Source organism: Rhodococcus sp. 05-2255-3B1 (genome assembly GCF_002258545.1).
Lineage (GTDB): Bacteria > Actinomycetota > Actinomycetes > Mycobacteriales > Mycobacteriaceae > Rhodococcoides.
Genome location: NZ_NOZC01000014.1, coordinates 55462 through 104004, shown reverse-complemented (window position 1 = coordinate 104004; position 48543 = coordinate 55462). Strand labels below are relative to the sequence as shown.

46 protein-coding genes, 1 tRNA gene and 1 pseudogene are annotated in these 48543 nt (G+C 65.3%); 29 read left to right on the top strand and 19 right to left on the bottom strand.

All coding sequences use genetic code 11. The features are described 5' to 3' along the window. Window positions 1–56 precede the first annotated feature (56 nt). On the top strand, window positions 57–299 hold the full coding sequence (locus tag CH249_RS08995) for an HNH endonuclease (RefSeq protein ID WP_256988227.1): 243 nt from the start codon (window positions 57–59) through the stop codon (window positions 297–299). 30 nt (window positions 300–329) lie between these two features. Here the strand turns inward: CH249_RS08995 and CH249_RS08990 are convergent, their stop codons facing one another. Both CH249_RS08990 and CH249_RS08985 read right to left on the bottom strand, forming a co-directional pair. After that, entirely contained in the window at window positions 330–1250 is a 921-nt protein-coding gene (locus CH249_RS08990) for a polysaccharide deacetylase family protein (RefSeq protein ID WP_256988225.1), read from the bottom strand. A gap of 211 nt (window positions 1251–1461) precedes the next feature. After that, a complete protein-coding gene (locus CH249_RS08985; RefSeq protein ID WP_094683030.1) occupies window positions 1462–2028 on the bottom strand; it encodes an ABATE domain-containing protein in 567 nt (188 codons plus the stop codon). Between the two features lie 79 nt (window positions 2029–2107). On the opposite strand from CH249_RS08985, the pseudogene CH249_RS08980 reads away from it, so the two are divergent. From CH249_RS08980 to CH249_RS08925, 12 genes and pseudogenes are all read left to right on the top strand, one after another. Then, window positions 2108–3294: pseudogene (locus CH249_RS08980) on the top strand (epoxide hydrolase family protein). A gap of 114 nt (window positions 3295–3408) precedes the next feature. Beyond that, window positions 3409–4014, top strand: coding sequence for a TetR/AcrR family transcriptional regulator (locus CH249_RS08975; RefSeq protein WP_373453545.1), 606 nt, complete (start codon window positions 3409–3411; stop codon window positions 4012–4014). Next, window positions 4011–5519: an NAD(P)/FAD-dependent oxidoreductase gene (locus CH249_RS08970; RefSeq protein WP_094646650.1), complete on the top strand. Its 1509-nt coding sequence runs from the start codon at window positions 4011–4013 to the stop codon at window positions 5517–5519. The genes CH249_RS08975 and CH249_RS08970 overlap by 4 nt, the downstream gene beginning before the upstream one ends. After that, window positions 5516–7207 (top strand): GMC oxidoreductase, encoded by a 1692-nt coding sequence (locus CH249_RS08965; protein WP_032395280.1) that lies wholly within the window; start codon window positions 5516–5518, stop codon window positions 7205–7207. Before CH249_RS08970 ends, CH249_RS08965 begins: the two co-directional genes overlap by 4 nt. Continuing rightward, complete coding sequence (locus CH249_RS08960) at window positions 7207–7842, top strand: acetoacetate decarboxylase family protein (protein ID WP_094646652.1); 636 nt, start codon at window positions 7207–7209, stop codon at window positions 7840–7842. The genes CH249_RS08965 and CH249_RS08960 overlap by 1 nt, the downstream gene beginning before the upstream one ends. Before the next feature lie 52 nt (window positions 7843–7894). Continuing rightward, the gene (locus tag CH249_RS08955; protein WP_094628492.1) at window positions 7895–8329 is read left to right on the top strand and encodes a Fur family transcriptional regulator; all 435 of its coding nucleotides are present in this window, start codon (window positions 7895–7897) and stop codon (window positions 8327–8329) included. A 91-nt stretch (window positions 8330–8420) separates the two neighbouring features. Further along, on the top strand, window positions 8421–9953 hold the full coding sequence (locus tag CH249_RS08950; RefSeq protein ID WP_176459424.1) for a catalase: 1533 nt from the start codon (window positions 8421–8423) through the stop codon (window positions 9951–9953). Window positions 9954–10097: 144 nt separating this feature from the next. Then, on the top strand, window positions 10098–10571 hold the full coding sequence (locus tag CH249_RS08945) for a Dps family protein (protein ID WP_032380678.1): 474 nt from the start codon (window positions 10098–10100) through the stop codon (window positions 10569–10571). Window positions 10572–10666: 95 nt separating this feature from the next. Further along, complete coding sequence (locus CH249_RS08940) at window positions 10667–11356, top strand: HAD family hydrolase (protein WP_032395277.1); 690 nt, start codon at window positions 10667–10669, stop codon at window positions 11354–11356. Beyond that, entirely contained in the window at window positions 11353–13152 is a 1800-nt protein-coding gene (locus CH249_RS08935) for a glycoside hydrolase family 15 protein (RefSeq protein WP_179272855.1), read from the top strand. The genes CH249_RS08940 and CH249_RS08935 overlap by 4 nt, the downstream gene beginning before the upstream one ends. Before the next feature lie 29 nt (window positions 13153–13181). Then, on the top strand, window positions 13182–13982 hold the full coding sequence (locus CH249_RS08930; RefSeq protein ID WP_032395275.1) for an SDR family NAD(P)-dependent oxidoreductase: 801 nt from the start codon (window positions 13182–13184) through the stop codon (window positions 13980–13982). A 9-nt stretch (window positions 13983–13991) separates the two neighbouring features. Beyond that, entirely contained in the window at window positions 13992–14963 is a 972-nt protein-coding gene (locus CH249_RS08925) for an LLM class F420-dependent oxidoreductase (protein WP_032395274.1), read from the top strand. A gap of 50 nt (window positions 14964–15013) precedes the next feature. Here the strand turns inward: CH249_RS08925 and CH249_RS08920 are convergent, their stop codons facing one another. The 6 genes from CH249_RS08920 to CH249_RS08895 form a co-directional block, all read right to left on the bottom strand. Further along, complete coding sequence (locus tag CH249_RS08920; RefSeq protein WP_094683023.1) at window positions 15014–15769, bottom strand: ABC transporter permease; 756 nt, start codon at window positions 15767–15769, stop codon at window positions 15014–15016. Beyond that, entirely contained in the window at window positions 15766–16512 is a 747-nt protein-coding gene (locus CH249_RS08915) for an ABC transporter permease (RefSeq protein ID WP_094683022.1), read from the bottom strand. The genes CH249_RS08920 and CH249_RS08915 overlap by 4 nt, the downstream gene beginning before the upstream one ends. Further along, complete coding sequence (locus tag CH249_RS08910; RefSeq protein ID WP_094683021.1) at window positions 16509–17411, bottom strand: ABC transporter ATP-binding protein; 903 nt, start codon at window positions 17409–17411, stop codon at window positions 16509–16511. Before CH249_RS08910 ends, CH249_RS08915 begins: the two co-directional genes overlap by 4 nt. Before the next feature lie 86 nt (window positions 17412–17497). After that, window positions 17498–17923 carry an SRPBCC family protein gene (locus CH249_RS08905; RefSeq protein ID WP_045200851.1) on the bottom strand — a complete coding sequence of 142 codons (426 nt, stop codon included), beginning with the start codon at window positions 17921–17923 and terminating at the stop codon, window positions 17498–17500. Between the two features lie 105 nt (window positions 17924–18028). Beyond that, a tRNA-Pro gene (locus CH249_RS08900) sits at window positions 18029–18102 on the bottom strand. Between the two features lie 17 nt (window positions 18103–18119). Next, window positions 18120–19088, bottom strand: a complete 969-nt coding sequence (locus CH249_RS08895; protein WP_032395561.1) for a metallophosphoesterase — start codon at window positions 19086–19088, stop codon at window positions 18120–18122. A 176-nt stretch (window positions 19089–19264) separates the two neighbouring features. Here CH249_RS08895 and CH249_RS08890 point away from each other — a divergent pair, with 176 nt between their 5' ends. After that, complete coding sequence (locus tag CH249_RS08890; RefSeq protein ID WP_032395267.1) at window positions 19265–19729, top strand: GatB/YqeY domain-containing protein; 465 nt, start codon at window positions 19265–19267, stop codon at window positions 19727–19729. Window positions 19730–19795: 66 nt separating this feature from the next. Here CH249_RS08890 and CH249_RS08885 read toward each other — a convergent pair whose 3' ends face one another. Further along, on the bottom strand, window positions 19796–22144 hold the full coding sequence (locus tag CH249_RS08885; RefSeq protein WP_094683020.1) for a penicillin-binding protein: 2349 nt from the start codon (window positions 22142–22144) through the stop codon (window positions 19796–19798). A gap of 294 nt (window positions 22145–22438) precedes the next feature. Here CH249_RS08885 and CH249_RS08880 point away from each other — a divergent pair, with 294 nt between their 5' ends. After that, window positions 22439–22762, top strand: a complete 324-nt coding sequence (locus CH249_RS08880; protein ID WP_008712729.1) for a WhiB family transcriptional regulator — start codon at window positions 22439–22441, stop codon at window positions 22760–22762. A gap of 44 nt (window positions 22763–22806) precedes the next feature. On the opposite strand, the gene CH249_RS08875 is transcribed toward CH249_RS08880, so the two are convergent. From CH249_RS08875 to CH249_RS08865, 3 genes are read right to left on the bottom strand one after another with little or no spacing between them, the layout of a single operon-like run. Further along, complete coding sequence (locus CH249_RS08875) at window positions 22807–23937, bottom strand: ArsA family ATPase (protein WP_032395265.1); 1131 nt, start codon at window positions 23935–23937, stop codon at window positions 22807–22809. Then, window positions 23934–24941, bottom strand: coding sequence for an ArsA-related P-loop ATPase (locus tag CH249_RS08870; protein WP_094628506.1), 1008 nt, complete (start codon window positions 24939–24941; stop codon window positions 23934–23936). The genes CH249_RS08875 and CH249_RS08870 overlap by 4 nt, the downstream gene beginning before the upstream one ends. 45 nt (window positions 24942–24986) lie before the next feature. After that, the gene (locus tag CH249_RS08865) at window positions 24987–26342 is read right to left on the bottom strand and encodes a wax ester/triacylglycerol synthase domain-containing protein (protein ID WP_094683019.1); all 1356 of its coding nucleotides are present in this window, start codon (window positions 26340–26342) and stop codon (window positions 24987–24989) included. A 47-nt stretch (window positions 26343–26389) separates the two neighbouring features. Between CH249_RS08865 and CH249_RS08860 the strand changes: the two genes are divergently transcribed. Together CH249_RS08860 and CH249_RS08855 are read left to right on the top strand one after the other, a co-directional pair. Beyond that, window positions 26390–26557 carry a DUF4177 domain-containing protein gene (locus tag CH249_RS08860; RefSeq protein WP_094609297.1) on the top strand — a complete coding sequence of 56 codons (168 nt, stop codon included), beginning with the start codon at window positions 26390–26392 and terminating at the stop codon, window positions 26555–26557. A 4-nt stretch (window positions 26558–26561) separates the two neighbouring features. Then, window positions 26562–27020, top strand: coding sequence for a RidA family protein (locus CH249_RS08855; RefSeq protein WP_032395261.1), 459 nt, complete (start codon window positions 26562–26564; stop codon window positions 27018–27020). A 136-nt stretch (window positions 27021–27156) separates the two neighbouring features. Here CH249_RS08855 and CH249_RS08850 read toward each other — a convergent pair whose 3' ends face one another. Beyond that, on the bottom strand, window positions 27157–28011 hold the full coding sequence (locus tag CH249_RS08850) for a Gfo/Idh/MocA family protein (protein ID WP_094683018.1): 855 nt from the start codon (window positions 28009–28011) through the stop codon (window positions 27157–27159). Window positions 28012–28069: 58 nt separating this feature from the next. On the opposite strand from CH249_RS08850, the gene CH249_RS08845 reads away from it, so the two are divergent. Beyond that, window positions 28070–28861 carry an MBL fold metallo-hydrolase gene (locus CH249_RS08845; protein ID WP_032395259.1) on the top strand — a complete coding sequence of 264 codons (792 nt, stop codon included), beginning with the start codon at window positions 28070–28072 and terminating at the stop codon, window positions 28859–28861. On the opposite strand, the gene CH249_RS08840 is transcribed toward CH249_RS08845, so the two are convergent. Together CH249_RS08840 and CH249_RS08835 are read right to left on the bottom strand one after the other, a co-directional pair. Next, window positions 28858–29532, bottom strand: a complete 675-nt coding sequence (locus CH249_RS08840) for a Crp/Fnr family transcriptional regulator (RefSeq protein WP_027494494.1) — start codon at window positions 29530–29532, stop codon at window positions 28858–28860. The genes CH249_RS08845 and CH249_RS08840 overlap by 4 nt on opposite strands. A 267-nt stretch (window positions 29533–29799) precedes the next feature. Continuing rightward, a complete protein-coding gene (locus CH249_RS08835; protein ID WP_032395258.1) occupies window positions 29800–30069 on the bottom strand; it encodes a hypothetical protein in 270 nt (89 codons plus the stop codon). Between the two features lie 173 nt (window positions 30070–30242). Between CH249_RS08835 and nth the strand changes: the two genes are divergently transcribed. Genes nth through marP form a run of 4 tightly spaced genes read left to right on the top strand, consistent with a single transcriptional unit; the run spans window position 30243 to window position 33485 of the window. Next, window positions 30243–30929 carry an endonuclease III gene (nth, locus tag CH249_RS08830; protein ID WP_256980443.1) on the top strand — a complete coding sequence of 229 codons (687 nt, stop codon included), beginning with the start codon at window positions 30243–30245 and terminating at the stop codon, window positions 30927–30929. Window positions 30930–30979: 50 nt separating this feature from the next. Continuing rightward, entirely contained in the window at window positions 30980–31588 is a 609-nt protein-coding gene (locus tag CH249_RS08825; protein WP_179273252.1) for a TlpA disulfide reductase family protein, read from the top strand. Window positions 31589–31611: 23 nt separating this feature from the next. Then, window positions 31612–32298 carry a CoA pyrophosphatase gene (locus CH249_RS08820; RefSeq protein ID WP_094683029.1) on the top strand — a complete coding sequence of 229 codons (687 nt, stop codon included), beginning with the start codon at window positions 31612–31614 and terminating at the stop codon, window positions 32296–32298. Further along, window positions 32295–33485: an acid resistance serine protease MarP gene (marP, locus tag CH249_RS08815; protein ID WP_094628516.1), complete on the top strand. Its 1191-nt coding sequence runs from the start codon at window positions 32295–32297 to the stop codon at window positions 33483–33485. Before CH249_RS08820 ends, marP begins: the two co-directional genes overlap by 4 nt. On the opposite strand, the gene CH249_RS08810 is transcribed toward marP, so the two are convergent. After that, on the bottom strand, window positions 33482–34414 hold the full coding sequence (locus CH249_RS08810) for an alpha/beta fold hydrolase (RefSeq protein WP_094646660.1): 933 nt from the start codon (window positions 34412–34414) through the stop codon (window positions 33482–33484). The genes marP and CH249_RS08810 overlap by 4 nt on opposite strands. A gap of 21 nt (window positions 34415–34435) precedes the next feature. After that, window positions 34436–34930 (bottom strand): phage holin family protein, encoded by a 495-nt coding sequence (locus tag CH249_RS08805; RefSeq protein ID WP_032395253.1) that lies wholly within the window; start codon window positions 34928–34930, stop codon window positions 34436–34438. A gap of 247 nt (window positions 34931–35177) precedes the next feature. Between CH249_RS08805 and CH249_RS08800 the strand changes: the two genes are divergently transcribed. Together CH249_RS08800 and CH249_RS08795 are read left to right on the top strand one after the other, a co-directional pair. Then, window positions 35178–36548 (top strand): MFS transporter, encoded by a 1371-nt coding sequence (locus CH249_RS08800; protein ID WP_045200857.1) that lies wholly within the window; start codon window positions 35178–35180, stop codon window positions 36546–36548. 152 nt (window positions 36549–36700) lie between these two features. Further along, on the top strand, window positions 36701–38545 hold the full coding sequence (locus CH249_RS08795; protein WP_256988219.1) for a glycosyltransferase family 39 protein: 1845 nt from the start codon (window positions 36701–36703) through the stop codon (window positions 38543–38545). 41 nt (window positions 38546–38586) lie between these two features. On the opposite strand, the gene acs is transcribed toward CH249_RS08795, so the two are convergent. Further along, window positions 38587–40530 (bottom strand): acetate--CoA ligase, encoded by a 1944-nt coding sequence (gene acs, locus CH249_RS08790; protein ID WP_045198427.1) that lies wholly within the window; start codon window positions 40528–40530, stop codon window positions 38587–38589. A gap of 444 nt (window positions 40531–40974) precedes the next feature. Here acs and CH249_RS08785 point away from each other — a divergent pair, with 444 nt between their 5' ends. The 5 genes from CH249_RS08785 to CH249_RS08765 all read left to right on the top strand — a co-directional run bounded on the left by CH249_RS08785 (window position 40975) and on the right by CH249_RS08765 (window position 47061). Beyond that, complete coding sequence (locus tag CH249_RS08785) at window positions 40975–42597, top strand: ABC transporter substrate-binding protein (protein ID WP_045198429.1); 1623 nt, start codon at window positions 40975–40977, stop codon at window positions 42595–42597. Between the two features lie 147 nt (window positions 42598–42744). Further along, the gene (locus CH249_RS08780; protein ID WP_032395250.1) at window positions 42745–43668 is read left to right on the top strand and encodes an ABC transporter permease; all 924 of its coding nucleotides are present in this window, start codon (window positions 42745–42747) and stop codon (window positions 43666–43668) included. Further along, entirely contained in the window at window positions 43661–44599 is a 939-nt protein-coding gene (locus tag CH249_RS08775) for an ABC transporter permease (RefSeq protein ID WP_094683015.1), read from the top strand. The genes CH249_RS08780 and CH249_RS08775 overlap by 8 nt, the downstream gene beginning before the upstream one ends. A 1-nt stretch (window position 44600) precedes the next feature. After that, window positions 44601–46274 (top strand): ABC transporter ATP-binding protein, encoded by a 1674-nt coding sequence (locus tag CH249_RS08770; protein WP_094683014.1) that lies wholly within the window; start codon window positions 44601–44603, stop codon window positions 46272–46274. Window positions 46275–46314: 40 nt separating this feature from the next. Further along, window positions 46315–47061, top strand: a complete 747-nt coding sequence (locus CH249_RS08765) for a hypothetical protein (protein ID WP_032395248.1) — start codon at window positions 46315–46317, stop codon at window positions 47059–47061. A gap of 441 nt (window positions 47062–47502) precedes the next feature. Here the strand turns inward: CH249_RS08765 and CH249_RS08760 are convergent, their stop codons facing one another. Beyond that, window positions 47503–48348 (bottom strand): HAD family phosphatase, encoded by an 846-nt coding sequence (locus tag CH249_RS08760; RefSeq protein WP_230596757.1) that lies wholly within the window; start codon window positions 48346–48348, stop codon window positions 47503–47505. Window positions 48349–48543 lie beyond the last annotated feature (195 nt).

Here is a 48543-nt window from a genome sequence, read left to right as displayed (position 1 = left end):
GACTCGCCACCGACGACCAACGCATCGCCCTGACCATCCGCGACCGATGCTGCGTCATGTGCGGCCGCCCCGCACAGTGGTGCCACGCCCACCACGTGAAGTTCTGGGAACACGGCGGCAGAACCGACCTGAACAACCTCGCGCTGGTCTGCGGCGAATGCCACCGCCTCGTCCACCACGGCCACTGGCAACTGCTCATGGGCGACGACGGACACCCCTACGCCATCCCCCCCGAATCAATCGACCCCACACGACAACCCATCCCCAGCTACCACCGACGACAACGCCGCGCAGCCTGACCACGCGTCAGCTGCGACCCTTCGATTCGACTATTCGTCCCCGGCCGTCCTCGGCGGGGGTACGAGGCTGCGGTAGTGCGCTGCGATCTCGCCCGGTGTTGTGAACCAGACGCCGTCGCCGTTGTCGGTCATGTGCTGCAGCGCCGCGCGGAACCGTCGAAGTCGATAGGGCTGGCCGGTGAGGAAGGTGTGCAGCGAGATCGCGAGCACCAATGGTTGGCGCTCCGCGTTCTCCTTCGATTCGTCGAAACTGTCGATGATGTTGCGCTCGAACGTCGTTGCGGTCTGGTGATGGTGGACGAACACCGGTAGGTCGTTCACCTCGTGCGGGTACGGGACACTGAGCAACGGCCCGCCGCGGGTCTTCAGCCACACCGGCTGATCGTCGATGGGCCAGTCCAACGTGTACTCGTAGCCGCGTTCGGCGAGAAGGTCCTCGGTCACGCGGCTGGGGTTGGCACCGGGGCTCATCCAACCCCGAGGCGGGGCACCCTCGTGACGCTCGATCACTGAGGTGACCTCGTCTATCGAGCGGCGTTCGTCGTCCTCGTTCTGATCGTTGGGCTGTACGGCGTTGGTTCGGCCGTGCGCGACGACCTCGGCATCGAGGGCGCGGAAGGCCTCGATCAGTTGCGCGGCATGCTCGTACACCTCGGTGTTGACGAGCACGGTCGGGCGAATGCCACTCTGCTGCACCGTCTCTGCGATTCGAAACCCACCGACTCGGTTGCCGTACTCACGCCACCCCCAGTTGTAGGTGTTGGGCTGGTCCATCGCGGGCGTGTATCCGAGGCCGGGTTCGCCGTCGTCGTACGGAAAGTGCTCGCAATTGACGGCCACGTACACCGCGAGGCGCGCACCGCCCGGCCAGTCGAACTGTGGTCGATCGCCGATGGGGGAGTAGTCGAAGCGTCCGTGAGAGGCGAGGGGCATGGCCGCAGAATTGCCCACGGTCGTTTCCTGCAAACCAACTGCGTCGATTGCGAATTCGGTGGATGGACAGCCCCAGCAGTCCGGTCACCGCCCGTAGTGGTGCACGTGATTCCAGCGCATCGATCGAACAGCGACGGAGTTCGTTGCCCCGGTTCGGCGTCGTCGAGTGATCGTGCGGTGGCCACCGATGCTGCTCGGGTTGCCTCGAGAAGGGCGACTCCGTCGGCGGTCAGTGGGAATGCTTTTGTCGGTTGGCGGCAAATCGGGCTTTCTTCTGACGGTTTCCGCAGGTGTTCATGTCGCACCATTTCCGGCTGCGGCTTTGGCTGGTGTCGAAGAACGCCGCTCGGCAAGTCGGCGATGCGCACAGTGCCAGCTTTCCGTCCCGCTCGCCGGAGATGATGTCGATGGCGTCGTCGGCGATGACGCCCAGGGCGTCTTCGACGGCTGACTCCGAGTTCAACGTCCATCGTCGTGTGCCCTCGGGTGTCAGGACCGCCGACGCATTGCCCCGAACGCTGTGGTCGTTGACGACCTGGACGGCCGACGCGGGCAGAGCCTCGTGGACTGCCGCCGCTGTCGCGGCGAGGTGTATCGCTTCGCGCAGTTCCACGGCCAGGTCCAGTTGTGCCGAGGTGCAGGAATCGACGGAGAGTCCGTTCGATGCCAACCAATCGACGAAACGATGAGGAACCGGAATTCGTTCCACGGGGTCGCCGCGTCGCTCGGTCAACGTCCCGGTGAACGCGGTGCTCAGCACGCTTCCGGGTCGGAACTCGGGGAACTCTGCAGCCATGCGAACCAGCTTAGCCGGTTGCGCATTGATCACCGCGAAAGGTAGAACTGGCTAAGCCGGTTCCATCGAAGGAGATTTCATGACGACACCGAGCTCGACGGATGTGCACGCATTCGAGTTCCGCGCATCGGACGCGGACCTGGACGATCTCCACTCACGGCTGAGGGCCGCACGGCTACCGGAATCGGAGAGGTGTCCCCGAGTGAATCCGGCCGGCGACGATGGAGCCAGGGCGTTCCGCTGGCGGACCTCCAGGAGGTCGTCGGCTATTGGCGTACCGGATACGACTGGCACAAGTTCGAGGACCGTCTCGACGCCGTCGGTCAGTTCCGCACGATCATCGACGGCCTGGGAATTCACTTCATGCACTGTCGATCCGCGCGTGTGGACGCCGTTCCGCTGATCATGACGCACGGCTGGCCGGGCAGTATTGCCGAGTTCGTCGATGTAGTGGACGCTCTGGCGAATCCCGATGACCCCGGCGCGCCTGCGTTCCACGTCGTCGTCCCATCGCTGCCCGGGTTCGGTTTTAGTGGCAGACCGAGCGCCACCGGTTGGGGAACCGAAAAGATCGCGGCCGCGTGGGTCGAGCTGATGCAACGGCTCGGGTACCGAAAGTTCCTGGCCCATGGCGGCGACTGGGGAGGCGTGGTCACCACCATCCTCGGCGGCCGCTTCCCGGAGCATGTCCTCGGGATTCACACCACGCTCGCGCAGGCAACGCCGGGGATGACGACAGAAGGCCTGACCGCTGACGAACGCCGGTGGGCCGAGGACACGAGAGATTTCCGGCTGCATCGCTCGGCATACGCGAAGCAGCAGGCCACCGGTCCGCAGACCGTCGGGTATTCGCTGGTCGACTCCCCGGTCGGTCTGCTTGCCTGGATTCTCGACAAATTCGCGGAGTGGACGGACACCGAGGACAGTCCGTTCGAGACGATCTCGAGGGACCGGCTTCTGGACAATGTCACCCTGTACTGGCTGACCCGCACCGGCGCATCGTCGGCTCGGATCTACTACGAGAGTCACGACTCGCTGGATCCGAATCTGCGGGTCGACGTTCCGGCGGCGATCACGACCTACCCCCACGACATCGAGAAAACTCCTCGCGCGTGGGCTCGGCACCGCTTCCGGCGTATCGCGAGATGGCACGCACCCGAGTCCGGGGGACATTTTCCGTCGCTCGAGAATCCCCAGGGCTTCGTCGGAGATCTGCGGGACGGGTTCGCTGCTGTGATGGCGGAGATCGCAACGCGCGGTATCTGAAAACACGGCTCAGTAGCGCCAGGACCGGCGGGTGGATGCGTTCAGGCACGGCTGCGCCCGCCGATCTCGACCAACTTAAAGTCAGGCTGGACTGTTTGTTGATTTAGCGCTACTGTGCAAAGTGTGACTACCGACACAGGGCTCGACGGCGCGGCGCCCACCGAGCGCCGGACCCAGGCCGAACGCACCGCGGGCACTCGGGCGAAGCTGCTCGACGCCGCGATCGACTGCCTGGTCGAGCTGGGCTTCGCCAAGACCAGCACCCAGGAGATCGCCCGGCGTGCCGGTGTCTCCCGCGGTGCGCAGCTGCATCACTTCCCGACCAAGGAATCCCTGCTGATCGCGGCCGTCGAGCGCCTCGTCGATCGTCGTCTCTCGGAGATCCTCGAAGCCGAACCGGACCCCGAGCGAGGGCCCGAGATCCTCGCCGACGCATTCTCCGGTCCCCTCTTCCACGCCGCGCTCGAGCTGTGGGTTGCGGCCCGTACCGATCCGGCCCTCCACGAGGCGATGATTCCGCTGGAGCGGCGCGTCGCCGAGGCCATTCAGGGCGGTGCCCAGATCGTCATGGGTAGTCGGATGTCTCCCGAATCCATAGAGCTCAGTGTCGAACTCGCCCGCGGACTGGCCGTCTCTGCTCTGTTCCGTACTCCCGAAGCCGACGCGCAACTGCGCGGGCGGCTCCTTCCGATCTGGTCCGAAAAGGTGATGGACGCGTGAACGCAACACTTCCCGAACAACTCGACGTGTTGGTGGTCGGAGCCGGTTTCGCGGGCTTGGCCGCGGTGGCCAAGATCCTCGCCGCCGACCCGAGCGCCGACGTGACCGTCATCGAACGCGCGTCCGACGTGGGTGGGACGTGGCGCGACAACACCTACCCCGGGTGTGCGTGCGACGTGCCGACCTCGCTGTACTCGTTCTCGTTCGCTCCCAGTCCCAAGTGGAGTCACACCTTCGCGCGGCAACCGGAGTTGTTCGACTACCTGCGTTCGGTGGTGGATCGTCTGGACCTCAACGATCGCATCGTCACGAACTGCGAACTTCGGTCCGCGACCTGGGACGAGGCGACCAAGCGATGGTCGGTGCAGACGTCTCGCGGGTCGGCGAGCGCCAGGGTGTTGGTCGCTGCCACCGGGGCACTGTCCACTCCGAAGATCCCGGACGTCCCGGGCATCGACACGTTCGCCGGCACCGTGTTCCACTCCGCCACCTGGAATCACGAGCACGACCTCACCGGTGAGCGGGTCGCCGTGATCGGCACCGGGGCCTCGGCCGTGCAGTTCGTCCCCGAGATCGTCGACCGCGCCGAACGGCTCACCGTCTTCCAGCGCACTCCCGCATGGGTGATTCCGCGCCTGGACCGCACCATCGGCCGGCTCGAAAGAACAGTGTACGAAAAGATTCCCGCGGCCCATCGCGCGGTGCGCGGTGTCATCTACGGCTACCGCGAGGCCTACGTCACGGTGCTGGCGGACAATCCGTGGATGCTGCCCGCGGTGAAGGTGTTCGCCAAGGCCAACTTGAAGCGGCAGGTCAAGGATCCCGCGACGCGGGCCGCTCTCACCCCCGATTACGCACCCGGGTGCAAAAGGCTTCTGCTGTCCAATGATTGGCTGCGGACGTTGGATCGTCCCGATGTCGATCTCGTGACGTCGGGCCTGGCGTCGGTGACCGAGAACGGCGTCGTCGACGCCTCGGGCCGCAACCACGAGGTGGACACGATCATCTTCGCGACCGGGTTCACCCCCACCGAGCCGCCGGTGTCTCATCTGTTGCGCGGCAACGACGGTCGGACGCTGGCGGAGCACTGGGGCGGTAGTCCGCAGGCGCATCTGGGGACCACCGTCGCAGGCTTTCCGAACCTGTTCCTGATGTACGGCCCCAACACCAACCTCGGGCACAGTTCCATCGTCTACATGCTCGAGTCGCAGGCCAATTACGTGGTGTCCGCGCTGAACGAGATGAAGCATCGGAGGGTCGCGGCCGTCGAGGTGAACGAAGCCGCTCAGCGCCAACACAATTCGTGGGTCGACTCCGCGCTCGACGGCACCGTCTGGAATGCCGGTGGCTGCTCGAGCTGGTACCTCGACGCCAACGGCCGCAACTCGACGATGTGGCCCACCTACACGTTCAAGTTCCGCAACAAGACGCGCGAGTTCGACGTCGCGAACTATCGGCTCGCGTCCGACACTCTCGAATCCGACCACGAGGTGGTAACAGCATGAGTGACTACGACGTATTGATCATCGGCTCCGGTTTCGGCGGTAGTGTCGCCGCATTGCGCGCAGTCGAGAAGGGCTACCGGGTGGCGGTTCTCGAGTCCGGTCGCCGATTCGAGGACGACGAACTGCCGAAGACCAGCTGGCGTCTACGAAAGTACCTGTGGGCTCCGGCCCTGGGTTGCTATGGGGTGCAACGCATTCACCTGCTGCCCGATGTGCTGGTGATGGCGGGGGCCGGCGTCGGCGGAGGGTCGCTGAACTACGCGAACACGCTGTACCAACCGCCGGCGAAGTTCTTCGAGGATCCGCAGTGGGGTTCGATCACCGACTGGCAGCGCGAGCTGAACCCGTACTACGACCAGGCCCGCCGGATGCTCGGCGTCGAGACCAACCCGACCATCACCGCCTCGGACAAGGTGATGAAGGAGGTGGCGGAGGACATGGGCGTGGGGGACACGTTCACCTCGACCCCGGTGGGCGTCTACTTCGGTGACCGCGGCAAGACTGCACCCGACCCGTTCTTCGGTGGTGCAGGCCCCGAGCGCACCGGGTGCACCGAGTGCGGAGCGTGCATGACCGGCTGCCGCGTCGGCGCGAAGAACACCCTCGTCAAGAACTACCTGTATCTCGCCGAACACGCAGGCGCTCATGTTCTTCCGTTGACCACGGTCGTGGACGTGCGCCCGAACGGCGCAGGCTACGACGTGGTGACGCGACGGACGGGCGGGAAGCTGCGTCGCAAGGAGAAGACGATCACCGCCGATCAGGTGATCTTCTCGGCCGGGACCTACGGCACCCAGAAGCTGATGCTCGCGGCCAAGGAGAAGGGCTCGTTGCCACGGCTGTCGGAGCGTATCGGCTCGCTCGTGCGCACCAACTCCGAGGCCGTGCTCGCCGCGACCGCCAGGGGCCGCGAGGTCGACTATCACGAGGGTGTTGCGATCACGTCGTCGTTCCATCCCGACGATCACACCCACATCGAGCCGGTGCGATACGGCAAGGGCAGCAACGCCATCGGCCTGCTGCAGACCGTGCTCAGCGACGGCGGCGGCAAGATGCCACGCATCCTCAAGACCCTCGGCGTCGCGTTGCGTCATCCCGGCGCTGCGGCGCGGAGCCTGTCGGTCCATCGGTGGTCGGAGCGCACCGTCATCGCACTGGTGATGCAGACCGACGACAACTCGCTCGAGCTCGGATCCAAGAAGGGGCCGTTCGGGCGGCGCCTCACCAGCAGGCCCGGTGCGGGTGATCCACCGCCGCAGTGGATTCCGCAGGGGCACGAGGCCATTCGTCTGCTCGCGGACAAGATCGGCGGCGACCCGGGCGGATCGATCGCCGAGATCGTCAACATTCCGATGACCGCGCACTTCCTCGGTGGCTGCGCGATCGGTGACTCGCCGCAGACCGGGGTGATCGACGGGTACCAGCGGGTCTACGGCTACGAGGGACTGCACGTGCTCGACGGTTCTGCCGTCAGCGCCAACCTCGGCGTCAATCCGTCCCTGACGATCACCGCCCAGGCCGAGCGCGCAATGGCGTTGTGGCCCAACAAGGGTGAAGCCGATCGGCGACCCGCGGTGGGATCGGGGTATCAGGAGATCGCACCCACACAGCCGGTGCACCCGGTGGTGCCGGTGTCGGCCCCGGGTGCCCTGCGGCTCCCGCTGACCGTCGTGGGGAGGGATCGATGATGTGGAGTGTCACCGAATCCGAGACCGAGCGCACCGATTGGCCGATCAGCCCGGCAGCGCCGTGGCCGGCGAATGTCCGCGCCACCATCTGGTGGCATCGGGCCCGGTCGTCGGAGTTCGCGCCGGCCGGTGCCAAGACTCTGCCGATCACGATGTGCATGATCGTCGACTACACCACCTCGCCGGTCGGCCCGTACCGCGAGATCCTGGCGAGCCCGGCCCTGCGCCGGGACGTCGGACGCGTTCCGCGGATGGCGGTGCCGTTCATCGCCGTGGATTCCGCGACGTCGGTGCACGGCGGCCGGACCAACTGGCACCTGCCCAAGGTGTTGGCCGAATTCGAGGGCGACGTGCTGGGCGAGGCCGGGGCGAGCGGCGACGAATGGTCGGTCCGGACGACGTCCCGCGGCGTCGGACCGCAGTTCCCGATGCTCGGCTCGATCGGTTTCGCGCAGCCGGTGCCCGGCGGATCGGCCGTGGCCGTCGCGAGTCTGAGGGGCAAGGCCAGGGTGGCCCGCGTCGAGGTGGACGCCAAGGGCCCCACGTTGAGTCGCTGGATGCCGTCGGGCACGTATTTCGGGTTGCAGATCGTGTCGGGGTCGATGCGGACCGGTGAAGCGCGCCTGGTCGGATAGCGACGACCCCGCTTTTCTTGACTTAGTCCAGATTAGGGGCATACTGGGGTACATGCAGCTCACCGAACGTGTCGACCCCGCAGCGCAGTTGCGCTCGGTGGGCCTACGCGTCACCGGACCCCGAGTTGCAGTTCTGGATGCGGTCACAGCCCGACCGCATTCGGACGCCGACGACATCGCTGCCGCCGTTCGCGAGAGCGGCGGCTCGGTGTCGACCCAGGCCGTCTACGACGTGCTCAGGGCCTGCGTCGACGTAGGTCTGCTGCGTCGCATCGAACCTGCGGGTTCGGCTGCGCTGTACGAGAGCCGGACGGCGGACAATCATCACCACCTCGTGTGCCGGGAATGCCACGCGGTGGCCGATGTCGACTGCGTTGTCGGAGCAGCGCCGTGTCTCGTACCCGAGGACACGCGCGGATTCGTCGTCGACGAAGCCGAAATCGTCTTCTGGGGTTTGTGCGGCGACTGCACGAGGCATTCCGTCTAGTACTGCGGTCCAGCGTACGGCCGCTCGGTTTCACCGATTTTCGAGAAGCAGCCCCTTCTCGAACCCGATTCAGCCCTTCAGGAGGCTTCGTATGACCAAGCCGATCACCAACAAACCGACTACCAGCAACTCGGGAATCCCCGTGCCCAGCGACGATCAGTCGCTGACCGCCGGAACGCAGGGTCCGATTCTTCTGCACGATCACTACCTCATCGAGAAGATGGCGCAGTTCAACCGTGAGCGGGTCCCGGAGCGCGTCGTGCACGCCAAGGGCGCAGGCGCGTTCGGTGAACTCGAGATCACCGGAGACATCAGCAAGTACACCAAGGCGAAGGCGTTGCAGCCCGGTGCCAAGACCGAGATGCTGGCGCGCTTCTCCACCGTCGCCGGCGAGCAGGGCAGCCCCGACACCTGGCGCGACCCGCGTGGCTTCTCGCTGAAGTTCTACACCGAGGAAGGCAACTGGGACCTGGTCGGCAACAACACCCCGATCTTCTTCGTCAAGGACCCGATCAAGTTCCAGGACTTCATCCGCAGCCAGAAGCGCATGCCCGACTCCGGTCTGCGCGACAACAATATGCAGTGGGACTTCTGGACCCTTTCGCCCGAGTCGGCACACCAGGTGACATGGCTCATGGGTGACCGCGGCATCCCCAAGTCGTTCCGCCACATGGACGGCTTCGGCTCGCACACCTACCAGCTCATCGCCGAGGACGGCACGAAGACCTGGGTGAAGTTCCACTTCAAGACCGACCAGGGGATCGACTACCTGACGCAGGACAAGGCGGACGAGGTTGCGGGCACGTCGCCCGACCATCACCGTCAGGACCTGTTCGGATCCATCAAGAACGGCGACTTCCCCAGCTGGACCCTCAAGGTGCAGCTCATGCCGTACGACGAGGCCGAGAACTACAAGTACAACCCGTTCGACCTCACCAAGGTCTGGTCGCAGAAGGACTACCCGCTGATCGAGGTCGGCAAGATGACCTTGAACCGCAACCCGGAGAACTTCTTCGCGCAGATCGAGCAGAGCTCGTTCGAGCCGTCCAACACCGTGCCCGGCATCGGATTCAGCCCCGACAAGATGCTGCTCGGACGCGTCTTCTCCTACGCCGACGCGCACCGGTACCGCATCGGAGCGAACTACGCGCAGCTGCCGGTCAACGCCCCGAAGTCCGAGGTCAACTCGTACTCCAAGGACGGCAACATGCGGTACTCGTTCAACTCTCCGGAAACGCCCGTCTACGCGCCGAACTCGTTCGGCGGCCCGTCGGCTGACACGAACAAGTACGGCGACGACGGAGCGTGGGACTTCGAGCCTCGTTTCGTGCGTACCGGGTACATCGAGCACCCCGAAGACGGCGACTTCGTGCAGGCCGGAGCCTTGGTCCGCGAGGTCATGGACGATGCGCAGCGTGAGCGTCTCGTCGGAAACATCGTCGGACACGTCCTCAACGGCGTGAGCGAGCCCGTTCTGAGCCGGGTGTTCGAGTACTGGACCAATGTCGATGCCGACCTCGGCAAGAAGGTCGAGGAGGGCGTTCGGTCGCAGCAGAACGAGACCGCACCGACCACCGGTGCAGGCGCAGTCGACGATCCTGCCGACGAGGCCGCCAAGGTCTGATCCGACCGGTTCTGGGATCGGCGTCACAGCGACGGTGGCGCCGATCCGGAACAATGCACGTCGACCTGCCGTTGTGCAGTACAGACGAAAGCACAATAATGGCGTGCGATGCACACCGTCGTCCAACGGCAGGGAGGCCACATCATGACGAACCCCATCACCAGTACCCTCGACGCAGGTCAGCAGAAGATCGCCGGCGACGCACTCCAGGGAACCGTGGTCGATCTCATCGACCTCTCGCTGATCGCGAAGCAGGCGCACTGGAACGTGATCGGTAAGAACTTCCGGTCGGTGCACCTCGAACTCGACGAGTTGGTCACGGCCGCACGTGAATTCACCGATCAGGCCGCCGAGCGCGCCACCGCCATCGGGGTCAGCCCCGACGGCCGTGCAGCCACCGTCTCCTCGACGGCAGGCACCAAGGGCTTCGGTGCCGGGTGGACTCAGGACAGCGAGGTCGTCCCCGCTGTCGTCGACAACATCGCCGCGGTCGTCGAGCGTCTTCGCGGACGCATCGCCGATACCGGCGAAGCCGATCCGGTGACCCAGGACCTGCTCATCGGCATCACAGCTCGGCTCGAGCAGCTGCACTGGATGTGGCAGGCCCAGGCCAGCTGACGTTTCTCCACGACAGGCCCCCCGCGTACTGCGGGGGGCCTGTTGCTTTCGTCCGACGATTGTTTGCCCGCACCACCCCCGGGTATCCGACGCTCATGCCTGTCCCCACACCGACTGTCGGTGCAGTTCTGCTCGACATCGACGGCACCCTCGTCGATTCCAACTACGTGCACGTCGACGCCTGGTCGCGTGCATTTCGTGAGGCGGGCCACGAAGTGCCGTCGTGGCGTGTTCATCGAAGCATCGGCATGGACGGGTCGAAGTTGCTGGAGACACTCGTCGGCTCGTCCGACAGTGCACTGGCGCAGGAAGCGAAGAAGCTGCACGGCGAGTACTACGCCGAGGCCTCGTCCGATCTCGAAGTGCTACCGGGTGCTCGGGAACTGTTGGCGGACTTGAGTACCCGTGGAGTGACCGTCGTGCTCGCAACATCGGCTCCCGAGAGCGAACTGTCGACGTTGCGAGATCTGTTGGACGTCGAGGATTCGGTTGCTGTCGTCACGTCCGGTGAGGACGCAGAGGTCGCCAAGCCGGAGCCCGACATCATCGCGGTGGCTCTGGAACGGGCAGGCGTCGAGGCTGTCGACGCGGTGATGGTCGGCGACAGTGTGTGGGACATCGAGTCGGCCGGGCGCGCGGGCGTACGCGCCATCGGCGTGTTGAGCGGCGGAATCTCGCGCAGCGAATTGCTCGACGCGGGCGCGGCAGCGGTGTTCGACGACCCGGCCGATCTGCTCGAGCACGTCGAGAGCAGCCCGATCTTCGCTGGAAAGGCACGTGCTTGAACGACTTCCGAAAGCCGTACCCCCGGGTGGACGGTTATGTCGCCATCGAAAGTTACGGAGCCATCGGCGACGGCCGAACCGTGGCTATGATCGCCGACGACGGCCGCATCGACTGGTTTCCGGTGCCCAACCTCGACTCGCCGCCGCCGTTCGCAGCATTGCTCGACGCGCCACACGGCGGCTACATCGAACTGACGCCCGTGGAAGAGTTCACCGTCCAACGCGAATTCGTCCCAGGGACAAACGTTCTGAGTACCACGTTCCGCACCGATTCCGGTTCCGTGCGCATCACCGACTCGTTGAACACCGGGGTCGCCGGCCGGCTCCCGTGGGTGGAGTTGGCCCGTCGCGTCGAGGGTCTCGACGGCACCGTCGAGCTGAGGTGGTCCGTCGCGCCGGGCACCATGCTCGGCATCGCGTCGCCGTGGGCGTACGACACCGAGCACGGCACCGTCCTGCGGGTCGACGGATTGACCTTGGCGGTGCGGACTCTGGGCATCGAGAACGTGCGCGTGGCCGACCGCGACATCGGTGGGGTCGTCAGCACGCAACCGGGTTCTCGGCATGTGCTGGGTGTGGTGGGGACGGAAAACGAGCCGCTGCCATTGCCCGATCCGCAGCATCTCGACGAGGGGATCGATCGGACCATCGACAACTGGCGCGTGTGGTCCGACGAGTTCTCGTACGAGGGTCCGTGGGCAAAGCATGTGGCTCGCAGCGCGCTGGCCCTGAAACTGTTGCTGCACAGTCCGTCCGGTGCCATCGCCGCCGCCGCGACAACCTCGCTACCCGAGAACCGGACCGGTGGCAAGAACTGGGACTACCGCTACGCCTGGGTTCGCGACGCCGCGTACACCATTCGCGCTCTGCAACGGTTCGGTCTCCGTGAGGAGATCCACGCCGCGGTGGCGTGGCTGCTGAGGGTCATCCGTGTCAACGATCCGTTGGTCAACGTGTTCTACACCCTCGGCGGTGAATTGCCCGGTGGCACCGAACAACCCGACGTTCCCGGTTGGCGGAGCATCGGGCCGGTGGTCAACGGAAACGCCGCGGCGGACCAGCTGCAGTTGATGATCTTCGGTGACCTGTTCTCGATCATCCGGCAGTACGTCGACGCAGGAAACATCCTCGATGCGCAGACCGGTCGGCTGCTCGCGACCATCGCGGACGAGGCGTGCGATTCGTGGCAGCGCAAGGACGCCGGGATCTGGGAGCTCGAGGACGAGCAGCACTACACCAGTTCCAAACTGGGCTGTTGGCAAGCGCTGGACTGCGCGGTGCACCTGGCCGAAGCAGGGGAGATCCCGGGCATACCCGATCGGTGGAAGGCGGAGAGAGAACGCATCCGCCACTACGTCGAATTCGAATGCTGGTCGGACGAGCGCCAGGCCTATCTCGCGTACCCGGGTGCGGACGGCCTCGACGCGTCGGTGCTGCTGGCAGCCGAGATGGATTTCGATCGTGGAGAACGTCTTTCGTCCACCATCGATGCTCTCGTCGAAGAACTCGGTGCCGGACCGCTGATGTATCGATACAGCGGGGTGTCCGAGGAAGAAGTGACCTTCGTGGCCTGCGCCTTCTGGCGGGTGTCGGCGCTCTCCTGCGTCGGTCGAGACGACGAAGCCACAGCCCTGATGGACCAGCTGGTCGAGCTCTCGAACGACGTGGGGTTGTACAGCGAAATGATCGATGCTTCGGATGGATCGTTTCTGGGTAACTTCCCGCAGGGCTTGAGCCACCTGGCCCTGGTGAATGCGGCGCTGACCATCGCGCGCTCGCACGACGCCACAGCCTGACATCAACCTCTAGCGCAAAGTGGGATCGTATGGATCTGGGAATCGACGGTAGAACAGCGCTGGTGACCGGGGCCGACTCCGGCATCGGTTGGCACACGGCGAAAATGCTGTTGGCCGAGGGCGTTCGGGTCGTCATCAGCGACAAGGATCAGGACTCGCTCGACGCCGCCGCGGCCGAACTCGCGGCAGCGGAGGGCCGGTTGTTCGCGTTCGCTGCGGACGTGACCGACACCGAGGCCGTCGAGAAATTGGCCGTACAGACGCAGAAGGCAGTGGGCGACATCGACATTCTCGTTCAGTCCTCGGGCGTGACCGGAGCGCAGGGACTGTTCCACGAGATCGACGAGGAAGGGTGGCGGTCCACCCTCGACATCGACCTGATGGGCCCGGTCCGCCTGCTGCGGGCATTTCTGCCTGCACTACGCCGCGGCGGTTGGGGACGCATCGTGCTGTTGACGTCGGAGGATGCCGTGCAGCCCTACGACGACGAATTACCTTATTGCTCGGCCAAAGCCGGGGTTCTGGCCCTGGCCAAGGGCCTCTCGCGCAGCTACGCGTCGGAGGGACTACTGGTCAACGCCGTCTCTCCCGCGTTCATCCACACCCCGATGACCGACGCGATGATGGACAAACGCGCCGAGGAGAAGGGCACCGACCGCGACGGTGCCGTCGAGAGCTTCCTCGACGAGGAGCGTCCGTACATGGAACTCGGACGTCGAGGCGAGCCCGAGGAAGTCGCCTCGGTGATCACCTTCCTGTGCTCGGACCGCGCCAGCTTCGTCAACGGATCCAACTACCGAGTCGACGCCGGCTCCGTCGCAACTATCTAGGAGACACATATGACCAATTTCGGATACACCTTGATGACCGAGCAGAGCGGCCCGAAAGAGTTGGTGCAGTACGCCGTCGGTGCCGAGAAAGTCGGCTTCGACTTCGAGGTCAGCAGTGATCACTACTCACCGTGGCTCTCGTCCATGGGCCACTCGCCGTACGCCTGGACGACTCTGGGCGCGGTGGCTCAGGCCACCGAACGCGTCGAGCTGATGACGTACGTGACGTGCCCGATCATCCGGTACCACCCCGCCGTCGTCGCGCAGAAGGCTGCGACGTTGCAGATCCTGGCCGACGGACGCTTCACCCTCGGACTCGGCAGTGGTGAGAACCTGAACGAGCACGTCGTCGGCGAGGGATGGCCGTCCATCGACAAGCGCCAGGACATGTTCGTCGAGGCGCTCGAGATCATCCGCGCATTGCACGCCGGCGGCTTGGTCACCTACGAGGGCAAGCACTTTCGCGTCGACTCCGCCCGGATCTGGGACCTGCCCGAGGGCGGCGTGCCGATCGGTATCGCCGCCGGTGGTGAGAAGGCGGTGGCGCGGTTCGCCGAGTACGGCGATCACCTCATCGCCACCGAGCCGGATGCCGGTCTCGTCAAGGCGTGGTCCGACAACCACGAGGGACCGGCGCGGTCCATCGGACAGATCCCCATCTCCTGGGATCCGGACAAGGACGCTGCCATCGATCGCGCACACGATCGATTCCGCTGGTTCGCCGGTGGCTGGGCCGTGAACGCCGATCTTCCGACGACGGCGGGATTCGCCGGAGCCACCAAGTTCGTGCGGAAAGAGGATGTGGCCGACACGATTCCGTGCGGACCGGACCTCGATGCCATCGTCGAGGCCGTGAAGCCGTACTGGGAGGCCGGTTACACCGACATCGCCCTGGTTCAGGTGGGCGACGAAACCCAGGAGCGCTTCCTCGCCGAGGCCGCAGGCCCACTGTTGGAGAAGCTGCGCGCTGCATCCAGCTGAGCACAAGCGACGAGACCCCGATCGAGACCGTCGATCGGGGTCTCGCGCTGTCACCAAACGTGGATGTCTCTGCGGTTGAGTGCCCTGCCGGTCACCGCGACGACTACGACAGTGAGCAGTGCCGTGGCCGTCAGCACCGATAGTGCGGATCCGGTCGTGAGCGAACCGGAGTCACTGAAAGTGCCGGAGGCCAGTTGGGTTGCGCGAGTTGCCAGTGCATAGGGCAACACGAAGATTGCCTCGGTCACCTCGGCGGTGAGGAGGAACACCGATGTACCGGCCCCGACGAGAGCGATGGCAATCGGCACCGCGAACGACCTGATCGCCATCGACAGACCGGATTGCAGAGCCGCCACCGGAAGCGAGCCCACCACGACGAGTGCACTGGTCACGAAGAGCTCGGAAGGGAGCATGCCGTCGAGCGAGAAGACGACCTTGCCGACAACGACGACCGCTGCCAGCATGACGACGTTCATGGCCGCAGTCAGTGTTGCCACCACCGCCGTCTTGGCGATCACGATGCGTAATGACGGCACCGGCCCACTCATCAGGGCATTCCAGTTCCCTCCTCGGTGTTCGGATTTCCACGCCAGCGAGGCCAGTACGGAAACGCCGAGTGCGAGTGGGAACAGTCCGTAGAACACGACTGTGCGCAACCACAACGTGCGCCATCCCTCTGCCGACTCTGCGCCCGACGCGATCGTGTTGAACGTTCCGACCCCCGCGATGATCAGGGGGAGGAGAACGACAACCGCCCATGCCTGCGAGCGCCTGAGCTTGATCATTTCTGCTGAAAACGCATTCATGCTCGTACCTCCTGTCGATCGAGTCGAACGGTCATGAGCCAGAACAACACTGCCCCGACAACTCCGAGAGCGACGATGCTGACGTAGGACGGGTTCAGTGTCACCACCTGCTCGCCTCGGTAGTCGGCGGCGGACGCTGAGGAGTAGTACCCCCACGGCGTCAGGTGCGCTGCCCAGGAGGGGAATCCAGAAGCGCAGATCGCGATGACGGTACCCACGATGCCGATTCCCAGCGCGACCAGTTGGTTGTCCACTCGCGCTGAGATCAGCAGGTGGAGTGCAAGTATTACGATGTTCACCGTCACCGCCGCCGCCGTGTAGCCCAACCACAGACCGGCAGGCAACGGTTGGGTCACCCCGATGGCGGTCCCCAGAAATACACCTGTAGCGCTGGCCGCCACCGTCGCGCCACCGACGACGAGGCCCGTCGAGACGAGCTTCGCCCGCACGAGGGCTCCGCGGTCGGCTCCAGTGGTCTGGTTCAGTAACCAGCCGTTGGACTGGTGCTCGACTTCCACTGTGCGGCTTGCCATCACTGCGATCAGCAGTGGCGACGCGATGGGGATGGCAAGGGACAGCCCGGCCAGTGGCAGTGCCCAGGAGGCCGCGGTCGAATCGTTCGACGTCGCCGCGGTGAGAGCGCCGACGAAGGTCAACCCTACGATCGCGGCGACCAACAATGCGGCGATCGCGCCGATGTGCAGGTGCCTGAGTTTGGCGAATTCGTTGCGTACGGTCGTCACAATCGGCCGCCCTTCGTCAGGTTCATGAATACGTCCGCGAGCGACTGATCGTCGCGTCGAACGCCGTAGACGCCTGCGTTTGCGCCGACGAGCTCCGCCACCACCTGCGCGATACCACGATCGTCGATGCCGGACAGCCTCAACGTGTGGTCGTCGACCTGCACCGGGATCTTCTGTTGCAGAATCGAACTCGCGCGGCTGGGATCGATTGCGTCGATGAGCACGTCCGGAGTGGAGGCGGCGAACAGCTCGTCGCGGGTGCCTTGGAAAATCAGGCGGCCCTGGCTCAGGATTCCGAGCATGTTCGCCGTCTTGTCGATCTCGCCGAGCAGATGGCTCGAGACCATCACTGTCACACCGTGTTCGGCGAGATGACGGAGCAAGCCGCGGATCTCTTCGATGCCTGCCGGGTCCAAGCCGTTGGTGGGCTCGTCCAGGATCAGAAGTCCTGGTTCGCGCGCGAGTGCCATCGCAATGCCCAGGCGCTGTTTCATTCCCAGCGAGTAGTTCTTCACCTTCTTGTCGAGGTGTTCCTGCAGACGGACGGTGGCCACTGCCCTCTCGATCTGTTCGGCGCGCAGCCCGAGCGAGCGTTGCACGATACGAAGGTTCTCCGCACCCGTGAGATGTCCGTATCCCGGCGGAGCTTCGATCAGTGATCCGATGTGCGAGAGCACTTCGCGGCGGGTGCCGTGATTCATCGGCCTACCCAGGATCTCCACCTCACCCGAGGTCGGTCGAATCAGGGACAGCAGCATTTTCATGGTCGTCGATTTGCCCGATCCGTTCGGACCGAGAAAGCCGTAGACGCAGCCCTCAGGAATGCGAAGGTTCACGTCGTCGACGACGGTATGCGTGTCGTAGCGCTTGCCGAGGCTGTGAGTTCTGACGATGTCCATGCCTCGACTCTGGCGCGTCGATCATGGAGAGTCGTCGCACCGGAGTATCGACATGGTCATACTCGAGGATGATGCCGAGCGAACCCCTACGGAGCCAGGCGCGACAGGTTCTTCGAGATGCTCGACGTCAGTGCCTTACCGACGATCGCAGCGAGTCCGGGGACCGGCGCGTCGAAACCGATCGTGTAATCGAGTTCGGTGCCGCCGTCGGCGGTGGGGGTGAACTTCTGCACGCCCCAGTGACCGCGTAGCGGGCCGCCTTTGGTGATGCGGTACTCGATCAGCGAGTTCGGCTCGGAGGTGACCGTCGTTTCCTCGAACGCCGGTAACGGGCCGAGCTTCAGGCTGCGGGTGGAGCCGACTCCATTGCGCGAGGTGTCACCGTCCCGAACGCGGCCGATCTTGGCCATGAAGAGCGGCCCGAGGTTCTCGTGTTCGGACAGTGCCGCGAACACGACCTCGGGCGGAGAGACGAAACGGTGCTTGACGTGTACGCGGGTGGGTGTCGGCATGTCGAGAAGTCCGTTCGCTGGCTCCGGCAAGGTGGACTCACAGTACGTGAGCACTGCACAACTGAAAATGGACCCGCTCGAGTGAATCGAGCGAGTCCATCTGTGTCGGGGTGGCGGGATTCGAACCCACGACCTCTTCGTCCCGAACGAAGCGCGCTACCAAGCTGCGCCACACCCCGTGTACCGCTGCAGAAGTCTAACTCACGACTGCCTCGGAACGCGAAACGCCCTCGTCGGAGACGTTTTTCGGACCCATTCTCGGGGCCGGAGTCAGCGTGATGAGGGTGGCCTCGGGCCTGCAGCAGAACCGTGCAGGCGCGTACGGTGACGTGCCGATGCCCGCGGAGACGTGCAGTTGGGTGTGTGCGCCCCACTTGGACGGCCCCTTGACGCGCGAACGGTCGATCTCGCAGTTGGTCACCAGGGCACCGTAGAACGGCAGGCACAGCTGGCCCCCGTGGGTGTGACCGGCGAGGACGAGGTCGTAGCCGTCCTGGGCGAACTTGTCCAGCACGCGTGGCTCCGGCGAATGGGTGATGCCCAGGCGCAGGTCTGCCAGCGGGTTCGGCTGGCCGGCGATGGTGTCGTAGCGGTCGCGCTTCAGATGCGGATCGTCGACGCCCGCCGACGCGATCCGCACCCCGGCAACCTCCAGTTCGCGGCGTACGTGCGTCACGTCCAGCCAACCCCGCTCGGAGAACGCGGCGCGCAGATCGCGCCAGGGCAACGAGTCGCCGGTGGTGCGCTTGTGATTCTTGTCGAAGTACTTGAACGGGTTCTTCGGCTTGGGCGCGAAGTAGTCGTTGCTGCCGAACACGAATAGACCCGGCCGGGCCAGCAGCGGCCCCAGTGCCTGTACGACGCTGGGCACTGCGCGCTGGTGCGAGAGGTTGTCTCCGGTGTTGACGACCAGATCGGGGTCGAGGCGGTCCAGCTCACGCAGCCAGTTCTGCTTCATCCGCTGGCCGGGCATCATGTGCAGATCGCTGATGTGCAGCACGCGCAGCGTCGCCGAACCCGGCTCGAGCACCGCCATGGACGTCTCGCGCAGCGTGAACGCATTGCGCTCGATGAGTGTGGCGTATCCGACGCCGAGCGCGGCGGCTCCTGCCGTCCCGATCACCGAACTCTTCAGCGGTGACGCTCTGACGGCATCTCGCGCCAGCTCTGCCGCAGAGCGCAGTTGCGTGGAGGCACTGCGCAGTTGGGTGGAGGCACTGCGCAGTTGCGTCGAGGTGCGGAGAAGCGAAGGACTGAATTGTGCGGACACCTCATCCACGATACGGCAGCAACCGGATATGGACGTGCGAGCCGACGACTGCGCCGCGTAGCGTTTCCGCCATGTCCGAACTCAAGGCCCGCCTCCGTACCGACCTCACCGCAGCGATGAAGGCGAAGGACAAACTCCGCCTGGCAACGCTGCGCATGATTCTCGCCGCCATCCAGACCGAGGAGGTCTCCGGCAAGGAGGCCCACGACCTGACCGACGACGACGTTCTCAAAGTGCTTGCCAAGGAAGCGAAGAAGCGCGGCGAGTCGGCCGAGATCTACACGCAGAACGGCCGCGGCGAACTCGCTGCGAACGAGCGCGCCGAGGCGCAGATCATCGACGAGTACCTGCCCACGCCGTTGACCGACGAGGAACTGGCGAACATCGTCGACACCGCCATCGCGCAGGTCGCCGAGGATCTCGGGGAGCGACCGGCGATGAAGCAGATGGGTCAGGTCATGAAGATCGCGTCGGGACTCGCCGCGGGCAAGGCCGACGGATCGCGCCTGTCGAAGGCTGTCAAAGACCGCTTGTAGTGCGCTCGGCGCAGTGGTGCGGTTGCGCGCCCCCTGGGGCACATAACCGCACCACTGCCGTAGGCACTACCGAGGAACGGTGATACCGGGGATCGCCGGGATCTGGATTCCCGGCGGTAGGTCCGGAATCTGAATGTTCGGCAACGAGGGCGTCGGGGCGGGGGCAGGCCGAACCGAACCGTCACTGACGTAGATCGTGATGTTCGACCCGGGGACCGCCGAGCCCGACGGCGACGTCGACACCACGGTGCCGCGGGCCGCCTGGTCGGCCGTGGTGGCCACGGTCACCTGGAAGCCCGCACCCTGCAGGGTCGCGGTTGCCGACGACTGGCTCTGGCCGGTGACGTCGGGTACCTGGCCGTTGGCCGAGCCGCGGACGTACTTCTGGTCGACGGGTGGCAACGAGACGGGTCCGAAATTGTTGGCGATCGGGCTCATCGCGTCGAACCACGTCCTGGCCGGTTCGTTACCGCCGTACAGGTTTCCGGACCCGCAGGGCCGCAGCGGGAACGAGCAGATCTCGCTGGGTGTCGGCGAGTCGCCGTAGGTGTAGACGGCCGCGGCGTAGTTGTTGGTGAAGCCGAGGAAGCCGGACGACCGGTGCGACTCGGTGGTGCCGGTCTTGCCGGACATCGGCAACGTCCAGCCGACCGATCCTGCGGCGGATGCGGACGTGCCGCCTGCCTGGTCGTCCTTGCTCATCGCGTTGGCGAGAGTGTTGGCCAGTCCGGGCTCGACGACCTGCTCACAGGCCTGCTGGGTGACGGGAACGGGCTTGCCCTCGCGATCGAAAACCGAGTCGATCGGGGTGGGCGGGCACCACTTGCCGCCGGAGGCCAGCGTGGCCGCAACGTTGGAGAGCTCGAGGGGGTTCACCCAGGTGGGTCCGAGGGTGAACGAGCCGAGGTTCTGGTCCTTCTGGAAATCGGCCATGGACTGGTCGGTTCCCGAGGAACCGGGGTTCGTGTACGAGCGCAGGCCGAGGCGGACGGCCATGTCGACCGTCGGGGTGACCCCGACCGACTCGATCAGCTTGACGAACGCCGTGTTGGGGGACTGGGCCAAGGCGTCGGTGATGGAGAGAGCAGGCGGGTAGTTGCCGGCGTTCTCGACGCAGTACGTCGCTGCCGGGCAGTTCCGTGCTCCGCCGTCGCCGACGCCCTTGACCTCGACACGACGCGGAACCTGCAGCGTTGCGCTGGTGCCGAGTCCGCGTTCCATCGCCGCGGCGGTGGTGAAGATCTTGAAGATCGAGCCCGCGCCGTTGCCGATCAACGAGTACGGCTGCGGCTGCACGGTTTCGTCGGCATCGACGTCGAGTCCGTAGGTGCGGCTGCTGCCCATCGCGAGGATGCGGTGTTGATCCTGTCCCGGTGCGACGACGTTCATCACCGTGGCGACACCGTCGAGCGAGGGGCTGGTGTTGCCGACCAGGGCGGCCTTGGTGGAGTTCTGCACCGAGGGATCGAGCGTCGTGCGGATGAGGTAGCCGCCCTTGTCGATCTGCTCCCGGCTGATGCCGGCGTCGGCGAGGTACTGCAGTGCGTAGTCGCAGAAGAATCCGCGGTCACCTGCTGCGATGCATCCGCGGGGCAGGGTCTGGGGGACCGGAAGTACACCGAGCGGCTCGGACTTGAGGGCGGCGAGCTCGTCGGCGCGTTCGGGGAGGTTCTGGATCATCGTGTCGAGCACGGTGTTCCGGCGCTCGATCACGCCCTCCTCGTTGGTGTACGGGTTGAGCGCCGAGCTGGACTGCACCATGCCCGCGAGCATCGCGGCCTGAACGGCGCTGAGCTGGCTGGCGTCGATGCCGAAGTAGGTCTGGGCCGCGTCCTGGATGCCGAAGGACGCGTTGCCGAACGGCACCAGATTGAGGTATCGGGTGAGGATCTCGTCCTTGGTCAGTTCCTTGTCGAGCGTCAACGCCATACGGATCTCGCGGATCTTGCGAGCGGGCGTCGTCTCGATGGCCGCGCGGCGCTCGGCGTCGGTCTTGGCCACCACGAGCAGCTGATAGTTCTTCACGTACTGCTGGTCGATGGTGGATGCGCCCTGCTCGACCTGCCCACTGGTGGTGTTGGTCAGGAACGCTCGGAGCGTGCCCTGCCAGTCCACACCCTGGTGCTCGGCGAAGCGGCGGTCCTCGATCGAGACGATGGCGAGCTTCATCTCGTTGGAGATCTGGTCGCTCGGCACCTCGAATCGACGCTGCTCGTACAGCCAGGCGATGGGCGTGCCGTTGACGTCCGTCATCGTCGAGACGGCAGGCACTGCGCCTTCCACCAACTCGGCCGAGACGTTGTCGACGGTATCGGCGGCGCGGTTGGAGGCGTACCCGAACCCGCCGGCCAAGGGGAACATCACGCCGGCGAGCAATGCACCGGCGAGTGCTGAACATCCGGCGAGCTTCGCCACGGTTTTTCCAACTGACACAGAGCACAGCGTACGTGGGTACCGCTCGGACCGGCAGAGGCCTGCATGCGCTGTGTGCTGCGCCCCTGCTCGGGACGGCCGTACCAGAAATGTGACCTCGCCGTCTTGCATTCGGGGCTCGCGTTACCTAAATTATGAACACGGTGTGATTCGCATAACACTTGATAATGAATGTGGGGCAGCTCCTAGAATTTGTGCTTCGACCGACGAGGTACAAACCGCTTCGAGCCTCCGGGACGTCCAGTGAGGACGTCCGCAACGCAAAGGGGTATCCGCATGCACACGACAACAGCGCCGACGCGACTCGATGTAGAAGAAGCAGAGGCACGCATCGCCTGGGTGTCGCACGCCCGTTGCAAGGGCACTGACCCGGACCAGCTCTTCGTCCGGGGTGCAGCGCAGCGCAAGGCCGCCACCATCTGCCGGCACTGCCCGGTACTGATGCAGTGCGGAGCGGATGCACTGGACAACCGCGTCGAGTTCGGTGTCTGGGGTGGCATGACCGAACGCCAACGCCGGGCGCTGCTCAAGCAGCACCCCGAGGTCGACTCCTGGTCCGAGTTCTTCGAGACCCAGCGTCAGCAGCAAGCAGCTATCTAGGCAATGCCGGGCACGGCTGACCCGGCCCGTGCGGGTCAGCCGATCTAGCCCTTGCGGGTCAGCTGATCGGCCACTGCGCGCAGCGCGGCGAGGTCGGAGACCTCGAACGGCAGCGACGGCACACCGACGATGGGCACCCGGGGGTGCGCACCGGTGAAGCGTCGAAGCAACCGCACCTCCCGCGCTGCCGTGACCGCGCGCTGGGCGTGGATTCGGAGGACTGCAGCGGTCAGGTCCGCGCCGGGATCCTCGATTCGATCGAGCAGATCTGCGGCCGTCGCTGCGTGATCGGCCTGCACCGTCGACAACGTCGGGTGCGTCCGGTTCACCACCAAGCCGGCCAGCGGCATCTTCTCCGCGGACAACCGCTCCACGAAGAACGCTGCCTCGCGAAGTGCATCCGGCTCTGCGGCAGCGACGACGAGGAAGCTGGTGCCGTCCTCGCGTAGCAACTGGTAGGTACGCGTCGCCCGCTCGCGGAAGCCACCGAACATCGAATCGAGCGACTGAACGAAAGCCGATGCGTCGGAAAGCATTTGGCTACCGATCACGGTGGAGACGCCGCGCATGGCCAAGCTCATCGCGCTGGTGACCACGCGGGTGATGCCGCGACCCGGAGCGGTGAGCAGTCGGATGAAACGGCCGTCGAGGAACGAGCCGAGTCGCTGCGGCGCATCGAGGAAGTCCAGTGCGTTGCGCGACGGCGGAGTGTCCACCACGATCAGATCCCACGACGAGTCGAGGGACAGCTGCCCCAACTTCTCCATCGCCATGTACTCCTGCGTGCCCGAAAACGACGACGCCACAGTCTGATAGAACGGATTGGCCAACACCTGCTCGGCCTTCTCCGGCGTCGAGTGCTCGATGACCATCTCGTCGAAGGTGCGTCGCATGTTCAGCATCATCGCGTGCAGTTCACCCTTGGCGCCGGCACCCAACTTCACCGGCTGCGGGCTGTTGTCGAGATCGCCGAGACCGAGTGCCTGAGCCAGGCGGCGGGCCGGATCGATCGTCAGCACCACCACGCGCCTGCCCTGCTCGGCGGCGCGCAGCGCCATCGCTGCCGCGGTGGTCGTCTTGCCGACACCGCCCGCCCCACAGACGACGACGATTCGCGACGTGGGATCGGTCAGAATGCGGTCGACATCGAGTTCGGTTGCTACTGGTCGCGTCATCGGACACCCTGTTCTGCGAGCTTGGCGGCGAGCTCGTACAAGCCGCCGAGATCGACACCGTCGGCCAACATCGGCAGCGACATCCGCGCGACGTCGAGTTCGTCGAGCGTGGTTGCGCTTTCCACCTGAGCCGAGAGCGTCGCCGCATGCTCGATCGATTCGGTGAGCAGCCCCGCGAAGTCCGCCTCGGACAACGTGATTCCGGTCTTGGCGAGACCGTCCTGGATGGCGACGGCATCGATCTCGCCCCCGGCGATGGCGTCGAGGGACTCGGCAGGCAGGTACGTCGGTTCGGTGCGATTGACGATCACCGTGCCGAGCCGAAGATCGGCCGCCTCCAGCTCGCGCACAGCGTCGGCGGTCTCCTGGACCGGCAGCGCCTCGAGCAGCGTCACCAGGTGCACGACGGTGTCGGCCGAGTGCAGCAACCGCACCACGCCCTCGCTCTGTGAACGAACCGGACCGCCCTTGGCGAGATCTGCCATGGCCTTGGTGACGTCCAGAAAGTTTCCGATGCGGCCGGTCGGCGGCGAGTCGACGACGACCTCGTCGTAGATGCGGTTGCCCTTCTTGTCGGTCCGCACCACACATTCCTTGACCTTGCCGGTGAGCAGTACATCGCGCAGACCGGGTGCGATGGTCGTCGCGAACTCGATGGCACCGATCTTGCGCATCGCGCGGCCGGCGAAGCCGAGGTTGTAGAACATCTCGAGGTATTCGAGGAACGCGGTCTCGATGTCGATCGCCAGTGCGTAGACCTCACCGCCGCCGTCCGCCGAGGCGACCCGCGTCTCCTGCGGCGGGAGCTGCGGCACGTCGAAGAGCTGCGCGATGCCCTGTCGGCCCTCGACCTCGACCAGCAACACCCGTCGACCGCCTGCCGCGAGCGCCAGCGCCAATGCGGCAGCGACCGTCGTCTTGCCGGTGCCACCCTTACCGGACACGAAATGCAGCCGCGCGGCATCTGCCTTCGCCGGCCATCCCTCTTCGTTCGCTATACCCACACCCCGACCATATAGAGGTCGTCCCCGGGCGTCCGACCGAAGTCTCTAACTCTGCCCCGAGTGTCGGCGGAGTCGGTCGACCAATTGCCGGGTGTAGCCGTCGAGATCCGGAACTGCGTCGGGACAGGCGACCATGGCAACCGTCACCACAGAGCCGATGCCGAAGATCCCGTGGTTGAGACACCGGCCGTCTTCGAGGAACGGAAAGCCCGCCGAGAAGCGCGAAACGGCACCGCACAGCTCGAGATTCGCGCGGCCACGGTCGACGCTGACCACGGTTGTCTGAGCCCCGACGCGCGCCGGAGAGCGGTCGCGTTTTCGGAATCGACGTCCCTGGACGAATCGGACGATCGGTGCGGGCACCCGCTCGTCCGCTCGCGCGATGCGTAGCAGTGGCGCGGCCGTCACTCTGGCTCGTTCGACTGCGAGCGACCGAGTGATCAGCTCGGCCCGCTTCTCGAGATCGGGTTCGCCGACGTGGAGATCGACCGTTCCGACCACTGCGCGATTCGCTGCAGGCCACTCCGTATCGCGAGGCAGGGCCATCGGGACGAAGGCCGACACGATGCCTCCGGTCTCGGACAGTGCCCCGTGATCGTCGCCGAGATACCGATCGAGGCACGGGCCGACGGCGCAGAGAGCGGACACCGTCAACGACGCGGCACCCACGCGGACCTCCGTCGCCTGCATAGGCACTATCCGGACGACTCGATACGGCCCCACGGCCCGGTTGATCGACGTGGCGGGCACCGCAGGCGGACCGGGCGTCGTACCCCGGTAGGCGCGAATCGCGCGGCGGGCCTCCCACCGCGATCGCGCGAGATCCACCGGTGCCCGGACCACCGCACTCAACACGCCGGCAACGGGGTGCTCCCGCTCGGGTTCGGTCTGCGGAGACGGTGCCGCGCCTGCCGAGGACTGTGCCTCGAACAGTGCGCGAACCATCTTCGAGACGCCGAGGCCATCGGTCAGGGCGTGTCCGACCTGCAATATCACCACCGTGACCGCTCCCTGCACCAGCGGAGCAGAACCGACTCCGCGCACCACGTGCGCGTGCCAGGAGTGGTCTCTCAGATCGAGACGAGTACGGAGCAGGTCGCCCATCAAGGCCTCGAAATCGGCCCAGGGAGCACCGCCGAGATCGTGGTCGGACATCCGTTCGGACACCGGGGACGTGTCGGGTACCCATCGCGGGTAGTCGAGGTTCAGCGGCGCCTCCCGAAGCCGTAGCCCCAGGCCGGGAACGAGGGGCACACGGGTCTCCATGTGCGCGACGACCTCCTCGAACGAGGGCGCGTCGCGATCGACCGAGTCGAACACCGTCAGGGAGAACTGGTCTCGAGAATCACCGAGGTTGCGCGCGAAGTGATAGATGGCGTCCTTGATATCGAGCCGATCCATGCGACGACTGTAGTTCCGGCACCGCGTGGGCGATAGGCTCGACAGTCATGAGCGAAAAGATCATCTGGGAGTACTTCACCGCACCGGTTCTGATTCATGCCACCAAGCAGATTCTCGACAACTACGGCTCCGAGGGCTGGGAGCTCGTCACGATCATGGCGGGGCCCAACGGCGGCGACACGTTGGTCGCGTACTTCAAGCGTCCGAAGGCCTGAGCGCGTGGCGAACTGGAGCGAACGACTGTCCGAGCTGGGCATCGAGCTGCCCGACGTCGTCCCGCCGCTGGCGGCCTACGTCCCGGCGGTGCAGGTGGGCTCGCTCGTCCACACCTCCGGCCAGTTGCCGATCGTGGACGGAAACCTGACGTCCGTGGGCAAGGTCGGTGCCGACGTCACCGCTGAGGACGCCACCGCTGCGGCACGCATCTGTGCCCTGAACGCGCTCGCCGCCGTGCACGCGCTCGTCGGCATCGATTCGGTGGCCCGGGTGATCAAGGCGGTCGGGTTCGTGGCCTCCGCGCCGGGATTCACCGGTCAGCCCGGGGTGATCAACGGGGCGTCGAACGTCATCGGTGAGATCTTCGGCGATGCGGGCAAGCACGCGCGCTCGGCTGTGGGTGTCGCCGAACTGCCCCTCGGTGCTTCGGTGGAAGTGGAGCTCATCGTCGAACTGCGCTGACGCGCAGTGGTGTGTTCGTGTGCTCTCTGGGGCACTCGACCACGCCACTGCGGCGTAGCTGCACATGTCACTGCGGCGCAGCCGCACATGTCACTGCGGCGTAGCTGCACATGTCACTGGGGCGTAGCTGCACATGTCACTGCGGCGTAGCCGCACTGATCACCTTCTGTAGGTGCAGGCCGCGGTGTACCGAGCATTCGTGATCGACACCCTTGTCGACCGACTCGAGGAATTCGTCCAGCAGGACGGCGAAGCAGTCGGTCGACGAGGTCGATCGATCGGTGAGTGTCTCGACTCCGTCGGTGCCGCTGAGTTCTATCCGCATCAGAGACGGCATGATCGGCGTCCGCAGGGACAACTGCACCGTGCTGCGGGCTCCGCCTTCGTGTTCGAGCAGCACCGTCCAACTGTCCGACGCCACCTCTCGGTGCGAGTAGGCAACGCGCGCAATGGTTCCCAGCGCTGCATCGAGCAGATCGAACACGTGTGGTCCAATGTCGAGGATTGCCCCGTCGTCGTGTCGCCACTGGGAGTTCGCATACGCCCCGCCGAGGACGGCACCGGAAAACCAGGTTCCCGAGCCCGCGGCCCACGCTCGACCGGCGGCCGCGTCCAGGAATCGCCTTGTCTCCGGGGCGAACCGGAGAGTCAGCGTCACCATCGAGCGCACGCCCGCTGCAGTCACCGCCGCTGCCAGTTCCTCGGCCTCGGCCACTGTTGCGGCAATCGGCTTGTCCAGCAACACATGTTTGCCTGCCTGGACCGCGCGGAGCGCGTACCCGGCTTGCACGGCCGGTGGTACGGCGAAGGCGACCGCGTCGACCGCGCTCAGCAGGGCTTCGAACGATTCGAAGACCGGTGCCCCCATCTCGGCCGCCGCCTCGGGCCGTCGGGCCCACACTCCGGCGAAGTCGACGGCGGGATGAGCGAGCAACGAGGGGGCTTGAGTCTTGCGGGCCCAGGGGCCCGCTCCGACGAGTCCGATCTTCATAGGTGTCGACGGTAGTCCGCATGGACACGAGCTGGGGTCGGCGACCTACAGTGTTTCAATGGCCGTTTCGAATCCCCAGCATCCCGCGTACGGACTACGCCGGCAGGTGACGCCGACCGCGTCGGTTCTGCTCGCCGACAACCCGGGCAAGATGACCCTCGACGGAACCAACACCTGGATTCTCCAGGCACCGGGGTCCGAGGAATGCATCGTCGTCGATCCGGGGCCGAAGGACCGAGCCCATCTCGACGCCGTCGCCGCGTCGGGCACGGTGGTGCTGACCCTGGTGACCCATCGCCACGCCGATCACACCGGCGGGCTGAAGCGTTTTCACCGAAAGACGGCGGCTCCGGTGCGCGCGGTCGGGGAGAAGTTCCTGCACGGGGACGGCGCTGCTCTGGCCCACGGCGAGGTCATCGAGGCCGCGGGTCTTCGGATCGAGGTTCTGCACACGCCGGGTCACACCGCGGATTCGGTGAGTTTCGTGCTCGACGACGCGGTCCTGACGGGAGATACCGTCCTCGGCCGCGGCACGACGGTGCTCGACCCGAAGGACGGCTCGCTCGCGGATTATCTGCAGTCGTTGGACCGGCTCGAAGCGGCCGGTGCGGGGAAGACCGTGCTTCCCGGTCACGGGCCGGAGTTGCCGGACACCGCCGAGGTGGCGCGGGCGTATCGCGCTCACCGTCGGCAGCGGCTGGATCAGGTTCGCTCGGCGCTCGCCGAACTAGGCGAGAACGCGAAACCGATGCAGGTGGTACGCCACGTCTATGCGGACGTGGACAAGAAGTTGTGGCCTGCTGCGCGGATGTCGGTCAAAACGCAGCTGGCCTACCTCCGCGAGAGCTAGCGAGCTCGGCGTGCCAGACGCTCGGAGTCCGAGATCAGCACCGACTTGCCTTCGAGGCGCAGCCATCCGCGGTGTGCGAAGTCGGCCAGTGCCTTGTTGACGGTCTCGCGAGAGGCACCGACGAGCTGAGCGATCTCTTCCTGCGTCAGGTCGTGGGTGACGCGCAGCGAGCCCGCTTCCTGGGTGCCGAAGCGCTGGGCCAGCTGCAGCAGCGCCTTCGCGACGCGTCCGGGAACGTCGGTGAAGATGAGGTCGGCCAGGTTGTTGTTGGTGCGACGCAACCGGCGGGCCAGCACGCGCAGCAACTGCTCGGCGATCTCGGGGCGCTGATCGATCCAGTCCTTGAGCGCAGCTCGATCCATGCTGACCGCGCGCACCTCGGTGACCGTGGTGGCCGAGGACGTACGGGGGCCGGGGTCGAAGATCGACAGCTCGCCGAACATGTCCGACGGTCCCATGATCGTCAGCAGGTTCTCGCGACCGTCGGGGGAGCGTCGCCCGAGCTTGATCTTGCCGGAGACGATGATGTAGAGCCGGTCTCCGGGCTCGCCCTCGTTGAACACGACGTGTCCGCGGGGGAAATCGACAGGCTGCAGCTGCTTCGTCAGTGCCGCAACCGCAGAGGGTTCGACTCCTTGGAAGATGCCGGCCCGTGCCAGGACGTCGTCCACTTGCGCTCCTTTTGGGATGTCGGTGACGCGGCAACCCGCACCACCGAAAGCGTTTGTACACAGTTCGTGCCATGCACCGAACTGCGGTGCAGTTCAGGCGTCGACGCCGACCAGATGATCAAACACAACAATTACCTCAGGGGAGTCTACTTCGAGTCGGTGGAAACCGAGTGATCGACGCCACCACAGGTTGCCAGAGGTCTCGGGAGTGTGTTCCCGTTCACCTGAAATTCATCCAAATTACGACCAATGGGACGAAACGCGCGCTCAGCTGGCTCGTTGGTCGACCATGCCGTCGCGCGTGTCGACGGTCCGCGGCGGGGTCTGGCGGCGTTTGCGGGTGTTGAATCGGGCCAGTGCGTGCGGGAAGCCCTCGTTCGCCAGAGTGGCGACCTCGGACGTGCTCGCCTGATCGAGGAACTCCTGTACTTCCTGCTCTCGGACGCCGAGCTTGCTGAGCCGGAACTCGACGCGTTCCATCGCGAGTGCGAAGAGCATGAGTAGTACCGGAAAGAGCACCACGGCGAGTCCTTGCATACCGGCCAGTTAACACCGAAAAGGTCTCGATACAAACACAGCCCACTCCTGCCGCGAGGAACGTTACGCATTCTTGTCCGTACAGTTGTGGAGTGGATTCGACAGCTCCGAAACGCCCCGACGTGCGCAAACGTGAGGAGACGCACCTCGGGCTCGTGCGTCGAGCTCGGCGGATGAATCGGACGCTCGGGGTCGCCTTCCCGCATGTGTACTGCGAACTGGACTTCACCACGCCCCTCGAACTCGCCGTCGCGACCATCCTGTCCGCGCAGTGCACCGACAAGCGCGTCAACATGGTCACCCCGGCTCTGTTCGTGAAATACCGCACAGCCCGCGACTACGCCGAGGCGGACCGCACCGAGCTCGAGGAGTACATCCGCACCACGGGGTTCTACCGAAACAAGGCGAACTCACTGATCGGACTCGGACAGAAGTTGCTGGAGAACTTCGACGGCGAGGTGCCCGCGACGTTGAAGGATCTCGTCACGCTTCCCGGGATCGGCCGCAAGACGGCCAACGTCGTGCTCGGCAATGCCTTCGATGTTCCGGGAATCACCGTCGACACCCATTTCGGACGGCTCGTGCGGCGGTGGCAGTGGACCGAGGAGGAGGACCCGGTCAAGGTCGAGCACGCCGTCGGCGCACTCATCGAACGCAAGGAGTGGACGCTGCTCTCGCATCGAGTCATTTTTCACGGTCGACGCGTCTGCCACGCTCGTACACCCGCATGTGGGGTGTGCGTCCTCGCCAAGGACTGCCCGTCCTTCGGCACCGGTCCGACCGACCCCGCCGCTGCGGCCGCGTTGGTGAAGGGCCCGGAAACCGACCACCTCCTCGCCCTTGCCGGAATCGTGCCGTGAACAGATCTGCTCTGCGGTGGTCACTGGTCGCTCTGATCCTGGTGGTCGGGATGGTCTACGCGCTGTGGCCCCGAAGCGACGCGCCGACCGCCCAACCCACGGACTCTCCCGGCCTCGGGCAGCGGGCACCGGGCACGGACGAGCGTCGCGCAGCCGACACCGCCGAGGCCCTTGCCCCGCTGCGGCGCGACGCAGGGCTGGCCGCATGTCCGACGCCGTCGGGGGCCGCATTCGGTCCGTTGACCGGCATCACCCTCGTATGCATCGGCGACGGCTCGTACGTCGACCTCGGCCAGGTACTCGCGGGCCGACCGGCGCTACTCAACATCTGGGCGTACTGGTGCGGGCCCTGCGCCGAAGAGCTGCCCTACCTGCAGCAGTACGCCGAACGGGCGGGCGAGAAGATCGAGGTCCTGACGGTGCACAACGACGCCAACGAAGCCAACGGCCTGACTCGGCTCACCGACTACGGCGTCACGCTGCCCGGCGTTCAGGACGGTGCGGGCAGAGTCGCCGCCGCCGTCGGAGCGCCCAATGTGCTGCCCGTTTCCGTTTTGATATCTGCGGATGGCACTGTCGCCAAGGTGCTGCCACAACCCTTCCGGAGCGTCGACGACATCGCCGACGCCGTCCGCGTGAACCTCGGAGTCGACTCGTGACCGCACCCGACTGGCTCGGGCGCATGATCGACGTCGCAGGCAGGGCGGGCGGACTCACCGACACCACCGGCACCAACCCCGTGCTGCAGCGTCAAGCGCCGCCGTCCGACCGGCCGCGGTCCGCCGCCGTGCTGGTGCTGTTCGGCGGCACACCCGTCGCCGATCCCGGTGCGCCCGGCGGACTGCCTGCCGACGCCGACGTCCTGCTGACCCAGCGTGCATCGACACTGCGAGATCACAGCGGGCAGATCGCCTTTCCCGGCGGAGCCACCGACCCGGGCGACGACGGCCCGATCGGCACGGCACTGCGGGAGGCGCAGGAGGAGACCGGGCTCGACCCGGCAGGCGTCGTCCCGTTGGCGACGATGCCAGGAATCTACGTTCCGCCCTCGCGCTTCGACGTGGTTCCTGTGCTCTCGTACTGGGAGCAGCCGACCCCGGTTCGCGTCGTCGATCCCGGCGAGACCGAGAGAGTGGTGCGAGTTCCGTTGCGCGAGTTGCTCGATCCGAACAGCAGATTCCAGGTACGCCACCCTGCGGGATACCAGGGTCCCGCGTTCGCTGTGCAGGGCATGCTGGTGTGGGGCTTCACGGGCGGTATCCTGGCGGGTCTGCTGGCTGTATCGGGCTGGGAGCCCGAGTGGGACACGGGGGACATACGCGATCTGGAGGCCAGCTTGACTGCGGTAGGAGCGAGGCTCGATCGGTGACAGGTTCAGGGTGGGTCGATATCGCGGTGGTTGCCATCGCACTGCTGGCGGCGACGTCGGGATGGCGGCAGGGGGCGGTGGCGTCGGCGCTGGCGTTTCTCGGTGTCGTGCTCGGGGCCGTCGCCGGCATTCTGGTGGCACCGCACGTGCTCGAACACGTCGACGGTTCGCGGACGCGGGTGTTCGTCGGAATCGCGCTGATCGTGGTGTTGGTGATCGTCGGTGAGGTGGCCGGCATGGTTCTCGGTCGGGCATTGCGCAGCGGAATCCATTCGCGCGCAGCACGATCGGTCGACAGCACCATCGGTGCCGGGTTGCAGGCCGCAGCCGTTCTCGCGGCCGCGTGGCTGCTCGCCATTCCACTGACGTCGTCCTCGCAGCCCGAGGTCGCCAGCGCTGTACGCGGCTCGACGGTTCTGGGCAAAGTCGACGAGGTGGCACCCGACTGGTTGCGTCAGGTGCCCAAGGAATTCTCGGCGCTGCTCGATACGTCCGGGCTTCCCGACGTCATCGGACCGTTCGGACGCACTCCGGTCGCGAACGTCGCCGCACCCGATTCCGGGATCGCAGCGGGACCGATTCCGGTGCAACTGCAATCGAGCGTCATCAAGATCAACGGCATCGCGCCGAGCTGCCAGAAGGCGTTGGAAGGTTCGGGTTTCGTCGTCGGATCGGATCTGGTGATGACCAATGCGCACGTCGTCGCAGGCACGTCCGAGGTGACGGTCGATTCGCCCAACGGACCGCTCGACGCCGACGTCGTGTTGTTCGACCCGGAAGAAGACGTTGCCGTGCTTCGGGTTTCGGAGCTCGCGGCCCCGGTCTTGCCGTTCGCGCCGGCACCTGCCGAATCCGGAACCGACGCCATCGTGCTCGGCTACCCCGGGGGCGGGCCGTACACGGCGAGCCCGGCGCGCATCCGCGAGATCATCAACCTCAGCGGACCGGACATCTACCGCACCGGCACCGTCCAACGTGAGGTCTACACCGTCCGCGGATCGGTGCGGCAGGGCAATTCCGGTGGACCGCTGGTCAACTCGTCCGGTGAGGTACTCGGTGTGGTGTTCGGCGCGGCGGTCGACGACCCCGACACCGGATTCGTGCTGACCGCGTCGGAGATCGCGGACGAGCTCGCGCAGAGTTTCGATGCCCCGGTGCCGGTGGGCACGGGCGACTGCATCGTCTAGCGCTCGCGCACGACCCGCAGGATCTCCTCCGACACCACGTCGGGGGATTCCTGGTGCACGTAATGCCCCACGTCTCGCACTGTTCGACGCGTCAGCCCCGGAGCCCAGTGCCGATCTCTGTCGAGGGTGGTGGGCAGGACGTACGGGTCCAGGTCGCCGCTGATCTGCGCGACGCGAATCGAGGTGCGGACGTCCACGGCGTCCATGAAGCGGCGGCCGTCGGAACGGAACTGACTGCGGAACGCCCAGCGCTGATATTCCAGTGCGCAGTGCGCAGCCCCCGGAATACGGATGGCCGACCGCATCTTGGCCGTGGTGTCCGCGAAATCCTCGGTGCGCTGCCACGCGTTCCCGGCGCGGCTGCTCATCAGTTCTTCCACCGCGACACCGCCTCGACGCGTCAGCAGCCTCTCGGGGCGCAGCGGAACCTGGTAGCGAACGAAGTGGGGCAGCAGGGCGGCGCGCTGCGCCGAGTCCTTCAACACGGAGCGACGCAGAGAGATGGGATGCGGCGCGTTGACGAGCACCATCGAGTTCACCAGGCGGGGGTGCAGCGCTGCACTGGCCCAGCAGACGAGACCGCCGTCGGCGTGGCCGACGAAGGTGGCGTTCGGGTAACCGAGTGCTCGAACCAGGCCGACGATGTCGCCCGCCAGGGTCCACCCGTCGTAGCCGCGTGGAGGCTTGTCGGAGTCACCGTATCCGCGCAGGTCGACGGCAATGGCGCGAACACCCGACCGCGACAGTGCCTCGAGTTGGTGTCGCCAGGAGTACCAGAAGTCGGCGAAGCCGTGCAGCAGAACCACCAACGGTGCGTCCGGTGCGTGTTCGCCGACCTCCACGACATGGAACCGAATTCCGTTGGCGTGGATGTCGCGGTGAATCCACTGTCCCGGATATCGGACCGTGGACGGATCGGGCTGATTCATACTGCTCGACTCGCCGGGCTACTACTTCTTGTAGCCGGGAACTCCGGGGATGGAATCGTGCTGGTTCGGCAGCACCGTCGACGCCTGCTTGAGCGAGTCGATGGTCTTCTCGGGCTTGCGCAACTTCTTGACCCTGCGGTATCCGAGGAATCCGAACAGCGCCGCCGCCAACACCATGACGGCGAACACGATCAGGAATGCCGCCCAGCGGTAGAGCCACACGTCCAGCAGTTCGGCGGCGAAGAAGAAGAAGAAGAACGAGCTGAACAGCAACACTGTCAACGCGATGATGAAGAAGACGCTGCCCTGCAGTCCCTTCTTGACCTCGCCGGTGACCTCGGCCTTGGCGAGGGCGACTTCGGCGCGTACGAGCGTCGAGACCTGAGTGGTGGCGTCCTTGACGAGGTTTCCGATGCTGGCGCTACCAGGGGTGCGGGCATCGACATCGGTCAGAGGTATCGACGAAATCGTGTTCGGGACGCCGTTGCCGTATCCCTTGTCATTGCTGACGCTCAACTCTCGACCCCTTGTAATTGCTCTGCTCGGTGTTGTGCGGAAGATCGTATCGACAGTAGTGCCTAGGTAGCAGATTAACTGTTTCCCGCTAGTCGAGCGACGCTCGGCTGTCGTGGCCGGGTACCTCCGCGTCCGCGAGGGCAAACACGACAATGTTGCACGAACCGGCAACGAACAGCCCCGGGGCGTGAAATTCTCAGGTGTTCATCAGGTAATTTGCAGGGAACTTCCCCCTTCAGGAGCATTCGTGAGTTCAGCACACGCCGTCACCGCCGACGGCGCCATTCCCGCACCCCAGGTGCCGCGGTCGCGCATCGTGATCGCCTCGATGGTCGGCACGTCCATCGAGTTCTTCGACTTCTACATCTATGCCACCGCCGCAGTGCTCGTCTTCCCGCGTCTGTTCTTCCCCGCGGGCAACGACACCACCGCTCTGCTGGCGTCGTTCGCGACCTTCGGCCTGGCGTTCATCGCGCGGCCCGTCGGGTCGATTCTGTTCGGCCACTTCGGCGATCGCATCGGACGCAAGGCGACGCTCGTCGGCTCCCTGCTGACGATGGGTGTCGCGACGTTCGCGATCGGACTGTTGCCGACGTACGCCGCGGTCGGCCTGTGGGCTCCGGCTCTGCTGGCGATCATGCGCTTCACCCAGGGCGTCGGTCTCGGCGGCGAGTGGAGCGGGGCAGCGTTGCTGGCCACCGAAACCGCCAAGCCGGGCAAGCGAGCGTGGGCGGCGATGTACCCGCAGCTGGGCGCGCCGATCGGCTTCTTCTTCGCCAACGGCATCTTCCTGCTCATCGTCATCGCGACGGGCTACGACTCCGTGAACTCGGGCACCGATCACGCGTTCCTCACATGGGGTTGGCGAATCCCGTTCCTGCTCAGCGCCGTCATGGTCATCATCGGCCTGTACGTGCGGCTCAAGCTGGAGGAGACGCCGGTGTTCAAGCTGGCCGTCGAGCGGGGCCAGAAGGTCAAGACCCCGCTGGCGCAGGTGTTCAAGACCAGTTGGCGTCAGCTGATCATCGGAACGTTCGTCATGCTCGCCACCTACACGCTGTTCTACATCATGACCACGTGGGTGGTCAGCTACGGAACGGGCAAGGTGGCCGACGTCAACGGCCCCAAGCTGGCCATCCCGTACACCGACTTCCTCGAGCTCCAGCTGATCGCGGTGCTGTTCTTCGCGGCGCTGATTCCGGTGGCCGGACTGCTGGCCGACAAGTACGGCCGTCGCCCCACGCTGATCGTCATCACGTCGGCGATCGTGCTGTTCGGTCTGTCGTTCCACTGGTTCGCAGATCCGGCGTCCGCCTCGGCAGGCAAGATGCTGGTGTTCATGTGCGTCGGCCTCGGGCTGATGGGCCTGACCTTCGGACCGATGAGTGCCGTTCTACCGGAACTGTTTCCGACGAACGTTCGGTACACGGGCTCGGGAATCTCGTACAACACCGCGTCGATCCTCGGTGCCGCAGTGGCACCGTTCATCGCCACCTGGCTGGTGAGCAGCTACGGCGTCGGCTGGGTGGGCGTGTACCTCGCCATCGCCGCAGCGTTGACGCTGATCTCGCTGATCATCATGAAGGAAACACGAGATCAGTCGCTCGACAGCGTGTAGAGCGGCTGCGCCGCACGTGAGCGGAAATTCGTAGCAGGGGTCGAATTTCCGCTCACGTGGGTCCGCTCGTTTTCGTCCGCTGCGACGATTGACGGGCGATTGTCAGCAACTTGATCGCACATCCTCAGGATCGGGGGCAACAGTGATCGACTGTGACCGTCCTCGAACGCGACATCGCTCGCCCGCGCTGGGCAATGCCCACTCTCGCCGCCCTTCTCGTTGCGACCGCAGGGGCCTACGCCCTCGATCTGAACCGCGAGCACTGGGGTAATTCCTTCTACGCAGCCGCCGTTCAAGCCGGCTCGGTGAGCTGGAAGGCCTTCCTCTTCGGTTCGTCCGACGCCGCGAACTCCATCACGGTGGACAAGCCGCCTGCGTCGCTGTGGATCATGGAACTGTCCGTGCGGATCTTCGGCCTCAACTCGTGGTCGTTGCTGCTACCGCAGGTGCTGATGGCTGTGCTGAGCGTGGGAATCATGTACGCGATCGTCGCCCGTCGATTCGGCTACGGGGCCGCATCGATCGCGGGCGCAGTACTGGCGACGACGCCGACCTTCGCCCTGATGTTCCGCTACGACAATCCCGACGCCCTCCTCACCCTCACCTTGTTGGGGGCAGCGTGGGCGATGCTTCACGCGCTCGAGGACGGGCGAACTCGATGGTTGGTGCTCACCGGAGCTGTTGTCGGCCTGGGGTTTCTGACGAAGCAACTCCAGGCGTTCCTCGTCGTGCCGGCTCTTGCCGTGACGTACGCGGCGTTCGGTCCACCGAGGCTCGGCGTTCGACTTCTCCAGCTACTGGCGGCCGGTGCGGCGGTGCTCGTGACGGCCGGGTGGTGGGTCGCGATCGTCCAGTTGGTTCCGGCTGCCGACCGGCCGTGGGTCGGCGGGTCGAAGACCGACAGCATTCTGGACCTGACGTTCGGTTACAACGGCCTGGGCCGACTGACGGGAAACGAACACGGCGGCGTCGCGGAGTCGTTTTCGGGCAGTGCAGGCCCGGCCGGGCACGGCGCGCAGACGGGCATCACCCGCTTGTTCGCGGCCGCCCAGGGTGGTCAGATCTCGTGGCTGATTCCGGCTGCGCTGGTGCTCGTGGTGGCGGGAATCATCATGCGCGGCACAGCTCCTCGACGGGACTTCGCTCGCGCCTGGTTCGTGATGTGGGGATTGTGGCTCGTCGGGTGCTCGCTGGTGTTCAGCTTCATGTCGGGCACCTTCCACTCGTACTACACGATCGTGATCGCGCCGGCGATCGCCGCGATCGTCGGCGCTGCCCTGCGTGAACTGTGGGTGCGACGCGAGAAGCTCTGGGGGCGTGTGATTCTCGCGCTCACTTCCGCTGTCACCACGGCAACGTCGTTCGTCTTTCTCGCCCGCACTCCCGACTTCGTGCCGTGGCTGCGGTGGGTCGTGTTGGCAGCGGGAGTGATCGTGGCCGTCGCGCTGCTGTTCCGGGGATCTCGGCAGGCATCGATGGCGTTGGGAGCAGTCGCTCTGGCTGTCGCGTTGGCGGGGCCGGTCGCGTATGTCGCCGACACTGTCGTCACACCGCACAGTGGGGGAGGTCCATCGGCGGGCCCCTCGATTCCGTCCGAGGCGGCAGGGTCCAGAACCGGAGTGCGCGACGACAGTGCCGGGCACTCGGCGCACTTCACTGCCCAGGCACCGGACGACGAACTGACCGGGCTGCTCGAATCCGGTGCACAGCACTACACCTGGGTGGCGGCGACGATCGGATCCAATGCCGCCGCGGGCCTACAGCTCGCGACCGACGACCCGGTGATGCCGGTGGGCGGGTTCTCGGGAACCGACCCGTCGCCCACGCTCGACCAGTTCCGGGCCGACGTGGCAGCCGGGAAAATCCACTACTTCATCGCCGGCAACGACAAGAACCGACCGTCGGCGATCGCTGATTGGGTGACAGCGACCTTCACACCCAAAACCGTCGGCGACTACACGGTGTTCGATCTGAGCGGCTGCGCCACATGTGAGTGAAACTTCGTAGCAGGCTACGAAGTTTCACTCACATGGGAGCGCTAGCGACCCTTCGTGATCGCCTCGAACACCTTCGGGTCGACGAGGGTGGACACGTCGCCGAGTTCGCGGCCCTCGGCCACGTCGCGCAGCAGGCGACGCATGATCTTGCCCGATCGGGTCTTCGGCAGCTCGGGAACGATGGAGATCTCCCGCGGCTTGGCGATCGGCGAAATCTCCTTGGAGACCTGAGCTTTGAGTTCGGCGATCAACGCATCGCCGGTGTTCTCCTCGCCGCCGCGCAGGATGACGAATGCGACGATGCCCTGACCGGTGGTCTCGTCGGCGGCACCGACCACTGCGGCCTCGGCGACACTGTGATGGCTGACCAGTGCCGACTCCACCTCGGAGGTGGAGATGCGGTGGCCGGAGACGTTCATGACGTCGTCGACGCGGCCGAGGACCCACAGGGCACCGTCCTCGTCGTACTTGGCGCCGTCACCGGCGAAGTACCAGCCCTCCTCGGCGTAGCGCGACCAGTACGTTTCCTTGTAGCGGTCCATGTCGCCCCAGATGCCGCGCAGCATCGACGGCCACGGCTCGTCGAGGACGAGATAACCGTTGCCGCCGTTGCCCAGTGGCTTGGCGTCGTCGTCGACGATCTTGGCGGAGATACCGGGCAGCGGGGCCATCGCGGAGCCCGGCTTGGTGGCGGTGACGCCGGGCAGCGGGGAGATCATGATCGCGCCGGTCTCGGTCTGCCACCAGGTATCGACGATCGGGGCACTGCCGCCGCCGACGACGTCGCGGAACCAGCGCCACGCCTCGGGGTTGATCGGCTCGCCGACGGAACCGAGCAGACGGATCGAGGACAGATCGTGGGCCTCGGGGATTTCCTTGCCCCACTTCATGAACGTGCGCACGAGGGTGGGAGAGGTGTAGTAGATCGAGACCTTGTACTTCTCGATGACGTTCCAATGCCGGTGCTCGTCGGGCGAATTGGGCGTTCCCTCGTAGACGACCTGCGTGGCGCGGTTCGAGAGCGGGCCGTAGACGATGTAGGAGTGTCCGGTGACCCAGCCGATGTCGGCGGTGCACCAGTAGACGTCCTTGCCTGCCTTGTGGTCGAAGACGTTGTGGTGGGTGTACGAGGTCTGCGTCAGGTAGCCGCCGGAGGTGTGGATGATGCCCTTGGGCTTACCCGTCGTACCCGAGGTGTAGAGGATGAACAGCGGATGCTCGGCCGGGAAAGGCTGTGCCTCATGTTCTTTCGATGCCTTCGCGACGGTCTCGTGCCACCACAGATCGCGTCCGTCGGTCCAGGCGACGTCGGAGTCGGTGCGCTTGACGACGAGGACGTGTTCGATCGAAGCCGCCCCGTCGACGGCCTCGTCGACGGTGTCTTTGATGGGTGCGGGCTTGCCGCGTCGCCACTGGCCGTCGGTGGTGATGACGAGCTTGGCTTCGGCGTCGTCGATGCGTGAGCGCAGTGCGGTGGCCGAGAAGCCGGCGAAGACGACCGAGTGGGTCAGGCCCAGGCGTGCGCACGCGAGGATCGAGACGATCGCCTCGGGGATCATGGGCATGTAGATCGCAACGCGGTCGCCGGAGACGAGGCCGAGTTCGGTCAGGGTGTTGGCGGCCTGGCTGACGTCTGCGAGCAGATCGGAGTACGTGACGTCGCGGCTGTCGCCTGGCTCGCCTTCCCAGTGGATGGCCACCTGGTCGCCGTGTCCGTCGAGGACGTGGCGGTCGACGCAGTTGTAGGCGACGTTGAGCTCACCGTCGGCGAACCACTTGGCTACGGGGGCGTCGGACCAGTCGAGTACTTCGGTGAACGGGGTGTGCCAGTGGAGTCGGCGAGCCTGTTCGGCCCAGAAGCCGAGTCGGTCCTCCTCGGCGGCGGCGTAGAGCTCGGCCCCGGCGTTCGCCGTAGCCGTGAACTCGGCCGACGGCGCGTAGGAGGCAACCGCGGTCTCGTCGGTTCCGGAGGTACTGGTCGTCATCTCGAATAGCTCACTTTCGTCCGGTGCATTTCGCTCATGAAACTGCACTCCCGTGCCTGTCTCGAGCCCCTTGTGAGGGTAGTCACATGTGATGGCGATCGCACCGTTGCAATCGCCTGCAACCCCCTGATCTGCGGTGATCGGTAGTTTCTGCACGCTGGGCGGTCATCGGGGCCGTCGGCGTGGACCCGTGGCGACGAGGATGTCCGAACTGTGAGAAATCGACTTGCCGAAACGTTTCGATCATGTTTCCGGCTTACTCACGGGTCAGCAAAAGTTGGGGGAGTTCACATGTTCGTTTCAGGATGTGTCTAAAGTCCATCCCATCAGATCGTTGGAACGGCCCACCTGCCGTGCCATGCGGTCGCCCACGAATCCCCGGGCGTCGCGCCCGAGGAACTGAGCACGGATGACCCCGTGTTCACATCTGGATGGAGGATTTTCTTGCGTATCAAACGTGCCGCGGTCGTCACCACGGCTGTGCTGATGAGTGCGAGCCTGCTCGCCGCCTGTGGCGGTGGAGGCTCGAGTTCCGGTGGCAGTGCCGACGGGATCTACAGCATCTACATCGGTGAGCCGGAGAATCCGCTGGTTCCCGGTAACACCACCGAGAGCGAAGGCAGCCAGGTCCTCGAGGCCCTCTTCACTCCGCTGGTCACGTTCAACGACGAGGACAACAGCGTCGAGTACAACGGCGTTGCCGAGTCCGTCGAATCCGAGGACAACACCACCTGGACCATCAAGCTCAAGGACGGCTGGACGTTCCACGACGGCACCCCCGTCACGGCCGAGTCCTACACCAAGGCATGGAGCTACAACGCGTTGAGCACCAACGCATTCGGTGCCTCGTACTTCTTCGAGAACATCGAAGGCTACGCGGATCTGCAGGGTAGCGACACCGCCGAGCCCGTCGCAACCGAACTGAGCGGTCTGAACGTCGTCGACGAGACGACCTTCACCGTCAAGCTCACCGGACCGTTCGCCATCTTCCCGCTCACGCTGGGATACACGGCATTCGACCCGCTGCCCGAGGCGTTCTACGCCGACCCCGATGCATACGGTGCCCGCCCGATCGGTAACGGCCCGTTCAAGGCCGACTCGGACTTCGTTCCGGGACAGGGCTTCACCGTCACCAAGTACGACGACTACAAGGGCGACAACCCGGCTCAGTCCGCAGGCGTCAACTTCAAGGTCTACACCGAGCTGAACACCGGCTACAACGATGTTCAGGGCGGCGGACTCGACGTCATGCTCGATCTGCCCGAGGATGCGTGGGCCACTGCTCGTGACCAGTTCGGTGACCGCTACGGCGAGCGTGCGCGTCCCGACATCACGTCCCTCGGTTTCCCCACCTACGACCCGCGCTTCCAGGATCCGAGGGTGCGCAAGGCATTCTCGATGGCCATCGATCGTCAGGCCATCGCCACCGCGATCTTCACCGATACCCGTACCCCGGCAGGATCTTTCGCCTCGCCCGTCGTCGACGGATACCGTGAGGACGCCTGCGGTGCGAACTGTGAGCTCAACCCGGACGAGGCCAACCGCCTGCTCGACGAGGCCGGCTTCGACCGCAGCCAGCCGGTGGACCTGTGGTTCAACGCCGGTGCGGGCCACGATTCGTGGATGACCGCGGTGGGCAACCAGTTGCGTGACAACCTGGGTGTGAACTACGCACTGCGCGGCGATCTGCAGTTCGCGCAGTACCTGCCGTTGCAGGACGCCAAGGGTATGACCGGCCCGTTCCGCTCGGGCTGGATCATGGACTACCCGTCGATCTACAACTTCCTCTCCCCGTTGTACTCGGCAGCCGCAACCCCGCCGGCAGGTAGCAACTACGTCTTCTTCAACGACCCGGCATTCGACGCCGCGTTGGCCGAAGGCAACAACGCTGCAGATATCGACGCTGCAACGGCGGACTACCAGAAGGCAGAGGACATCCTGATCGACCAGATGCCCGCTACCCCGCTGTTCTACGGCCTGAACCAGGCCGTGTGGTCCGATCGCGTCTCCGACGTCAAGATCGACAACCGAGGCAACATCGTTCTCGAGGACGTCGTAGTCAGCTGACGACGCACCCAGGTGGGTGGCAGCCGAGCATGATCGGTTGCCACCCACCGGGTTTCGTTCATCCGTGGGTCGCATCTGCCCCACACCGACCTGCGCCGGCAAGACCCGAGGCGCAGGTTCGTCCCTTGTTCAAGGAGAAGACACACAGTGGGTCGCTACATCACTCGCCGATTACTGCTGACGATTCCCGTCCTGATCGGCTCCTCGTTCTTGATCTTCGCGATGGTCTACGCGCTACCGGGTGATCCCATCCGCGCCCTCGCTGGAGATCGTCCCCTCGCCCCCGGCGTCGTCGCCCAGCTGCGAGACGAGTTCAACCTCGACGACAACCTCTTCGTGCAGTACTTCAAGTACATCGGCGGCTTCTTCCAGGGCGACTTCGGTACCGATTTCTCCGGACGCCCCGTCCTCGACACCATCGAGCGGGCACTTCCGGTCACGGTCCGATTGACCATCGTGGCCGTCGTCATCGAAACCGTCATCGGTATCGCCGCGGGTGTGCTCGCCGCCCTCAAGCGCGGATCGTTCTTCGACAACCTGGTGCTCATCTCGACGACGCTGCTGGTGTCGGTGCCGGTGTTCGTTCTCGGCTTCATCGCCCAGTTCACCCTCGGTCTGAAGTTGGGCCTCTTCCCGATCTCGGGCATCAACGACGGCTGGTCGAGCTTCCTGCTCCCCGGCCTCGTGCTCGCATCGCTGTCGATGGCCTACGTCGCCCGGTTGACCCGGACGTCGGTCGCCGAGTCGATGGCCGCGGATTACATCCGCACCGCGAAGTCGAAGGGAATCAGCAACCGGCGCATCATCTTTCGGCACGCCCTGCGCAACTCGCTGATTCCCGTCGTCACCTTCATCGGTGCCGACGTCGGTGGCCTGCTGGGCGGTGCCATCGTGACCGAGACGGTGTTCAACCTGCCAGGTCTCGGCCGCGCGATCTACGACGGTCTCGCCCGTCAGGAAGGTGCCGTCGTCGTCGGCATCGTCACGCTCTTCGTGTTCTTCTACATCTTCTTCAACCTCGTGGTGGACGTTCTCTACGCGGTTCTCGATCCAAGGATTCGCTATGAATAAAGAAGATTCGAGCGCAGCTCAGCACGCCGCAGACGAGGGCCTGCCCGGCAACGTCATCACCGGCGAGGCCGTCGAGTTGGTCGGTCAGGCCAGCCTGTGGGGCAATGCGTGGAAGTTCCTGCGGAAGAGCCCGTTCTTCATCATCGGCACTTTCCTGCTGTTGGTGCTGTTGATGATGGCGGTGTTCCCGCAGCTGTTCGCCCGCGGCATCGATCCGCGCGTGTGCTCGCTGTCCGATTCCCGTCAGAGTCCCAGCGCTGCACACTGGTTCGGCACCGACGTCCAGGGCTGCGACTACTACGCCAACGTCATCTACGGTGCGCGGATCTCGCTGTCGATCGGTGTGCTCTCGGTCATCGGTGTGCTCATCATCGGCGTCCTGATCGGTGCTCTCGCCGGGTACTTCGGCGGAATCACCGACAGCATCCTGGCTCGCTTCACCGACGTGTTCTTCGGAATCCCGCTGCTGCTCGGTGCCCTGATCCTGCTCACCGTCACGGCCCAGCGCACCATCTTCACCGTCTCGCTCGCCCTGGTGGCCTTCGGCTGGATGACGGCGATGCGACTGGTTCGATCATCGGTGATCTCGATCAAGAACAGTGAATACGTCCAGGCTGCACAGGCATTGGGGGCGTCGACCTACCGCATATTGGTGCGACACATCCTGCCCAACGCTCTGGCTCCGGTGATCATCTACGCGACCATCTCGGTCGGTACGTTCATCGCGGCCGAGGCGACGCTGACCTTCCTCGGAATCGGATTGCAGGCTCCCGAGATCTCCTGGGGCCTGCAGATCAACCTCGGTCAGAACGTGTTCCTGACGGCACCGCACCTGGTGCTGTTCCCGGCCGCGTTCCTCTCCGTCACGGTGCTGGCGTTCATCATGCTCGGCGACGCACTCCGTGACGCACTCGATCCGAAACGGAACTGACATGAGTATTGCGAAGGACACCGTTCTGAGTGTCACCGATCTGACGGTCGAGTTCGAGGTCGAGAAGGTCTGGCGCAAGGCGGTCGACACCGTCTCGTTCACTGTCGCCTCCGGCGAGGTGCTGGCCATCGTCGGTGAATCCGGATCCGGCAAGTCGACGACGGCCATGGCCGTCCCGGGCCTGCTGGCCGATAATTCGCGGGTGTCGGGCAGCATCAAGCTGGGCGAGAAAGAACTGGTCGGGCTACCCGAGAAGCAGCTCGCACCCATCCGCGGCAAGAACGTCGCGGTGATCTTCCAGGAACCGATGACGGCGCTCAACCCGGTGTACTCGATCGGCTGGCAGATCACCGAGGCCATCCGCGCGCACACCTCGCTGTCGAAGAAGGAAGCCAAGGCGCGGGCCGTCGAACTCCTGAAGCTCGTCGAGATGCCGGATCCGGAGACGCGGGTCGACTTCTACCCGCACCAGCTCTCCGGTGGTCAGCGTCAGCGCGCCATGATCGCCCAGGCGCTGTCCTCGGATCCGTCCCTGCTGATCGCGGACGAGCCGACCACGGCTCTGGACGTGACGGTGCAGGCCGAGATCCTCGACCTGATGCGAGACCTGCGTAACCGAATCGATGCGTCGATCGTGCTGATCACCCACGACATGGGTGTGGTGGCAGACATGGCCGACCGCATCGCGGTGATGAAGGACGGCGTCATCGTCGAAACCGATGCTGCGCAAACTATTTTCAAGAACGCGTCGCATCCGTACACGCAGCAGTTGCTCGCCTCGGTTCCGCACCTGGGCAGCAGCATCGAGGCCGTGACCGCCGGGAAGATCGCCGAGCCCAGTGCCGTCGAGGAGACCCGAGCACTGAGCATCGTCGACGGTGTCATCGAGTACCCGGGCCGTACCGTGTTCCGAGCCGTCGACGGGGTCAGCCTCGACATCGAGATGGGTGAGGTCGTCGGGCTCGTCGGTGAATCGGGCTCGGGTAAGTCCACGATCGGCAAGGCCGTGGTGGGACTGAACAAGCTCACCGGCGGCTCGTTGTCGATCGCAGGGGTCGACATCACCAACCTGTCGAATCGTGAACTGCGGTCGGTGCGCAGCAAGGTCGGCATCGTGTTCCAGGATCCGGGTTCGTCGCTGAACCCACGCTGGCCGATCGGACAGTCGATTGCCGAGCCGATGCTGCTGCACACCGAGCACAGCGCTGCAGATCGAAATCGAAAGGTCGAGGAACTGCTCGACCGGGTCCACCTGTCGCGGACCATGCGCAACCGCTACCCGCACCAGTTGTCGGGTGGGCAGCGTCAGCGCGTCGGTATCGCTCGGGCACTCGCCCTCGAACCGACGCTGCTGGTGGCCGACGAGCCGACGTCTGCGCTCGACGTGTCGGTGCAGGCCAAGGTGCTCGAGCTGTTCAAGGAACTCCAGCACGAGTACGGGTTCGCATGCCTGTTCATCAGTCACGACCTCGCTGTCGTGGAGGTGCTGGCCAAGCGCATCGCGGTGTTGAACAAGGGCAAGCTGGCCGAGTTCGGTACGACGGATCAGATTCTGCGTCGTCCGACCAACGAGTACACCAAGCGGTTGCTCGCGGCCGTTCCGGTGCCGGACCCAGCCGAACAGGCCAAGCGTCGTCAGGCGCGCGCCGAGCTGTTGGCGGCAGGAGCGAAGTAGGCGACAACGCCGAGTGGGGGAGGGGGTACCGTCGTCTGTCGTGACGGACCCCCTCGCCCCGCTGCTGGAACTACCTGGAGTTCTCGACTCCGCCGAACGTGCGCGCGACGCTCTGGGCGCGGTGCACCGGCACAAGGCCAACCGCCGAGGATGGCCGGCCACCGCCGCCGAGGCCGCGGTCCGTGCGGCTCGCTCGTCGTCGACGCTCGAGGGCGGTTCGATGGATTTCCCCCGCGAGGGCGAAGAAGGCGACCCCATTCTGGCGGGTGCGCTGCGAGTCGCGGCCGCCCTCGACGGTGATGCGCTGCAGAACACGGTCTCGACGTGGAAGCGCGCACCGCTTCAGACCCTCGCACGACTGCACCTGTTGGCCGCAGCCGACCTCGTCGACGACGCCTCCGAGCTCGGCCGTCCCCGCAGCGATGCAGGTGTCGGCGAGCGACTCGACCTCCTCGCACAGCTGGTGACCGGTGGAACGTCGGCACCGGCCCCGGTGATCGCGGCGGTGGTGCACGGTGAACTGTTGACGCTCAAAGCTTTCGGATCGGCCGACGGCATCGTTGCGCGGGCTGCATCGCGACTGGTGGCAGCGTCGTCGGGATTCGACCCCCACAACCTGGGAGTACCGGAGGTGAGCTGGATGCGTCGGGCGAATGCCTACCGAGACGGCGCGACAGGATTCGCGGAGGGTACGGCAACCGGCGTCGGGAGTTGGGTGATCCTGTGCTGCGGGGCATTCGAAGCCGGTGCGGCAGAAGCGACTTCGATTGCCGAGGCTGCTCAGTAGGAGTTGTGCGCACATAAAAGGGCGGCGAGCGGAGCCTGCAGTAGTGAGCATATAAAAGGGCCGCGAGCGGAGCCTGCAGTAGTGAGCATATAAAAGGGCGGCGATGCCGACTTGCGTCGACGTCGCCGCCCGTTAGCACGGAGCGCCTGGTTACCAAGCGTGCACAGGTGGGCTGTGATGGACTACCACGTGGCCTCGGCGAGAATTCGACGGTGATGAGGTCATCCCTGCAACCGGTGCAGGGTTCTTGCTGATCACTGACGAATGTCGCAGGCCCACAGCGCTTCTGCCATTAGGTGGCAAGCTCCGCGTGGGTGCCGGTGTCCGTGCTGGGAATCCCGGTCGGGAGAGCGAATCTTCTCTTCCGATTCGTTCTTGGCCTTCCGTTCTTCCGTACGTCATTTGTACCCCGTGACGCTCCTCACATCAAGGGGTTGGACGTCATCTTTTTCTTCGGAGCAGTCCGTAGGTGATCGCACCGGCCGCGAGAGCGCTGAAACCTGCTGCGGCGCTTGCTGCTACGGTCTTGCCCGACGGGGTCTGGATTCGTGATCGCAGCGAGACCGGGTTGGAGAAGGTGAGAATCGGCCATCCGCGGGAGGCCGCTTCCTTGCGCAGTGCACGATCGGGGTTGACGGCCGTGGGATGCCCGACTGCGCGCAGCATCGGCACGTCGGTGATCGAATCCGAGTACGCGTAGCTCGACGCCAAGTCGTAATCATGTTGCGCGGCCAAAGAGTTCATGGCGTCGACCTTGCCCTCGCCGTAGCAGTAGAAGTCGACCTCGCCGATGTACTTGCCCTCCACGGTCACCATCGTCGTCGCCATGCTGTGATCGGCCCCCAGCAGCTCGGCGATGGGGCGCACGATCTCGTCACCGGACGCCGAGACGACCACGACGTCGTGTCCACGGAGCTTGTGGTCGGCGATGAGATCGGCGGCTTCGGCGAACACGAGGGGGTCGACGATGTTGTGCAGCGTTTCGGCGACGATTGCTCGCACTTGTTCGACGTCCCAGCCTGCGGTCATGCTCGCGATGTGTGCGCGCATGCGCTCCATCTGGTCGTGATCGGCTCCGGAGAGCAGGAACAGAAATTGCGCGTAGCTGCTCTTGAGGACTGCGCGCCGGTTGATGAGTCCTTGGTCGAAGAACGGCTTGCTGAATGCCAAAGTGCTGGACTTGGCGATGATCGTCTTGTCGAGGTCGAAGAATGCCGCGACGCGCGCTGTGCGTCGGCCGGCCGGGACGTCGTCGTTGCTCGCGCTCTGGGTCACGTTTGTCACCATAGTGGCCGGTGGTGACCGTTGGATGTTGCGCGGTGCCACTGGCGGACTCGGTTCGACGCGGTCGAGAAAAGCCGACGGTTGAACTTGCAAACAAGGACGTCCACGGGTGTAGTATTTTCTACGAGCCCGGTTCATTCCGGGCGGTGTTCAGCCCGACCCCCCGGGGCTGAACCAGACGACCCTCGCCTCCTCCCC

Coding starts and splice junctions, on each gene's coding strand:
- CH249_RS08810 (WP_094646660.1), bottom strand. CDS start 34,414: ATGAATCAGCCCGATCCGTCCACGGTCCGATATCCGGGACAGTGGATT.
- nth (WP_256980443.1), top strand. CDS start 30,243: ATGAATCGGACGCTCGGGGTCGCCTTCCCGCATGTGTACTGCGAACTG.
- CH249_RS08865 (WP_094683019.1), bottom strand. CDS start 26,342: ATGGATCGGCTCGATATCAAGGACGCCATCTATCACTTCGCGCGCAAC.
- CH249_RS08845 (WP_032395259.1), top strand. CDS start 28,070: ATGGCCGTTTCGAATCCCCAGCATCCCGCGTACGGACTACGCCGGCAG.
- CH249_RS08775 (WP_094683015.1), top strand. CDS start 43,661: ATGAATAAAGAAGATTCGAGCGCAGCTCAGCACGCCGCAGACGAGGGC.
- CH249_RS08925 (WP_032395274.1), top strand. CDS start 13,992: ATGACCAATTTCGGATACACCTTGATGACCGAGCAGAGCGGCCCGAAA.
- CH249_RS08905 (WP_045200851.1), bottom strand. CDS start 17,923: ATGCCGACACCCACCCGCGTACACGTCAAGCACCGTTTCGTCTCTCCG.
- CH249_RS08965 (WP_032395280.1), top strand. CDS start 5,516: ATGAGTGACTACGACGTATTGATCATCGGCTCCGGTTTCGGCGGTAGT.
- CH249_RS08880 (WP_008712729.1), top strand. CDS start 22,439: ATGCACACGACAACAGCGCCGACGCGACTCGATGTAGAAGAAGCAGAG.
- CH249_RS08985 (WP_094683030.1), bottom strand. CDS start 2,028: ATGGCTGCAGAGTTCCCCGAGTTCCGACCCGGAAGCGTGCTGAGCACC.
- CH249_RS08890 (WP_032395267.1), top strand. CDS start 19,265: ATGTCCGAACTCAAGGCCCGCCTCCGTACCGACCTCACCGCAGCGATG.
- CH249_RS08920 (WP_094683023.1), bottom strand. CDS start 15,769: ATGAATGCGTTTTCAGCAGAAATGATCAAGCTCAGGCGCTCGCAGGCA.
- CH249_RS08835 (WP_032395258.1), bottom strand. CDS start 30,069: ATGCAAGGACTCGCCGTGGTGCTCTTTCCGGTACTACTCATGCTCTTC.
- acs (WP_045198427.1), bottom strand. CDS start 40,530: ATGACGACCAGTACCTCCGGAACCGACGAGACCGCGGTTGCCTCCTAC.
- CH249_RS08850 (WP_094683018.1), bottom strand. CDS start 28,011: ATGAAGATCGGACTCGTCGGAGCGGGCCCCTGGGCCCGCAAGACTCAA.
- CH249_RS08960 (WP_094646652.1), top strand. CDS start 7,207: ATGTGGAGTGTCACCGAATCCGAGACCGAGCGCACCGATTGGCCGATC.
- CH249_RS08955 (WP_094628492.1), top strand. CDS start 7,895: ATGCAGCTCACCGAACGTGTCGACCCCGCAGCGCAGTTGCGCTCGGTG.
- CH249_RS08995 (WP_256988227.1), top strand. CDS start 57: ATGTGCGGCCGCCCCGCACAGTGGTGCCACGCCCACCACGTGAAGTTC.
- CH249_RS08945 (WP_032380678.1), top strand. CDS start 10,098: ATGACGAACCCCATCACCAGTACCCTCGACGCAGGTCAGCAGAAGATC.
- CH249_RS08825 (WP_179273252.1), top strand. CDS start 30,980: ATGGTCTACGCGCTGTGGCCCCGAAGCGACGCGCCGACCGCCCAACCC.
- CH249_RS08875 (WP_032395265.1), bottom strand. CDS start 23,937: ATGACGCGACCAGTAGCAACCGAACTCGATGTCGACCGCATTCTGACC.
- CH249_RS08820 (WP_094683029.1), top strand. CDS start 31,612: ATGATCGACGTCGCAGGCAGGGCGGGCGGACTCACCGACACCACCGGC.
- CH249_RS08770 (WP_094683014.1), top strand. CDS start 44,601: ATGAGTATTGCGAAGGACACCGTTCTGAGTGTCACCGATCTGACGGTC.
- CH249_RS08860 (WP_094609297.1), top strand. CDS start 26,390: ATGAGCGAAAAGATCATCTGGGAGTACTTCACCGCACCGGTTCTGATT.
- CH249_RS08930 (WP_032395275.1), top strand. CDS start 13,182: ATGGATCTGGGAATCGACGGTAGAACAGCGCTGGTGACCGGGGCCGAC.
- CH249_RS08910 (WP_094683021.1), bottom strand. CDS start 17,411: ATGGACATCGTCAGAACTCACAGCCTCGGCAAGCGCTACGACACGCAT.
- CH249_RS08950 (WP_176459424.1), top strand. CDS start 8,421: ATGACCAAGCCGATCACCAACAAACCGACTACCAGCAACTCGGGAATC.
- CH249_RS08760 (WP_230596757.1), bottom strand. CDS start 48,348: ATGGTGACAAACGTGACCCAGAGCGCGAGCAACGACGACGTCCCGGCC.
- CH249_RS08940 (WP_032395277.1), top strand. CDS start 10,667: ATGCCTGTCCCCACACCGACTGTCGGTGCAGTTCTGCTCGACATCGAC.